Below are 57671 nucleotides of genomic sequence, written 5' to 3'. Positions count from 1 at the left end.
CAAAAGTGCTGAATCGGTTGACGGTTTGTTCTTTGCTTACTATATGCGCAGCTCAATTGGTCGTGATCTTGTGAAATCGCTTGCCCAGGGGTCGACTAGATATAATTTGTCCAAAAAAGCTTTGATGGACAATGAGTTGCTGCTGCCAAGTAAGAAAGAGCAAAGCGCTATTGCCACCATCCTAAGTGACATGGAAGCCGAAATCAGCGGCCTTGAAAACCGCCGCTCTAAAATTTGCGCTCTAAAGCAGGCCATGATGCAGGAGCTGCTGACTGGTAGGACGCGGTTGGTCTGAATAGGTTGCGTGGCCCGATGCTGCCCATGGATAACGCAGAAGATGAAACGCCAATGCCAGACGAACCGAGCTCTTTGATCCTCGTTCCGCAAGGCTACGCCGACTGGCTAGTCGCGCTGAAGGGGCGCATCCATACCGCCCAGCAGCGCGCGGCGCTGGCGGTCAATCGGGAGCTGGTGGGGCTGTACTGGCAGATCGGCCGCGACATTCTGGCGCGGCAGGCCGAGCAGGGTTGGGGCGCCAAGGTGATCGAGCGTCTGGCGCATGACCTGCGTGCTGCCTTCCCGGAGATGAAGGGTTTTTCGCCACGCAACCTCAAATACATGCGGGCGTTTGCCGAGGCTTGGCCGGACAAATCATTTGTGCAAGCGGTGCTTGCACAATTGCCCTGGTATCACCAGCTGGCCCTGCTGGACAAGCTGCCCGGGCCTGAAACCCGCCGCTGGTATGCCGCAAAGGCCATCGAGCACAATTGGTCACGCAACGTGTTGGTGCTGCAGATCGAGTCCGGCTTGTTGGAGCGTAGCGGTTTGGCCGTGACGAACTTCCCGGCCACCTTGCCCGCCCCGCAGTCCGACCTGGCCATGGAGTCGTTGAAAGATCCGTATCGCTTCGATTTCCTCGGCCTGGGCGAGCAAGCGCAGGAACGCGAGATCGAAGGCGCGCTGGTGCAGCACGTGACCGATTTCCTGCTGGAACTGGGCGCGGGCTTTGCTTTTGTGGGGCGGCAGGTGTTGCTGGACGTGGGCGGCGAGGAGTTCTTCATCGACCTGCTGTTCTATCACCTCAAACTGCGCTGCTACGTAGTAATCGAACTCAAGGCAGGCAAGTTCAAGCCCGAGCACCTGGGGCAACTGGGCTTTTATCTGACCGCGGTGGATCGGCAGTTGAAGCACGTGCAAGACAACCCGAGCATCGGCCTGCTGCTGTGCAAGAGCAAGAACAAGGTGGTGGCCGAGTACGCGCTGGGTGACAAGTCGCAGCCGATGGGCATTGCCGAATACAAGCTGGTGGAATCTCTGCCGCAAGAGCTGCAAACCAGCCTGCCGAGCATCGAGCAGATCGAGCGGGAGCTGGCCAGCGCTGTCAATGAACGCACCAGGGAATGATGCAATGACCCAAAGCATGCCGCGCTCCGAGCGCAACTCACAGAACCGCGTAGCGCGCCTGTTCGCTGACCCCGTAGACAAGGGCGGTCTGGGTTACGAGCACCTTGGCAATTGGAGCAAGCGTGAGAACAATCGGGCCATTGAAGTCGATCTGCTACGTGCCAATCTGGCAGAGCGCGGTTACGCGCCTGCCCATATCAGCGCCGCGCTGCAGAAGCTGGAAGTTGCGGTGGATGTCACCGGCATCACGCCCTATCAGGCCAACCTACGCACCTACCAATTACTGCGCTATGGCGTGCCGGTGCAGATTGCGGCCGGCAAATCGCACGAGACGGTACAGTTGATCGACTGGGCCCAGCCGCAGCGAAATCAGTTTGCCCTTGCCGAAGAAGTGACGCTGAAAGGCGGCAGCACACGTCGGCCGGACATCGTGCTGTACATCAACGGTCTGGCGGTGGCAGTGATTGAACTCAAGCGCAGCTCAGTGGATCTGGGCGACGGCATTCGCCAGCTGCGCAGCAATCAGGAGGAGGCGTTCAACCAAGGTTTCTTCAGTACGGTGCAGGTGTTGCTGGCCGGAAGCGACGCGCAGGGGCTGCGCTATGGCACCACCGGCACCCCGGAACAGTTCTTCGTGCAGTGGAAAGACGAACAACCATTGGCTGCAGTAGCGGCAGGCGCCTTATTGGATCGTCCACTGGCACAGATGTGTAGCAAGGTGAAGTTGCTGGACTTGATCCGCAACTTCGTGATCTTCGACGCAGGCTTCAAAAAGGTGCCCAGGCAGCACCAGTACCAGGGCATCAAGGCGGCCCAGGCGCGCATTGCCCAACGCGAGGGGGGGGTGATCTGGCACACCCAAGGCAGTGGCAAAAGCATCTTGATGGTGCTGCTGGCCAAGTGGCTGCTGGAGCATGACCCACAGGCGCGCGTATTGGTGGTCACTGACCGCGACGAACTGGACAAGCAGATCGAAGGTGTCATGCGCAATGCCGGTGTGATCGGTGCGGACTCCGCTTCGCCGCGCATTACCTCCCGAGCGGACTTTGTGCGAAAGCTGAGTGCGGCTTCGCCGCGCCTGCTGTGCGCGCTGATCCACAAGTTTGATGCTGCGGACCTCAAGGGCGAGTCGCCTGCGATCCATGGGTGCTTCTACGTGTTTGTTGACGAATGCCACCGCACTCAGGGTGGCAACATGAACAAACAGATGAAGCGCTGGCTGGACGATGCGATTTTCATCGGCTTCACTGGTACGCCGCTGCTGCGCAAGGACAGGCAAACCACCCGCGATGTATTTGGGACCTACATCCACACCTACAAGTTTCACCAGGCAGTGGCAGACAAGGTGGTGTTGGACCTGAAGTACGAGGCCCGCGACGTGCCGCAGCGGTTGACCTCGCGTGCGGCCATCGATGCCTGGTTCGAAAAGAAAACGCGAGGGTTGAACAACTTTCAGAAATCCATCCTGCGCAAGCGCTGGGCAACGATGGAAGAGTTGATGAGCGGTAAAGAGCGCAAGGACCGCATCGTTGCCAACATTATCGAGGATTTCAGCCTCAAGCCCCGCCTGGACAACGATCGTGGCACGGCGATTCTGGTGGCTGCGTCGATCTACGACGCATGCCATTATTTTCGGCTTTTCCAGAACACACATTTTAGCCCGCATGTGGGTGTCATCACATCGTTTGAGCCCAATCCGGCGGCGATCTCGAAAGCGTCATCGGGCAGCGACGATCGCTACAAATACGACACCTATAAGCAACATGTGCTGCGCGCTGGCCAAACAACCAAGCAGTACGAAGACGAAACCAAGCGCCGCTTCATTGAAGAGCCGGCCAGCATGAAACTGCTGATTGTGGTCAGCAAGCTGTTAACAGGGTTCGATGCGCCCAGTTGCACTTACATCTACCTGGACAACGAGCTGCATGACCACAACCTGTTTCAGGCCATTTGTCGTACCAACCGTCTCGATGGCGAGGACAAGGACTATGGCTACATCGTCGATTACAAAAAGCTGTTTGATGATGTGCAGCAGGCGATTGCGGTGTATAGCTCCGATGCGTTGGACATCGACGCCGGTAACGGTGGCGACAACAACATACAGCTAAAGAATTGGCTGGGCGAAGGTTGTAAACAGTTGGATGAGGCGCGCGAGGCGTTGCACTACCTGTGCGAGCCGGTCGAGCACCCTCGCGAAGTGGAGCAGTTCATCCACTACTTCTGCGGCCATGCGGGTGATCCGGAGGCGCTACTGGAGAGTGAGGCGCTACGTATTGCCTTCTACAAAGCGGTAGCGACCTATCTGCGCGCCTTTGCCGCAATTGCCCAGGACTTGGCCGAGGCGGGTTATTCCAATAGCGAGGCCGATACTTTGCGGTGCGAAACCGAGTTTTATGCCGAGGTTAGGTCTGCCATCAAGCATTGCAGTTGTGAGGAGCTGGATATCAAACCCTTTGAGGCTGATATGCGACATCTCATCAACACCTATGTCCATGCCGAACCGGCACAAGCATTAGGACAATTAGCCGAGCTGTCGCTGACTGAGCTGATCATCGAAACCGGCGTCCACGACGCCATCGCCAAAAAGCTCAACGAGAAGGGCAAGCTTTCAAAGAATGCCATTGCGGAAACCATCATCAACAATGTCCGCAAGACCATTATCCGCGACCGCCTGACTGATCCGCGATTTTACGAGCAGATGTCCAAGCTGCTCGACGATTTGATCCAACAAAGCCGCGAGAGCACCGAAGCCTACGAAGCATTTCTGAGGAAGGCAGAGGCGTTGGTGATGACCTGGCATGAGAGACAGCACGACAGTGATGAACCCACCATGCTGCGTGGCAATGCCGGCGCGCTTGTGATTTATCGCAATCTGCCGGACATCATTTCTGATGATGCTCAAGCTGGACATGGCGCTGTCCAGGAGCCGGAAGTGAATTACGGCAACCGCCTGGCCTTCCTAGCACTGAAAATCGATCGCCTGATGCATGACGAGGCTCCGGCAGGATGGCGAGGAGATGAAGCAAAGGAACGCATTGTGCAAAATGTCCTGTATCCGCTGACGGGCCGCAATCGCGAGGCCACGCTCAAGCTGTTCGAGCTGCTGAAAAGTCAGTCGGGCTATTGATGAAACAGACGCACATCCGCCTGGGCGAGCTGGACATTGCGGTCACCTTCAAGGCTGTGAAGAACGTCCACCTTTCCGTTCACCCGCCGCAAGGCGTGGTGACGCTGGTGGCGCCGACTGGCACACGGCTTGAAGTGGCACGCGCTTATGCGATTTCAAAGTTGCGTTGGATTCGACAACAGCAGGTGCAATTGCTGGCGCAGGTACGTGAAACACCCAGGCAGTTTGTCACCCGCGAGAGTCACTACATCTGGGGGCGACGCTATCTGCTTGCTGTGGTGGAGCGCGATACTCCGCCCGCCGTCAAAATGGACCACCGACGCATCACCCTGAGTGTGCGTCCCGGCACCGATGCAGGCAGGCGCGAGGCCATCTATCAACGTTGGCAGCGGTCGTTGCTGCATGAGGCGATCCAGCCGTTGATCGCGTACTGGGAAGGCCGTATCGGGGTAAAGGTGGAAGGCTATTTTCTCCAGCGCATGAAAACCAAGTGGGGGAGTTGCAATCACCTACGCGCCCACATCCGGCTCAATACCGAGCTGGTCAAAAAGCCGCGTGACTTGCTCGAATACGTGATTGTGCATGAGATGATTCATCTGCTTGAGCCAACGCACAATGCGTGCTTCATCGCCTTGCTGGACAAGCACTACGCTGGATGGCGAGACGCGAGGGCTGAGCTCAACGCCTTGCCCCTGGCGACATAGCCGACAGGTACCGCCCTGCTCACACTGCGATGATTTGAGTGCGGGCCGAGCTCAAGTCTGAAGGGTGCAAGCTCGCCGCTCCAACGTTTGCCTTGGGGTTGACGCTGGATTTGATGAGTAGCATGCTCAGCCTACGGAGCCTCGAAACTCCACACATAGCGGTACCCACCTCCGACAAACCGGTGGGTTTTTTGTGCCTGCATCTTTTTGTGGGTGCAACCGACGTGATGCCTGCGTCGGGAGGGCGGCTAATACAACACCCGCAAGGGGAATACGCCCGCCGGCTATGTGCGGTTTCGAGCCTCCCGACTTCCCGTCCGCCGCCTTGCGGCGGGCGGGCTGATTCCATGGAATGAGGAGCAGGCCATGTCGGACGTTGTACGCGATGCGCAGTCACACCCGGGCTACTACCTGCCAGAGGGCGCGCAATACCGCTTGCAGCAACTACGCGACCACATGCGGTTTCTGGCGCGTTTGGCACGGCCACGCACGCAGGCCGAAGAGCAGTTGCGGCAACCAGTCATCCGCATGGACGAGCTGGCGTGCTGCCTGGAGTTGCTGGCCGAGCAGGTAACGCAGGCATTGGCGCAGGTGCAGTGGCCCGCGCGCCTGGAGCCCGACGCCTCTGAGAACGCGCGTGCCGACGCTGGGGAGGCCGCATGAACCGGTGATGGCATCGCCCCGCACACGAAGGCGGGCCGGGGATGACAAGCTGCGTGATGCGCTTGCCTTCGGCATCACCGTGGAGCGGGTGGATGCGCTGGAACAGTTGCTGCTGACCAGCGCCAGTCAAGGCGATGTGGTCGCTGCCGGCAGCGTCGATCGGCTGGAGCTGCATCTTGCCCGCGCCGGGAAGCGCGATCTTCGATGCGGCCGGGCGGCAGGCGCCACGCGCACCATCCTGGACCAATGGGCACTGTATCGACGTTGATGCCCGTTCTTGTCTGCACCCTGCGCTCGTAGCGCCTGCGCGCAGTGGCGTAGCAGACACAAAAGCCGCCCATCGGTGTATGCAGTGGCCGCTCTGCAGAACCCGGTTGCTGCGTTTACAGAATGACCGGTCGTCAATTTGTCTTGGCAAGCGCCGCTTTCGCCAAGGCGGACATCAGCACTTTGGCTTTCTCCGGATGCTTGACCTCGTTCTCGCTTACCTGCTCCACAACGCTGAGTCCATCGGTCTGGATCTGTCTCGGCGTAAACAGCATGCCCGCCGCGCCGGGAACCGAGGCAAGTAGTGTCAGTGGATCGTACAAGTTGAGTTTGGTGACCTTCGGCCACACCTGGTCGAACGCAATGGCCTGTCTTGCGCCGTCTTGCGGGCTGTGCGCCGGCGGTAGCTCGTCTGCGGTGAACGTGCGAAAGAACCACGTCTGATCCAGTCCCGGAAGCAGCCCTGCCTGAATCCCTTCCCATAAGCCATTCAAGGCGTTCTTCTGCACGTCCTTGAGATAGTTGCCTACCGAATGCCGGCTCTGTGCCAAGGCTTCATAGAACGCGGGAGATACCGCCGTCTTGTAGGCAGCTTCCTTGGTGACGATGCGCAAGGGAATGTGCAGTTGCTGTGCCTTGCGATACAGGCCACGGGCTGCATCCAGATCTGTCGCATTGTTGTAGGCCCTGGCATCTGGCTGTACGTGGCCGTCATCATCCTTGTCCGGCTCAACACCTCCCATGATGGTGATGCGCTTGACGCGCTTGCGTACAAGATCTGGATGCGCATCGACCAGCGCATGGGCGTCGGTCATGCCTGCGATCACCACCATGTCCAGCCCCTGCGGTGCCTGCATCAGGCGCTGCCGCAGCGCTTGCAGGCTGTTGCCGCAGACCTCGGCCGGGTCTGCGCGCAGGACATTGCCTTCCTGCAGGAATTTAGCATGGTCCTTGGCCTGTTTTGCAGTCATCGGGTAATCCTGGCCGCGCGAAACACGTACCTCGGGTAGTTGCAGTTGGTTGAACACGCCCTTGGCAAGCCGGGCACGCTCCTCACGCACGCTGGCATCGCCCAAGGTCACCGCAACGTCGGTGAGGCGTACGAAGCCCGCCACCTGCAGATGCTTGCCGATGGTGTAGGCGACCACATCGTCGGGGTCCTTGTTTGGGTCGGTGAACAGCACGGTGTCACGCGGTGTCGCCGGCGTGTGGAAGCTGAGCTCCCGCAGCACCGCCGTTTCGTCGGACGTGAGGCACGTAGTACCTTCGGCCCCGAGTTCGGCGAGCATTCGGCGCTGCGCTGCCGTCAGTGGAGGGGCACTGAGCGAGCGTTTGAGGGCGGCAGCGCCCTGTGGTCTTTTCCGCGGCAAAGCCTGCAGCACCCGGTCTTGGGGCTCTGCGCAGGGCGGGTGTCGATCTGCCGCCACGGGTCCAGCGTGCTGAGCCGTGCGCTCGGTCGCCGCGGCCGTGTTTACGGGCATATGCAGTGTGGGTTGGTGCCTGATGGGGTCCATCTATTGTTCTCGCGTAGATGCTGGTCAACGGGACGATCAGCATGGATGCGGCGTCATTCCCTGGAATATCGAGCAGCGAAGGGCGCGGTAACTGCACGAAGCGGCGGTTGCCTGTTGCGCTGCTTCAATTATGAAATCGTGACCATCGACATAGTGACAGCGCGTAGTGATCTGCGGACACATCGCGTGTGCATCCTGCCATTGCAACATGGCTGCACACTGGCATCGTTGTCAGACGCTTGTCTTGTGACAGGTGGCCGCAGACGCATACGCCTGCGTGGTCGCTACGCCGATACCCTGCAACTGTGCAAGGTGGGAACCAGTCTGTTTCGTCAGGTGCTGCATGCTTTCGGTTATTCGCTTTACGCAAGGGCATCCAAGAGCAATATTGACGGCCAGTCAACTCGGTGAAGAGATGAAGCATGCGCCCTGCGAATCTGACAGTGGCCACACGCAGAGGGTCAAGACACGATCAACCTGAGATGCCAGCCGAGCAAGGCGTTGGCCCCTCCCAACAGCAGGCAGACCCCCACCAGAACAGGCAATTGACGGACAACCTGAGGCCACGGCCACCAGTGCGTGCGGCGCGCCTGAGGGAGCCGCACGTGCCCATCGGCGCACAGATCGCAGGCGTTGGAAGGTCGATGGCGCATGCTGGCACGCTGATGGCAGCTGCTTCGGTCGTTCCCACTGGCTTGGTCGCATTACAGGCGCCGTTCGCGGCAGCTTACGGTTACGCGACAGATGATCAGTACTCGAAGAACTATGCAATGGCTGCCTGTCCTCCTTTTCTGGCGTCGTTGGCTGCGTTGGGTGCGGCATATTCGATTGAACGTCTGATGGCCTGGTATCAGCAAGCACTATCTCAGTCTCCTGTGACGAAGGCAGCCAGGGCGGCCGAGTTGGGAACGACCGAAGCATGCTTGGACGAGGCCATCGACCTTGTCACCGCGCCCGATGCAGAGACGTCCGGCCCTGAAATGAGCGAAGGGGAGAAGCTTGCACTGGCCACGGATCTCATGCACCTGGCAACATCAGACCGTTCGCAGTTGCCTCCTGAACTCTGGAGTGCCGCCAGTGGGGTTGGCAACGATGCCAACGCGTTGGTGAGTCGCTTACTTGCGGCTGCACGAAGCCGCGCGGCTGCAGAGGCGCCTGCATCGTCCGGTGGTTGAAAGGCGACCTCACGCGTGATACGTCTGGGTTGCGCGGTGAACCATGTGTCACCTGCTAGGTGTTCAGCGCTACACCGGCGCAGACTTCAAAATCCCCGACAAGCTCTCGCGCAGGATCAGCTGCAGATGCATGCGGTTGAGTTCCATGCCGCTGGTCATCACGCTGTGCAGGCCGCCGCACATGGCGGCGACGGCGAAGACGCGGGCCTGGAATTCCTGTTCGCTGCTGGCCGGGTCGGCGTGGCCGCGCAGTAGCCGCTTGAGCAGGGCGCTGAGGTGTTCGATCAGCGATGCGCTCTGCCGGCGCATGAAGGCGGCCAGCACCGGGTCGCGCAGGGTGGCCAGGTGCAGTTCCAGGTCGATGCGCGTGCGCTTGATGTTGATTTCCTGCAGCAGCCAGTCTTCGAGCAGGCCGGCGATGAAATCCACCACGTGCACGTTGGCCGGGCGTTCCACCAGCCACATCTGGCGGATGGCGCGCATGTAGTTGCGCTCCAGCAATGCGCGCACCAGCGCGTCCTTGTCTTCGAAACGTTGCAGCAGGCTGCCGCAGCTGACCTTGGCGCGCTCGGCAATCAGCTCGAAGCTGGTGGCACTCAGGCCGATGACGTCGATGCACTGCTCGGTGGCGTCCAGCACCTCTTCCAGCAGCAGTTCTTCGCGCTCTTTTGCCGTGCGCAGCAACAGGACCTTGGACATGGGCAGCAGGGTGTCGGGGGGGCTGCAGTATACCGGCGCGGCGTTACCCGTCCGTTGCGTTCGCTTGTTGCCGTGCCATCAGTCATGCATGCGCGTGCGCATTGAAAGGCCTGTCACGGATGCGCTGGTCGACCATGTTTTCACGGTGGCTGTGCGACACGTGAGGTCGACGTTGTGCAGGAGAAGCATGTGAGTGAGAACAGTGCGGTAGCCGGTGTCTCGGCGCAGTGGCCGGCGCGGTTGTGGGTGGTGCGGCATGGCCAGAGCGCGGGCAACGTGGCGCGCGATGTGGCCGAGTCCAACGGCTCGGCCTTGATCGACCTGGAGCACCGCGATGCGGATGTGCCGTTGTCGGCGCTGGGCGAGCGCCAGGCCGAGGCGCTGGGGGCGTGGATGGCTGGTTTGCCCGAGCACGAGCGCCCCACGCTGATCCTGAGTTCCACTTACGTGCGGGCGCGCCAGACCGCCGCTGCGGTGGCGCGTGCGCTGGGGCAGCCGGCCGGTTCTGTCAGTGTGGACGAGCGTTTGCGCGAGAAGGAATTCGGCGTGCTCGACCGCTATACCACGGCCGGTATTCTTGCGACCTTTCCGGAGCTGGCCGAGCAGCGCAAGCTGGTGGGCAAGTTCTACTTTCGCCCGCCCGGTGGCGAGAGCTGGTGCGATGTGATCTTCCGCCTGCGCGGGGTGGTGGGCGATCTGCAGCGCAACCATGTGGGCGCGCGCGTGCTGATCGTGGGGCATCAGGTGATCGTCAATTGCTTCCGCTACCTGATCGAGCGGATGGACGAGGCCACCATCCTGGGCATCGACCGCGAGGGCGATGTGCCCAATTGCGGCGTCACCGAATACGCGGCTGCGGCCGATGGGCAATCGCTGGAATTGCTGCGCACCAAGTTCGTGCCGCCGGAGCTGGCCGACGAGCCGGTGACCACCGAGTCCGACCGCCCGGCCGGGGCGCGCTGATGGCCGACCCGCGCGTGCGCATGCTCACCGCGGCCGCCTTGCGGGCGATGCCGTTGCCGGCCCCGGGTGGCGACAAGGAGCAGCGTGGGCGCGTGTTGATCGTGGGTGGCTCGATGCGTGTGCCGGGTGCGGTGCTGCTGGCCGGCGAGGCGGCGCTGCGCACCGGTGCAGGCAAGCTGCAGATCGCTACCGCTGCCAGCGTGGCGCCGGGCATGGCCCTGGCGGTGCCGGAGGCGCTGGTGCTGGGATTGGCGCAGAACCGGCAGGGCGAGATCGTGCGCGGGCACCGCGCGCTGGACGGGGCAATGGCGGCCTGCGATGCGGCAGTGATCGGGCCGGGGATGGCGTCGTCGGCCACCACCACGGCGATGGTCAGGCGCGCCGCCGAGCAGGCGGTGTGCACCTTGGTGCTGGATGCCGGTGCATTGTCGCGTGGCCTACGGGCGCCGATCGGGCGGCCATTCGTGTTGACGCCGCATGCGGGCGAGATGGCGACCCTGGCCGGCGACGACAAAGCGGCGGTGGAAGCGGCACCGGGCGCGTACGCGCTGAAGTTTGCGCAGAAGCTGCGCAGCGTGGTGATCGTCAAGGGCGCGGACAGCTTTATTGCCGGGCCGGATGGAGTGGTGTGGATGCATCGCGGGGGCGCGTCCGGGTTGGGCACGTCCGGGTCTGGCGATGTGCTGGCGGGATTGATTGCCGGGTTTGCCGCGCGCGGCTGCGATGCGTTGACCGCTGCGTTATGGGGCGTGTTTGTGCATGCGGCGGCGGGCAGGCAGTTGGCCAGGCGGATCGGGCCAGTAGGATTTTTGGCGCGCGAGCTTGGGCCGGAAGTGCCTGGGATTCTGGATCGGTTGGCGCGCCGGTGATCGACGCTCGTCGTTGATGCGGCGCGCAGACCAAAAGCCCTTCTCCAGCGGGAGAGGGGTTGGGGTGAGGGTACGTTTGCTGGGGTCGTGAGGCTGTCTTTCCAGAGGGGGTTTATGTTGTTGCCTTGATTGCCGGGGGCGGGTTGCACTCTGAGCAGACGTACCCTCATCCGGCCCTTCGGGCCACCTTCTCCCGAGGGGAGAAGGGAGTGCCCGATGGTGGAAGGGTGCAGGGTTGCGCTCGTTTGTGGCGCGATGCTGCGCCGCGTTGGTCGGTTAGGCTTGGTCACCAACCTGGGAGGGTGCACGGTGAAGCGAGCGATTGCGTGGTCGGTGATGGGGGTTCTGGGAGTTTGGGGTGCTGCGACTGAAGCTGTTTTGGCATCTGCATCTGCATCTGCATCTGCAACAACAACAGCAACAGCAACAGCAACAGCAACGACCGCAGCCCCAGCAACGCCGATTCCGATGCTGGCATCGACGGCATCGGCTGCATCTACGCCCGCATCGACGGCGGTGGAAGCTGCAGGTGCGGATGCTGCCACTTCGCCAGCAGCACCCGTAGGCGCACTACGCGTCTACACCTCTGCCCAGGGCGCAACGCAGCAGATGCGCGTCAGTACCGCTGAGGCGCCCAGGGCCGGGCATGCGTTGACCGAGAAGGAGAACTCCATCTTCGTCAATCCGCAGCGGCGCTTCCAGGAGGTGCTGGGCATCGGCGGGGCGATCACCGATGCCAGTGCCGAGACCTTCGCCAGGCTGCCCAAGCCTGCGCAGCGCGCATTGCTCACTGCCTACTACGACCCACAAAAGGGCATCGGCTATACGCTGGCGCGTACCACCATCCACAGTTCGGATTTCAGCAGCGGCAGCTACACCTACATCAAGGAAGGCGATGCGGCGCTGAAGAGCTTTTCGGTCAGGCACGATCAGCGTTATCGCATCCCGATGCTGCGCCAGGCCATCGCGGCGGCCGGCGGCAAGTTGACGACATTTGCCAGCCCGTGGAGCGCGCCGGCCTTCATGAAAGACAGCAACAACATGCTCAAGGGCGGCAAGTTGCTGCCCGCGTATGCGCCGGCCTGGGCCACCTACTACACGCGTTTTATTGCGGCCTACGAGAAGGCCGGCATCCCGATCTGGGGCATCAGCCTGCAGAACGAGCCGATGGCGGTGCAGACCTGGGAGTCGATGGTGCTTTCCGCCGAGGAAGAGCGCGACTTTTTGAAGAACCACCTCGGCCCGACCATGGAGCACGCCGGCTATGGCGACCGCAAGATCATCGTGTGGGACCACAACCGCGACATGATACTGCACCGCGCGCATGTGATCTTCGACGATCCGGACGCGGCCAAGATGCCTGGGGCATGGGCTTCCACTGGTACGAGACCTGGGCCGGGTTCGCGCCGATGGTGGAGAACGTGGCGGCGGTGGCACAGGCGTACCCGGACAAGCCGCTGTTGCTGACCGAAGCGGCGGTGGAAAAGTTCGACCCGGCAAAGTTGCAGTACTGGCCCAATGGCGAGCGCTATGGCACCGCCATCATCAACGATCTCAATCATGGGGCGGTGGGCTGGACCGACTGGAACATCCTGCTCGACCAGCACGGCGGGCCGAACCACGTGGGCAACTACTGCTTTGCGCCGGTGCATGCCGACACGCGCACCGGCGAGGTGACTTACACGCCAAGCTATTGGTACATCGGCCACTTTTCCAAGTTCATCCGCCCCGGTGCGCGGCGGGTGAGTGCGGCCAGCAGCCGCAGCAATCTGGCAACGACGTCCTTTATCAACACCGATGGCAGCCTGGCCACGGTGGTGATGAATGCCACCGATGTTGCGCTTCGGTACAACCTGTACGTGGGCGATGCATCGAGTGAATTGGAGATTCCGGCGCATGCGATCCAGACGGTGGTGATGCAATAAGCGCGGACTGTGGGCGGAGCTTTGGTAGAGATTGCGTACCCTCATCCGCCCTTCGGGCACCTTCTCCCGGTGGGAGAAGGGAAGCTTCGCATGATCGAAGCCGTCTCTGCGTAGCTGGTCGAACTACCTTGCGGTTCGGTCTTGCTGATGCATCAGCATTCGAGACTGCCGCCAATACCAAAAACGCCACCGAGCAACACCCTGCGGACCGCTGCGCGTGCAGCGATCGGCAGGGTTCTGGTGGCGTGACGTTGGAAGCGCGCTTTAAGCTAACTCAGGACAGCAGCAAGCCGCCGGTGGCACCGAATACTTCGCCAGTGACGTAGCTGGACTCTTGCGAAGCCAGGATCACATACAGCGGCGCCATCTCCACCGGCTGGCCGGCACGCTTGAGCGGGGTTTCCGAGCCGAAGTCGGGAATCTTTTCCGGCGGCTGGCCACCGCTGGGTTGCAGCGGGGTCCACACCGGGCCGGGGGCGACCGCGTTGACGCGGATGCCCTTCTCGGCGACCTGCTGGGCCAGGCCCTTGGTGAAGTTGACGATGGCCGCCTTGGTGGACGCGTAGTCCAGCAGCGTCGGCGAGGGCTGGTAGGACTGGATCGAGCCGGTGTTGATGATGGATGCGCCCGGCGGCAGGTGCGGGATGGCCGCCTTGCACAGCCAGAACATCGCGTACACGTTGGTCTTGTAGGTGGCGTCGAACTGCTCGGTGGTGATGTCGGCGATGTCTTTCACCGCGGTCTGCTTGCCGGCGATATTGACCAGCAGATCCAGCCCGCCAAGCTCCTTGACCGCGCGTGCGACCAACTGGTTGCAGAAAGCCTCATCCTTGAGATCACCGGGGATGCTGATCGCCTTGCGGCCTTCGGCCTCGATCAACTTCACCACCTCCGCAGCGTCCTGTTCTTCTTCCGGCAGATAATTGAGCACGATGTCCGCGCCTTCGCGCGAATAGGCGATCGCAGTGGCGCGGCCGATGCCCGAGTCGGCGCCGGTGATCAGCGCCTTGCGGCCCTTCAGGCGGCCGAAGCCCTGGTAGCTCTGCTCGCCGTGGTCGGCCTTGGGCTGCAATGCATGGATGGTGCCCGGCGCTTCCTGGGTCTGCTCGGGGAACCTGGGCTGCGGAAACTGGGTGAGCGGGTTCTGCATTTCATACTGGTTCTTGGTGCTGGACATGCGCTGGCTCCTGCAGTGGGGGATGGCAGGGCCGCAGCGTGCTGCGGCCGATGCAGTGCAGTCTGGAAACCACGGCGATGCGTGCGGGTGAACGAATGTTGTGCATGATGTGAACGCGCCACGCAGATGGCGCGCGTGCGGTGCTGCTGCGCCGTGCACGCAGGCCACGACCGGGAGGACCGCAATGCAGTGTGTAGGGATCGATGGCGCCGGCAGCGGCTGGCTGGCGGTGTGGCAGGCCGGCGATGGATTGCAGTTTGCCGGCTACACTACGGTGGCCGCGGTGGCGAGCGCATTGAGCGACGTCGCTGTGCTGGGCGTGGACATTCCGATCGGTCTGAGCGAGCACGCGCCACGCGCTGCGGATGTGCAGGCGCGGCGCTTTGTGGGTGGGCGCCGCGCATCCAGCATCTTTGCCGCGCCCTTGCGCGGCATGCTGCATGCACCCACGCAGGTAGAAGCGTCTGCGTTGCATCGGGTGCTGGACCACGACGGGCAGCGTGGCTTTGGGGTGCAGTCGTTTGCGCTGCTGTCGAAGATTCGCGCCTGGGACGATGCCTTGCGCGCCGATCCGGCGTGGGCGGAGCGCGTGTTCGAGGTGCACCCGGAGGTGTCGTTCGCCGTGCTCGCCGGCGGGCACGGCCTGGCGGCGGGCAAGAAGAGCAGTGCGGGCCACCAACAGCGCGCCGCCTTGCTGGGCCAGTGCTATGGCGCCAGGCAGGTGGCCGCGTTGCTGGAGCGCGTGCCGCGTGCGCTGGCCAAGCCGGACGATGTGCTCGATGCCCTGGTGGCCTGCTGGAGCGCGCAGCGCATTGCCGCAGGTACCGCCGGCAGCCTGCCGGCGGTGGTGGAGCGTGATGCCTGCGGGCTACGCATGGGCATCCACTACTGACTCAGCGCGTCTGCGTCGACATCGAATACGGCCGCTGCGCCGGATCGGTGGCCCATTGCGTGTTCGGCGTGGCCTGCATGCGGAAGCGCAGTTCGCCGCCGGCCTGAATTTCTTCGTGCGTGAGGTAGGCGCGGGTCAGCGGCTGGCCGTTGAGGGTGGCGCTGCCGACGTAGCTGCGCGCCTTGCTCAGGCCATCGGCGATCACGCTGAAGCGCTTGCCATTGGGCAGCCTGAGCGTGGCGCGCGGCAGGAACGGGCGGCCGATGATGTACTGGTTGCTGCCCGGTGCCACCGGATAGAAGCCCAGCGTGGTGAACACGTACCAGGCCGACATCTGGCCGAGATCGTCGTTGCCGGCCAGGCCTTCGGGGCCGGCGTGATACTGGGTGTCCATGATCTGGGTCAGCCGCGCCTGGGTGCGCCAGGGCTGGCCGGCGTAGGCGTACAGATAGGCGACATGGTGGCTGGGTTCGTTGCCGTGCGCGTACCAGCCGATCAGGCCGGTGATGTCTTCCATATGCGCGAACACCTTGGGGTCGACCTTGGCATCGAACACCGCATCCAGGCGCGCCAGCAGCTTGTCGTCGCCGCCATGTGCGGCGGCAAGCCCGGCGACATCCTGCGGCACATACCAGGAGTATTGCCAGGCATTGCCTTCGGTGTAGTCGCTGCCGTAGCCGCTAGTGGATGGATCGAATGGTTCGCGGAAGTTGCCGGCACGCGTGCGTGCACGCATGTAGCCTGTAGCGGGATCGAAGGCGTGCTTCCAGTTGCTAGCGCGCTTGCTGAACTCCGCGGCGATGGCGGGCTTGCCGAGCTTGTCGGCCATGCGCGCGATGGTCCAGTCGTCGAAGGCGTATTCCAGCGTCTTGGACGCGGCTTCGCCTTCTTCGTCGATGGGCACGTAGCCCAGCTCGCGGTACTGCGCGATGCCGTCGTAGGGGCCGTAGTTGGCGCTGGCGACCATGGCATCGAGCGCTTCGTCGGCATCGAAGCCGCCGATGCCTTTCATGTAGGCATCGGCGATGACCGGCACGGCGTGGTAGCCGATCATGCACCAGGTTTCCAGGCCGTGGAACGCCCAGACGGGCAGGATGCCGTAGGCGCTCTCGCGGCGCGAGGCGAGCAGCGAGTTGACCATGTCGCTGCTGCGTTGCGGCGGCTGCACCAGGGTCAGCATTGGATGCAGGGCGCGGTAGGTATCCCAGAGCGAGAAGGTGGAGTAGTTGGTCCAGCCATGCGCCTGATGCACGGCGTTGTCCGGCCCGCGGTACTGGCCATCGCTGTCCATGAACAGGGTGGGGCCGAGCAGGGTGTGATACAGCGCGGTGTAGAGCTGGGTGCGCTGTTGCGGCGTGCCTTGCGCATCGATCGCCGACAGTGCCTGTGTCCACTGCGCGCGCGCATCGGCGCGCACGCGGTCGAAATCGAAATCGGGCACCTCGGCATCCAGATTGGCGATGGCGCCGGCCTCGCTGACCGGCGACAGCGCAAGCTTGACCACCAGCGGCGTGCCATCGTTGGCAACGTCGAACACGCCGACCAGCTGCCGGCCTTCGATCTGTGCGCGCTGCGCGGGGTTCTTCTCGCCCGGCGGCGGAAAGCCCTTGTACGGGACGTCCTGCTCGGTGTCGTGCAATTGGGTGGCGGTGAGCGGGCGGGAGAAGCGCATGGCGAAGTACAGCTGGCGGCCGGGTGCCCAGCCGCGGGTTTCGCGAAAGCCGGTCACGGTGCCATCGCCGCGTACGCGCAGCCGCGACCACTGCACCTTGCCGGGGTAGTCGTACAGGCTGGTGCGCAGGTCCACCAGCACATGCGCCGGCGTGCCCTTGGGGAAGGTGTAGCGATGCACGCCCACCCGCGCACTGGCGGTGAGTTCTGCGCGGATGTTGCGGTCTTTCAAGGTCACCGCGTAATAGCCGGGTTGCGCCTGCTCGCTGGCATGGTCGAACTGCGCGGTGTAGCCGCTACCCGGCGTGGCGGCGTCGCCGCGTTCGAGTCTGACCTGTCCGGTCTGCGGCATCAGCAGCACATCGCCCAGGTCCGAATGCCCGGAGCCGGAAAAGTGCGTGTGCGAGAAACCGACAATCGTGCTGTCGCCATGCCGGTAACCGGCGGCCCAGCCATAGGCCTCCTTGCGCGGCTTGATCTGCGTGTCCGGGCTCAGCTGCACCATGCCAAACGGCAACGTGGCGCCGGGATAGGTGTGGCCTTCGCCACCGGTGCCGATCAACGGGTCGACCGCGCTGAAACCCGCGTCGTCCCCACGTGGCGCCGCGTTGCCGGCAAAGCTGACGCAGGCGGCAAGCAGCGCCAGCCAACGCAGGGGAGAGAAGGCGATTGAGCGATGCTGCATGCGAACGGTTCCAGGCGGATGCAGCGCCGGACCGTAGCACAGCTGTCGGGCCTGATCGCATGACGTCCATGCCTGCATCGTTGAGCTTGCTAACCCGTGCGCGGCGGGCGGCGGTGATGCGTTCGCTTGTCCATGAGAGGTTGCCGGCGTTGCGCGCAGGAGACAGCGGGTGCGCAGAGCGGTCGCCTTTCTGCACGGAACGAGCGCAATGCCAGCAGCTGCGAGAGAGCGTGCGAATGCGGGGCTTCGGCTGCGGGCAATCGCAACGCCGGGCTGCTGAAATCGCGCGAACCGTCCGCATATCACCCGGATGGATCTGTTCGATACTCCCACCGCGCCCGTGCAGCTGCTGCACGATACGCAGGGCGGCGTGCGCTACTGGCCGCAGCTGCTGGCGCCTGCCGTGGCGCAGCAGTGCTTTGCCGCGTTGCGCCAGGCGACCGACTGGCGCAGCCAGCGCCGCGAGATGTACGACCGTGTGGTGGAGGTGCCGCGCCTGCTGGCCTCGTATCGGCTGGATGCACCGCTGCCGCCCGGGCTGCCGTTGCAGGCGCTGCTCGATGCGGTGCAGGGCGTGCTGCCTGCGCCGTACAACGCGGTGGGCCTGAATCTGTATCGCGATGGCCGCGACAGCGTGGCGATGCATCACGACAAGCTGCAGACGCTGCTGGCGCCGTATCCGATTGCATTGGTGTCGCTGGGCGGGACGCGGCGGATGCAGCTGCGCGCAAAGGACGGCAATACGCGTGCGATCGGTGTGGAGCTGGCGCCCGGCAGCCTGCTGGCGATGAGCCATGCCTCGCAACTGAGCCACGAGCACGGCATCGCCAAGACCGCACGTGCGGTGGGCGAGCGCATCAGCGTGGTGTTTCGCGTGCGCCCGGCCGAGCGCATGGCCGCCGGCTGGCACGGGCCGCACTGGGAGCCGGCACAACCGTAGCGTGGCTGACACAACATGGCGCACGCTTGTCGGCGTGCTGCGGAGCAACCGAGCAACGGGAGTAACAGCAGCAACCGGAGCAACCGAAGCGTTCGAGTGCTGCGTACGCTGTGCGGGTCCAGGGCCGTGTTCGCTTGGCCGCCAGCGCAGCAGCTAGGTCGGCCACCTGCTGCGCCCACGGTTGCGACTGATTGTGTCGCTCACCGTGCTGAGCGTGCGGTACCACCGTCACCCGCCTGACGCGCGGTGCCTGCGCAAACACCGCACTGGTTTGCCCGAGCGTGCTGCTTATGCATGCGCGCCCTGTCGCGCCCGGCATGGCCCGTTCGGATGATTGCCATCACCCTCACGGCTGGCCATGCTTGCATGTACTCCCCCCTCAGCGTCGCCACTCCATGTCCCTGGCCGATACCCGCCACCATCAGATGTTTCCCGAGCTGGACCCGGGCCAATTGGCGATCACGCGGCGGTTTGCCAGCGGGCCGGCGCAGCGTTTCGATGCGGGCGAGATCGTCTTCGAGGTGGGCGATGCGCACGCGCCGGTGTGGGTGGTGCTGGAAGGCGCCATCGAAGTGGTACGGCGCGACGGGCTGGGCAACGAAAAGCCGGTCACCTCGCATACGCCCGGGCAGTTCACCGGCGAGGTCAGTCAGTTGGCCGGGCGCGCATCGCTGGCCGGAGGGCGTGCCGGGCCGCAGGGCTGCCTGGCGCTGCCGTTCGACACCGCGCATCTGCGCGCGCTGATGATCAGCTCGGCGGAGGTGGGCGAGGTGGTGATGCGCGCGTTGATCCTGCGCCGCGTCGGCCTGATCGAAGGCGATGCCTCGGGCTCGGTGTTGATCGGCGAGCCGGACGATCCGCATCTGACCCGGCTGCAGGGCTTCCTGACCCGCAACGGTTACCCGAACACGGTGATCGATGCCTCCGACGAGGAAGGCCGCGCATTGGTGCAGCGCTTCGGCATCCAGGGGCAGGAACTGCCGGTGATGGTGTGCCCGAGCGGGCGGGTGCTGCGCCAGCCCAGCGATGCCGAGGCGGCGCATTGCCTGGGCATGACGCCGGACATCGACCCGCACAAGCGCTATGACGTGGCCATCGTCGGCGCCGGCCCGGCCGGTCTGGCCACGGCGGTGTATGCGGCCTCCGAAGGCCTGTCGGTGCTGGTGCTGGACCAGCGCGCCATCGGCGGCCAGGCCGGCGCCTCGGCACGCATCGAAAACTATCTGGGCTTTCCCACCGGCATTTCCGGCCAGGCGCTGGCCGGGCGCGCCTACAATCAGGCGCTGAAATTCGGTGCCGAGCTGGCGATTCCGATCGAGGCCGGCACGCTGGAATGCGGGCGCGACGATGGTGCGCTGAAGCTGGATCTGGCCGACGGCAAGCAGCTGCTGGCCAGCACCGTGGTGGTCGCTTCGGGGGCGCGCTACCGGCGCCCGGAGATCGACGGGCTGGAGCGTTTCGAAGGCCATGGCGTGTCGTACTGGGCCTCGCCGGTGGAAGCGCGGCTGTGCGAGGGCGGCGTGGTGGCGCTGGTGGGCGGTGGCAATTCCGCCGGCCAGGCGGTGGCGTTCCTGGCGCCGCGGGTGAAGGAGCTGCACCTGATCATTCGCGGCGAAGGGCTGGAATCGTCGATGTCGCAATATCTGATCGACCGTATTGCCGCGCTGCCGAATGTGCAGCTGCACACCGGCACCGAGGTGTCCGCGCTGGAAGGCGATCCGGAGCGCGGGTTGCAGGCGGCGATGCTGCGCACGCGCGCCGACGGGCAGACCGCGCGGGTGGAGTTGCGGCATCTGTTCCTGTTCGTCGGCGCCGACCCCAACACCGGTTGGTTGCAGGAATGCGTGGAGATGGACAAGCGCGGGTTCGTCGTCACCGGCAACGCGCGCGGCGATGGCGTACCGGCCTGTCTGCCGCTGGAAACCAATCGCCCCGGCGTGTTCGCCATCGGCGATGTGCGGGCCGGCTCGGTCAAGCGCGTGGCTGCGGCGGTGGGCGAGGGCGCGGCGGTGGTCGCGCAGATCCATCAATACCTGGCACATCTGGCCAACCCGGTGCCGGCGTCCGAGCTTGCTGGGGAATAGGGAATCGGGATTCGGGATTCGTGAATAGGGATTCGGGAAAGCGGCTTGCGTGCTGTTCGAGTTCTTCGGGTGCTGAGGGGGCGGCGGTTCGCTTGCTTCGCGCATACGCAAGCGCCCGCTCACTCCGGCCAGTGCACCTGCGGCAGCTGGCCGATCGTCGGGCGGGCGAACAGATAGCCTTGCTGCAGGTGGATGCCGATGTCGCGCAGGGTGCGGTATTCCTCGGGGTGTTCGATGCCTTCGGCGATGACGGCGATACCGAGTTCTTCGCACATGCGGGTGGTGTGGCGGACGATGGCCTGGCGGCTGCGGTCGGCGTCGATGCCGCGCACCAGGGCGATGTCCAGCTTGAGCAGGTCCGGCTGGAAGTCGGCCAGCAGGCCGAGGCCGGAATAGCCGGCGCCGAAGTCGTCGATGGCGGTCCTCAGGCCGCGCGCCTGATAGGTGCGCATGATGTCGAGCAGGTGCGCCGGCTCGGCCAGGTGTTCCTGTTCGCTGACCTCGAAGATGATGGCGTCCAGCGGCCAGCCGTACTGCGCGGTGGCCGAGAGCGTGGCGCGCAGGCAGTGTTCGGGGTTGTAGACCGCGTTGGGCATGAAGTTGATCGACAACAGGGCCGGCAGCGCGATCTGCGCGGCGCATTCGATCGCCTTGATGCGGCAGGCCTGGTCGAAGGCGTAGCGGTTGCGCTCATCCACGGCGGCCAGGATGCTCCCGGCCGATTCGCCGTTGAGCCCGCGCACCAGCGCCTCGCCGGCGTAGATGCTGCGGGTGGACACGTCCACGATCGGCTGGAACGCCATGGTGATCGCGGTGGGAAAGTCCTGGCCGTCGCGGCAGGCGTTGCAAACGGGGAGCGTGGGCATGGCTGAGCAATCGTGCGGCGTGGAGGTAGCCTAGCGGTATCGGCCGCAACAGCGCGTCATTGAGTCTGCACACGCCTCCTCGCGCCATCCTCACCTGGGGCGCCACCGGGCTCGGCGATAATGCGCCATACCCCGCATCGGACGCCCCATGACCGCTCTCACCGAACGTTACGCCCTGGCCGTGGACTACGCGCGCATCGCCCATGCCGGGCAGGTGCGCAAGGGTACGCAGATTCCGTATCTGAGCCATTTGCTGGGCGTGTCCACGCTGGTGCTGGAATGCGGCGGCGACGAAGAGCAGGCCATCGCCGGGCTGCTGCACGATGTGGTGGAAGACTGCGGCGGCGGTCACGAGGCCTCGATCCGCGCGCAGTTCGGCGATGCGGTGGCCGACATCGTGATGGCGTGCACCGACGCCACCGCCGAAGACAAGGCCGAGGTGGACAACACCGCCAGCGCGCGCAAACGCGACTGGCGCGAGCGCAAGCTGGCCTATCTGGAGCACCTGCGCAACACGCCCGAGCGCGCCTTGCTGGTATCCGGCTGCGACAAGCTCTATAACGCGCGCAGCATCGTGCAGGATCTGGAAAACCCGGACGTGGGCCAGGACATCTTCAAGGTATTCACCGCCGGGCGCGCCGGTACGCTGTGGTACTACGGCGAGCTGGAGGAGATCTTTCGCACGCGCGGCGCGGCGACTGCACGGCTGTTCAGTGGCGTGGTGGCGCGCATGCAGGCGCTGGCGGAGGCCGGCGCGCAGCCGGTGCCGGCGCACGCGCTGGGGTGATCGGGTTGTAGAGCGGCTGGTTTGTGAGTTGGCTGCAGGGCCCTTGCCCGCCCACCGTCGCGGGACACGCCGCAAGTACGTCCATGTAGGCTCTTACGCGGCATCCATGCCGCGTAAGGTCCCGCGACGGTGTGCGGACAGGGACCAGTTGAGTTGGCCGGCGCGCATGGTTTTCAACAAAGCAGCCGGCAACTGTCTTGTGCGGTGTCCTCGCCGCTTGCGGGACCGTGTGGGGGCATGGATGTCGCCACCTGGCCCCCACGAACGGGTGTACGGCATAGCCCGCGAGCGGTGAGGGCGCCGCGCCTTCGACCGATGCATTCCAGAGCGATCAGCGAGTTGCTTGAGTGGAGCGCCGCAGGGCTCGCCGTCACCACTGACACCGGCTGTATGCGGCACGCGGTAGGCTGGCGCATTGTCGAATGTCGGTGTGTCACCCATGTCCAGCGCAGCGTCGTCTTCCTCCGGCCTGGTGCGCGTGCGCGGTGCGCGCGAGCACAACCTCAAGAACGTGGACGTGGACATCCCGCGCGATGCGCTGGTGGTGTTCACCGGGGTGTCCGGCTCGGGCAAGTCGTCGCTGGCGTTCGGTACCGTGTTTGCCGAAGCGCAGCGGCGTTACCTGGATTCGATCTCGCCGTATGCGCGGCGCCTGATCGACCAGGTCGGCGTGCCGGAAGTGGATTCCATCGAAGGCCTGCCGCCGGCGGTGGCCTTGCAGCAGGCGCGCGGCGCGCCGAGTGCGCGCTCGTCGGTGGGCAGCGTCACCACCATCTCCAATTCCCTGCGCATGCTGTATTCGCGTGCGGGCAGCTACCCGCCGGGGCAGGCCATCATCTATGCCGACGGCTTTTCGCCCAATACTCCGGCCGGTGCCTGCCCCACCTGCCATGGCCTGGGGCGCATCTACGATGCGACCGAGGCGACCATGGTGCTGGACCCCACGCTGAGCATCCGCGATCGCGCGGTTGCCGCCTGGCCCGGTGCCTGGCATGGCCAGAACCAGCGCGACATCCTCACCACGCTGGGCCATGACGTCGATCTGCCGTGGCACACGCTGCCGAAGAAGACCCGCGACTGGATCCTCTACACCGACGAGCAACCGGTGGTGCCGGTGTACGCCGGCTACAGCCTGGACGAGGCCAGGCGCGCGCTGCGCCGCAAGGAGGAGCCCAGCTACATGGGCACCTTCACCAGCGCGCGGCGCTACGTGCTGCACACCTTTGCCACCACGCAGAGCGCGCAGATGAAAAAGCGCGTAGCGCAGTACCTGATCAGCACGCAGTGCCCGCAGTGCGAGGGCAAGCGGCTGCGGCGCGAGGCGCTGTCGGTGACCTTCGCCGGCCTGGACATCGGCGAGCTGTCGCGGCGGCCGCTGGACGAGGTGGCCGACCTGTTGCGCCCGGCTGCGGAAGGTGCCGGTGGCAAGCGCAACGACAGGCGCAGGCAGGCCGATACGCATCCCGAGCAGGCGATCGCCGCGCAACGCATCGCCGCCGACCTGCGCGCGCGGATCGAGGTGGTGCAGGCGCTGGGCCTGGGTTATCTCAGCCTGGAGCGCAGCACGCCGACGCTGTCGCCGGGCGAGCTGCAACGGCTACGGCTGGCCACGCAGATCCGTTCGCAGTTGTTCGGCGTGGTGTATGTGATGGACGAGCCATCGGCGGGCCTGCACCCGGCCGATGCGCAGGCCTTGCTGGGCGCGCTGGATCAGCTCAAGGCCGCCGGCAATTCGGTATTCGTGGTCGAACATGAGGTGGATGTGATCCGCCACGCCGACTGGATCGTCGACGTCGGCCCGGCTGCCGGCGTGCACGGTGGGCAGGTGCTGTACAGCGGCCCGCCCGCGGGGCTGGAGCAGGTGGAGGCCTCGTCCACGCGCCGTTACCTGTTCGGCACCCCGCCGCAGGTGCACAGCCATGCGCGTGCGGCCACCGGTTGGCTGCAGCTGCGCGGCATCACCCGCAACAATGTGCGCGAGCTGGATGTGGACCTGCCGCTGGGTGTGTTCACCACCGTGACCGGTGTGTCCGGCTCGGGCAAGTCGTCGCTGGTGAGCCAGGCATTGGTGGAACTGCTGGCCGCCCATCTTGGACAAACCCAGGCAGAGGAGGACCAAGCGGTGGACCCGCTGGAGCGCGGCACGCAGGTGCCGCTGGGGGGGGCGATCGTCGGCGGGCTCGACCAGGTGCGTCGCCTGGTACGGGTGGACCAGAAACCGATCGGCCGCACGCCACGTTCGAACTTGGCCACCTACATCGGCCTGTTCGATCCGGTGCGCAAGTTGTTCGCCGCCACACCGGCCGCGCGCCGCCGCCGTTACGACCCGGGGCAGTTTTCGTTCAATGTCGCCAAGGGCCGCTGCGCCACCTGCGAGGGCGAGGGCTCGGTGCATGTGGAATTGCTGTTCATGCCCAGCGTGTACGCGCCATGCCCCAGCTGCCACGGCGCGCGCTACAACGCCAAGACCCTGGAGATCGCGCTGCGTGGTCACAACATCGCGCAGGTGCTGGCGATGACCGTGGACCAGGCGGCCGGCTTTTTTGCCGACGACGCCAGCGTGTTGCGCCCGTTGCAGGTATTGCGCGAAGTGGGGCTGGGCTATCTGCGGCTCGGCCAGCCGGCCACAGAGCTGTCCGGCGGCGAGGCGCAGCGCATCAAGCTGGCCACCGAGCTGCAACGTGCGCAGCGGTGCGACACCGTGTACGTACTGGACGAGCCGACCACCGGCCTGCATCCGGCCGACGTGGATACCCTGATGCGTCAGCTGCAAGGCCTGGTGGAGGCGGGCAATACGGTGATCGTGGTCGAACACGACATGCGCGTGGCCGCCAGCAGCGACTGGGTGCTGGACATGGGCCCGGGCGCGGGCGGTGCGGGTGGTACTGTCGTGGCGGCGGGCGCGCCGGAGGCAGTTGCGCGTCAGCGTGGCAGCCGCACTGCGCCGTTCCTGGCGCAGGTGTTGCGCCGAAATACGATCGGCTGACAAAGCTTTCGAAGGTTGTAGCGATGGCGTCGGCATGTTGGCCAGACGCGCCTTCGGTGACGAGTGAATCGATGTCGGCATGGCAACGGGTTGCTCGCATCGAAGAACGCCGATCAGACCGCACCGCGTCTCATCGCATCGCAGGGTACGGCATCACCGCTCCTAACCATGCATACCGACCAACTCGACGGGTCCTTGCCCGCCCACCGTCGCGTAAGCGCCTACAGGGACGTACTTGCGGCGTGTCCCGCGATGGTGGGCGGGCAAGGGCCCTGCAGCAGACCCGCAGATCGTCCGCTGTAAACCGAGGCAGACGCACCGTCCAATCTCTCAAGACCCAGTCCCCTCTCAAGACGACCGAGAGCGTGAGCGCAATGGGGATGTGTTCCCGAGCCAACCTGGGCGCGATGCCGTCTGCGTGAGCGAGACACGCCCCGCATCCGTCCCCTGAGCTGAGCCATGCCGATTGCGGCTGGCGCTCAGCCCATCAATTCAAAACTCGTAGACACGCCCTCGGCCTCTGCAGAGGGCGCCACCCAGAGATCGAATACGCCAGGCTCTACCGTCGGCTTCAATGCCTGGCCGATAAACAACAGGTCCTCACGGCGCAGCACGAACTCCACCACCGCGCTGCCGCCCGCCGGCACGGCCAGCTTGCGGAAGTCCTTCAGCTCGCGCACCGGGCGGGTGATGCTGGCGCTGCGGTCGCGGATGTAGAGCTGCGCCACTTCCTCGGCATCGCGCGTGCCGCGGTTGTGGATGCGCGCGCTGATGCGCAGGCTGCCGGTCGCCGCCATGCGTGCATCGCTCAAGCGCAGCTCGCCGTATTGGATGCGGCCATAGGTCAGGCCATGCCCGAACGGAAACAACGCGGCATTGGGCGCGGTGCGGTAGCGGGTCTTGAACGGCTGCAAGGCATCCGGGCGCGGGTCGGCACGGCCGCTGGGCTTGTGCGCATAGCTATAGGGCACCTGCCCGGCGGTATGCGGAAAACTCACCGGCAGGCGCCCGGACGGACCGTGCGCGCCGAACAAAATATCCGCCAGCGCGGCGCCCGATGCCGAGCCCAGGAACCAGCCGACCAGGATCGCCGGCGCCTTGAGCACCGGGCCATCGATCACCAGCGCACGGCCGTTGCTGAGCACCACCACCACCGGCGTGCCGGTGGCTGCCACTGCGGCCAGCAGCGCTTGCTGCACGACGGGAATGACGATCTCGCTGCGCGACTGCGCTTCGCCGGAGTAGCGCATCGGTTCGCCGATCGCCAGCACCGCCACATCCGCGGACGCCGCTGCGGTGACGGCCGCCTGCGCGCCGCCGGGCAGGCCGTGTTCGAAGTCGCAGCCTTCCACCACCTGCAGGCTGCCGGGGTTGCCCAGCCGCGCGCGCACTGCGGTGGCCAGGTCGTTTCCGCTGTCGTCGCCGCCGAACAGCGTCCATGGGCCGGCGCTGTCGGTCCAGTTGCGTGCCATCGGCCCGATCAGCGCGATGCGTTGCCCCTGCGTCTTCAGTGGCAGCAACTCGCCATCGTTCTTGAGCAGCACGATGGATTTGCGCGCCGCCTCGCGTGCCAGCGCCAATGTTTCCGGGCGCCGCTGCCGCGCCTGCGCGCGTGCCGGCACGATGCGCAGGAATGGATCGTCGAACAATCCAAGCTCGGCCTTGAACTGCAGCACGCGCCGCACCGAGGCATCCAGTTGCGCCAGCGTCACGTCGCCGGCGGCCACCAGCACCGGCAGATGCTGCAGGTACAGCCCGCTCTGCATGCTGATGTCCACACCGGCCAGGAACGCCAGCCTGGTCGCCTCGCGCGCATCGCTGGCAAACCCGTGCCCGATCAATTCCAGATCACCGGTGTAGTCGGACACCACCAGGCCGCGGTAGTCCCACTGGCCGCGCAATACCTCGCCCAGCAACCAGCGATTGGCGGTGGCAGGGATGCCGGCGATCTCGTTGAAGGCCACCATCGTGGTCACTGCGCCGGCATCGAAGGCAGCCTGGAACGGCGGGAAATAGACCTCGCGCAGGCTGCGCTCGGAGATGTCGACGGTGTTGTAGTCCAGCCCTGCCTCGGCGGCTCCGTAGGCCGCGAAATGCTTGGGGCAGGCCGCAAGTGCGTCGGCATGATCCAGGCCCTCGCCCTGGAAGCCGCGCACGCGGGCCTGCGCAAAGCGCCGGCCGAGCAGCACGTCTTCGCCGCTGCCTTCCACGCCGCGCCCCCAGCGCGCATCGCGCGCGATATCCACCATCGGCGCGAAGGTCCAGTCGATGCCGACCGCACTGGCCTCCAGTGCGGCCGCACGTGCGGTGCGTTGCGCCAGCGCCGGCTCGAAGCTGGCGGCCTCGGCCAGCGGCACCGGAAACACCGTGGTGAACCCGTGGATCACATCGGCGGCAAACAGCAGCGGAATCTTCAGGCGGCTCTGCAGCGCGGCCTGCTGCAGTTGCTGATGCCACAGCACATTGGAGCCATTGAAGATGCCGCCCACCCGCCCGGCACGCGCGGCGGCAAGCTGGCCCTCGGCGGTGGGCACGGTATTGACCGGATTGGCCGCCGCGGCCGCATCGGTCTGCTGCGCCGAACCGGACAGCGTCAGCTGGCCGGCTTTTTCTTCCACGCTCATGCGCGCGATCAAGGCATCGATAAAGGCCGGCGCCGCGGCCGCACGGCGCGGCAGCGCAACCCCCACCGGCACCTGTGCCAACACTGCTGCCGAAGCGGTGCCCAGCAGCAACCCACGACGCGTGATCCCTTTCCGCATGCCCGCCATCCCCGTCTGTCCAGGCCAGACGCTAACGGATCGCCAGCGAAAAGCCGTGATGCGCTGCACGATGGGTGTCGGGCGGGCGGTCTCGGCAACGAGTGCAGCAGCACAATGCCTTCACCGTTTCCGCACTAGCGTGCGCCATCGATCAACGGCGGTCAGGACACACGATGCTGGACGTGGAAACCCGTGTGCGCTTCTACGACATGATGCACCTTGGCATGCCGTGGTGGGAGTTCGTGCTGCGTGCGGTAGCGGTCTATACCGTGGTCCTGCTGCTGACGCGCATGACCGGCAAGCGCGCGCTGGGCCAGTCCACGCCGTTCGACGTGCTGCTCATCGTGCTGCTGGGAACCGCGGTGCAGAACTCGTTGATCGGCAAGGACGTCTCGCTGCTGGGCGGCATGATCCTGGCGGCCACCTTGCTGGTGTTGAACTGGCTGGTGGGCATGGTCACCGCGCGCAGCCGGCGGATCGATACCTGGGTGCAGGGCACCCCGGCGCTGCTGGCGCGTGGCGGGCAGATCTACTGGAAGGAACTGGTCCGCCACAATGTCAGCTACGCCGATTTCGAGGTGGCAAAACGCAAGGCCGATTGCCGCGACGATGCCGATATCGACATGGCGATCCTGGAGACCTCCGGTGAGATCAGTATCCTGAAAAAGCGCTAGGCCGACGACGGCTGGCGTGCAGGGAAACCGCTGCCATCGCAACGCGATGGCAGCGTGCCGGACGATGGGAGTGCGCCGTCACCCGGAACACGCCTTGCCGTCGTGACCTGCCAGGTGCAGGCCTCAGTCCGCCATCACCTTGTCCGGCGTCATCGGGGTGCTGCGGATGCGCTTGCCGGTGGCATGGAAGATCGCATTGCAGATCGCCGCCGAAACGCCGACCAGGCCGATTTCGCCCACGCCTTTCGCGCCCAGGCTGCTGACGATGCGGTCGTCCTCGTCGGCGAAGATCACATCGATGTCGTGGATGTCGGCGTTGGCCGAGACGTGATACATCGCAAAATCGTGATTCATGAAGCGGCCGAAGCGATGATCGGACTGGGTGTGTTCGTGCAGCGCCTGGCCGATGCCCCAGACCACGCCGCCGACGATCTGGCTGCGCGCGGTGATCGGGTTGAGGATGCGCCCGGCGGCAACCGCGCTGACCACGCGGGTGACGCGGACCGTCCCCAGTTCTTCGTCCACCCGCACTTCCACGAACACCGCACCGTGGGTGGCGCGGGTGTACTTGCGTTGCTTGAGCACATTGGGCAGCAGCAGGAACTTGTCCTCGATCCGTTCCAGCTGAGCGGCGCGCAACAGCTCGGTCAGCGCAATGGTGGTGCCGGCATCGGCGCGCAAGGCCAGCGTGCCATCGGCAAACACCACCTCGTCCAGCCTGGCCTTGCCAAAGCGCGAATTCGGCAACGCCTGGGCCAGGCGCAGCAGCCGCGCGCGCAGCTTCGCGCAGGCGCCATCCACCGCCGAGCCCACCGTGGCCACATGCGAGGAGCCGCCTTCGATCGGTGCGACCGGCAGGGTCGAATCGCCGAGCTGGAAGGTGACCTGTTCCAGCGGCAGGCCCAGTGCTTCGGCCGCGATCATCGCCATCACCGTATAGGTGCCGGTGCCGATATCGCTGGCTGCGCTGCTCACCACCAGCCGGCCGTCGGCGTGCAGCACCGCATGCGCGCGCGCAAACATCTGCATCGCATCCCATTGCCCGGTGGCCATGCCCCAGCCGACCCACTCATTGCCTTCCTTGCGTGCGCGCGGCTGCAACGGGCGCTGCGCCCAGCCAAAGCGGTCGGCACCTTGCTGGTAGCACGCGCGCAGCGCCTTGGTGGAGTAGGGCTTGTCGTCGGCCGGGTTGACCTCGGCATAGTTCTTCAGGCGCAGCGCCAGCGGATCCATGTCCAGCTCGTAGGACAGCTCGTCCATCGCCACTTCCAGCGCATGCACGCCATGTGCGGCACCGGGTGCGCGCATGTCCATCGGGCTGAATTGATCCAGACTTACCAGGTTGTAGCCCAGATGCACGTTGTCGCAGGCATACAGCTGCCCGCTCCAGTTGACCACCACTTCGACGTAATCCTCGATGCGCGAGGTCTCGGCAATGGCCTCGTGCCAGATCGCGCGCAAGCGGCCATCGCGGTCGGCGCCGAGCTTGAGCCGCTGCAATGTCTCCGGGCGATGGCCGAAGGTGAACATCTGTTGCCGCGTCAGCACCACGCGCACCGAGCGTTCCAGCAGGATCGAGGCCATCACCGCCAACGGCAACTGATACTGCGGGCGCAGCCCGGAGCCGAAGGCGCCGCCCACGTACGGATTGCGCACGGTGACCTTGCGCTTGCTCAGGCCGAACACATGCGAGACATACCAGCGGCTGTTCTGCGAGCCCTGGGTCTTGTCGTAGATGGTGAAGTGGCCATCGGCGTCGCGGATCACCGTGGAGGCGAACAGCTCCATCGGATTGTGGTGCTCCACGCCGCTGTAATAGTCGGCCTGCACCTGGGCAGCGGCATTGGCAAAGGCGGTGTCCGGCTCGCCCTTGTCCTTGGGCGGCGGCGAGAAACCGGCCTTCATGGCCTTGGGCTTGTGCGCACGGTCCAGGTTGGTCATCAGGTTGGTATCGTGCGGGTCCTGCAGCAGTTCCACTTCCACCAGGTGGGCCGCGTGCCGCGCCGCTTCAAAAGTGTCGGCCACCACCAGGGCGATTGGCTGGCCGCTGTACAGGATCTTGTTGTCGTACAGGGGCCGGAACGGCGAGCCGGCCGGCGCGGTCATGTCCTTGTAGAACACGTCCATGCCGCGCATATGCGGGCGGTTTTCATGGGTGACGATCTCCAGCACGCCCGGCACCGCACGCGCGGCATCAAGATGGAAGGCGACGATCTCGCCCTTGGCGATGCTGCTGTTGACCACCACGCCATAGGCCAGATCCGCGACCGGCCATTCGGCGGCATAACGTGCCTGGCCGGTGACCTTGGCACGCCCGTCGATGCGGGTGACGCCGGTGCCGGTGGGGCGATAGCCGGTGCCGCTGTCGGCAACCGGCGGACTCAGGTCGTTGTTGGGTACGTCGGTGCTGCGTGCGTTCATGGCGCTTCCTCCAGCGCGCTGGTGCGCCCGCGGTTGTCGATGGTGCCCTCGCGCGCAACGCTCAATGCACGCACGATGGCGCGGCGTGCCAGCGGCAGCTTGAAGGCGTTTTCGCCTTGCGGTTGCGCACCCTGCAGCAGCGCATCGGCCAGGCGGCCGAAGGTGTCGGCGTTGGCCGGTTGGCCAACCAAGCGTGCTTCTGCCTCGGCATTGCGCCAGGGCTTGTGCGCCACGCCGCCCAGGGCCACGCGCACCTCGCGGATGCTGCCGTCCTCGGCCAGGTCCAGCGCGGCCGCCACCGACACCAGCGCGAACGCATACGACAGGCGCTCGCGGATCTTCAGGTAGGCGCTGTGCGCAACGAAGCGCTGTGCATCGGGCAGGTCGATATGCACGATCAGCTCGTCCGGGGCCAGGGTGCTGTCCAGCTCCGGGTGCTCGCCAGGCAGGCGGTGGAACTGCGCGAACGGGATGTCGCGCGCGCCGTTGGGGCCTTGCACGTGCACCACCGCGTCCAGCGCAGCCAGTGCGACGCACATGTCCGACGGGTGCGTGGCAATGCACTGCGCGCTGGCGCCGAGGATGGCGTTATAGGTGGTGAGCCCGCCGATCGCCGAGCAGCCGGTCCCGGGCGCACGCTTGTTGCAGGGGGTGGCATGGTCGTAGAAATACAGGCAGCGGGTGCGCTGCAGCAGGTTGCCGCCATTGCTGGCCATGTTGCGGATCTGCGGCGAGGCGCCGGCCAGGATCGCCGCGCTCAGCAAGGGGTAACGCGTCTCCACGTCCGGGTGATAGGCGGTGTCGGCGTTGCGAGCGAGCGCGCCCAGGCGCAGGCCGCCTTCGGGGAGCGCACTGATGCCGTCCAGCGGCAGGCGATTGATATCGACCAGGCTGCCTGGCCGCATCACCTGCAGCTTCATCAAGTCGGTGAGATTGGTGCCGCCGGCGATCAGGCGCACCGGGGCGTCGGCGGGCACCGGGTGCGGGTCGCTGCCGCGCACCGACAGGGCCGTCAGCGCCGCATCGACGCTGTCGGCGCGCGTATAGGTGAGCGGGATCATCCCGGCACCGTCCCGGGCGTCCACGGTGTGGCGGCGCTCTCGCTGCTGTCGCTGGGCTTGCCCATGACCTGCATCACCGCATCGGTGATCTGCGGGTAGGCACCGCAGCGACACAGATTGCCGCTCATCAACTCGCGCACCTGGTCGCGATCGTGCGCCTTGCCTTCATTGATCAGGCCCACTGCCGAACATAACTGCCCGGGCGTGCAATAGCCGCACTGGAAGGCATCGTTGTCGATGAACGCGCGCTGTAGCGGATGCAGCTGTTCGCCCTCGGCCAGGCCTTCGACGGTGGTGATCTCCGCACCGTCCTGCATGACCACAAGCGTCAGGCAGCTGTTGATGCGGCGCCCATCGACCAGCACCGTGCAGGCGCCGCATTGGCCGTGGTCGCAGCCTTTCTTGGTGCCGGTGAGGTCGAGCCGGTCGCGCAGTAGATCGAGCAGGCTGACCCAGGCTTCGATTTGCAGTTGATAAGGCTGACCGTTGATGCGCAGGTTGACCGGGTAGGTCGGCGCACTGGTGGCGGCAGTTGCCGGCGCCGTGTCATGCGCAGTGGCGGGTGAGGCAGTCATGCGAACCCCGTGGCGATGGCTGAGGAGGGCCACCACCTTGACGGCGCTAGGGTCAAGGCGGAGTGACCACGTGTGCGATGCATGCCGAGACGACGCTTGGCTACCGCATTCAGCAGCGGCGTTGCGATCACTGCGCGCTCGCGCTTGCATGCGTTGCTGTGTGTGCATGCATTACGTGTGGCTTGCAAGCAGTCGTTGCTGGGCTGAATTCGTCAGGTTGCGCATGGGTTGGCGCGTCTTTATCCCAGCTGCTGCGACGCACCGCCGTTATCCTTGCGGCATGACGACGAGGTGGCAGCAATGAGCCGGCGCGGCGGTAGCGCAGATCTTCCCTTGCATGGTGGACGCGTTCCGCATTGGTTGGGTGAGCGCATGACGCGGCTTGGCACGGTGATGTGCGAGGCGATCGTGCACACCTATGGACGCGATGAATTGTTGCGGCGGCTTGCGCACCCGTTCTGGTTCCAGTCGTTCGGCGCGGTGATGGGCATGGACTGGCATTCGTCCGGCATCACCACCAGCGTGATTGGCGCACTCAAGCGTGGGTTGACGCCGTTGTCTGGCGAGCTGGGCATCCATGTGTGTGGCGGGCGCGGCCGGCATTCGCGTGCCACGCCTGCTGAATTGCTGGCAGTGGGCGATGCGGTCGGGCTCGATGGCGCCGCATTGGCGCAGGCCAGCCGGTTGGTCGCCAAGGTGGACAGCGCCGCAGTGCAGGACGGCTTCGATCTGTATCTGCACGGCTTCATCGTCAGCGACGACGGCCGCTGGGTGGTGGTGCAACAAGGCATGCACGGGCAGCGCAAGCAGGCGCGCCGGTATCACTGGCTCTCCGAAGGATTGAGCAGTTTTGTGGATGCGCCGCATGCCGCCATCGATGGTGCGCATCAAGGCAACATCGTCAATCTTGCCGACCACCGCGCGGCGGCTTCGCGCGATGCGCAGGTGGAGCTGCTGCATGGCACGGCGCCGGATCAGCTGGCACGCCATTGGCAACGCATTGCCGGTGTGGAAGCGCCCGCAGCGGCCGCTGCTGCGCAAGCTCCGGTCACCGGCGATCTGTTCGCCGGGCACGCCTGGGATCCGGCGCAGCAACCGCATCTGTGCATGCCCGACCATCATGACGTGCGCAGCGAGAACGTGATCGTCCGCCGGCTGCATGCCAGCCTGGCCGCAGCCGCCGAAGCGGGGCCGCGCGATTTCACCGCATTGCTGCAGGTGCCGGGCGTGGGCGCGCGCACCTTGCGCTCGCTGGCGATGGTGGCCGAAGTGGTGCACGGCACGCCCTGCCGTTTCAGCGACCCGGCGCGCTTTTCGCTTGCGCATGGCGGCAAGGACCGGCAACCGTTCCCGGTGCCGACGCGCGTGCTCGACCACACCATCGGCGTGCTCAAGCAGGCGATGCAGCAGGCCAAACTGGGCAACGGCGAACGCTTGCAGGCGATCGCACGGCTGGATGCACAGGCACGTCGCCTGGAAGGCGCTGCACGCGGGCCGACGGTGGAAGACTACATCGCGCAGGAACGTCGCGATTCGCATCGCTACGGCGGGCGTAGCGTATTCGGGTGGGAACAGGCACCGGAGCAGGCGCACGCGCACGCAGCGCAGGCAACCCAGGCGCGTGCAGGTCGGCGATGAGCGTGCGCGAACGTAGCAGCGCACCAGTCGCCATCGACGGGCGTTGCTTCACCTACGTGTTCCCCTGCCAATGGGAAGACCATTGCAAGATCGGTTTTTCGCGGGATCCGGTGGGGCGTATCGGCAGCCTGCATTCGCGCTGGTTCGAGTTTTTCGATCTGGAACGCGGGTTGCTGGTGGAAGCCGAGCGCGAGCGCGATGCACGCGATCTTGAGCTGCAACTGCGGCGTCCGCTGCTTGCGCACAACGCACCGGCACCGATGACGATCCGCGCAGTGGCCGGTGGGCATACCGAATGGTTTCGCGGCGTGGGCGAGGCGTTGGAACATGCCGTGGCCGGGTTGCAGCAGCAAGGGTATCGCGTGTTCGTGCTGCGCGATTGGCTGCAGGCGGCGATGGCGCAGCGCATCGATCGGCTCTACGACTGGACCGCAGTGCAGTTGAGCGCGGACGAGCTGGATGGCCTGACCGGTCCCACGCCGGCGCAACGCGCGCTGCGCGATGTACTCGATGGCTGCCGCGCATTGGATTTACCCGTGCAGGCGCATCTGCCCGAGCACATCTGGGTCTGGTACTGCCGTCACGCGTAATGACTTTGCCAACGCGTTGACGTGCGCCGGCCCAGCATCGCCTCACTCTCGAGGAGTGCCATATGCAGATTGCACAACTGACATTGACCGACGCGTTCAAGGTGCTGTTTTCGGTGCGCCAGGTGCAGGCCGCCGAAATGGTGATTGCGCCGGGCCAGGGCGAAGGCGGGCCCGACAATCGCCACCGTGGTGCCGATCAATGGCTGTTCGTAGTGGACGGTACCGGTGTGGCGGTCGTCGAGGGGCAGACGCATGCGCTGCAGGGTGGTAGCCTGGTTGCCATCGAGCGCGGTGAAACGCACGAGATCCGCAACACCGGGCAGACACCGTTGAAGACCGTCAATTTCTATCACCCGCCCGCCTACGATGCGCAAGGCGAACCGTTACCGGCCGGTGAGGCGTAGGGGTGATCGCTGGGCAGTTGCGCATGGAGTTGATGCGGTCAGCCGCTGCGCAAGCGTCTGCGTTGGCGAGGCGTCACCTACGCTTCAACGCCAGGTGAGCGTCGCGTCCACCGTGCATTGACGCACGGCTTGTTACATCGGGCTGCCATCCGCCGCCTGAGAAGTGCCATGCCACAGACCAAGACGCGCCGCGCTGCCGCCAAGGACAAGCGCGAAGGAAAGTCGGCCAGTACCCAGGCCGGAGAATACGTGAAAGAAGAAATCGACCAGGTGCGCGAAGGCGCGCACGGCGTGAAAAGCACCAAGCAGGCCATTGCGATCGGGTTGTCCAAGGCGCGCCGCGATGGCGTGGATGTTGCGCCTCCCAGTTCCGCGTCCAAGGCCACCAAGAAAAAAGCCGCGCAGGACACTGCAGCGGCGACTTCCAAAAAACCGGTGTCGCCCACACGCTCGGCAGGCGCCAAAAAAGCCCTGAAGACCGCCAGCAAGGGCACTACCGCCAAGAAGACGGTAGGCAAGCATGCCTTGTCCAGGCAGACCACGGACGCCGCAAAAAAACGCACGGCCAGTGATCGCTCCACAGCAGCGAAGAAAGCGGCAGAGACCAAGGGCCCGGCAGTGCGCAAGGCGGCCGCGAAGAAAGCGGCGGCGACACGGAAGCGTGCCGAGTAAGAGCGTCTGTGCCATGCAGCGACGTCAGCGCTGACTGATTGCGGCGTGGATCCAAGACTGCGCATGCAAATGCCAGACAAGCGCGTCTCGTGCCACAGGCCTGTTTTCAGCCGTAGTGGCCCTGCGGTTCGTGCACATGCGTGTCCGCGCGCAAACGCACGCGAGGTCGCAGCCATTGCGCAAACGTCGCTTCGCTCCACGCGCCATCGGCCAGGCCCATCATGGCAACGTATTTCTCTTCCTGCGAAGCGATGAGTTCGGCGCCGTTGAGTAGCAAAAAAACCCGGTAGCACACATGGGCAGTCCGTTTGTTGCCATCTACGAACGGATGATTGCGCGCGAGCCCGTAGGCCAGACTGGCCGTCAGCTCTACAAGATCTGGTGGAGGATCGCCGTAGGAAAACAGTTGCTGCGGGCGTGCCAGTGCCGAGGCCAAGAGTGCCTCGTCGCGCACTCCGCTTGCGCCGCCGTGCTCGCTCAATTGACGTTCGTGGATCGCCAATGCAAGTGCGTGCGTGATCCAGACCAGCATGCGCGTGTTCACTTGGCCAGCTTGTTCAGCACTTGGCGATCCTCGCGCATCACCTGCTCGGCCACATCCATCTGCGCCGCCAACGTCGGGTCGAAGGCGGTCAGCTTGATGCCATCGGGCGTTTCCAGTGCATAGAGGTCGTCGCCCTTTCCAAGCCGCAGACGAGCCAGTAACTCCTTGGGCAGGATGACGCCGGCGGAATTGCCGATGGCGGTGATCTTGAGTTTCATGAGGGTATCTCGCGTTATTACGTAAGTTATAACTTTATCGTCAGCCTGTCGCAAGCGGTGTGCTGAAGCGGCTCAGCAAGCCAATCTCGCCTGCTGCGACCGATGGGTGTACAAATGTACACCTTGTTCCATCCGGCTACCGGTCCCGATGCCACCACTGACCCCTCAACGTGCCGCCGTGTTGGCCTTCCTGCAGGAGCAGGCCCAGGCGGGTCTGTCACCCAGTCTGGCCGAGATCGCGCAGGCGTTCGGGTTCGCCTCGCGCAATGCCGCGCAAAAGCATGTGCAGGCGCTGGCCGAGACCGGGTTGATCGAACTGCTGCCCAATCAGAAACGTGGCATCCGCATGCCGGGTGGAACCGGGCGCGACGTCTTGCTCACCTTGCCGGTGCTGGGGCGGGTGGCGGCCGGTGTGCCGATCGGGGCGGATATCGGCCTGGACCGGCAGTTGTGGCTGGACCGCACGCTGTTTTCTTTGCGCCCGGACTATCTGCTGCAGGTCCAGGGCGATTCGATGATCGACGACGGCATCCTGGACGGCGATCTGGTGGGCGTGCATCGCAGCAGCGAGGCGCGCGACGGGCAGATCGTGGTGGCGCGGGTGGATGGCGAAATCACCATCAAGCGGCTGGAGCGCGGCGCCGAACGCATCCGCCTGCTGCCGCGCAATCGCGCGCATGCGCCGATCGTGGTGGCGGCCGATGCCGACTTTGCGATCGAAGGGCTGTACTGCGGCCTGATCCGGCAGGGCTGAGATGAGCCAGGAGCCCGCGCGCATCAGGCAGGACGGCAATGCGGCGGTGGCATTGCCGCTGGACGCCCTGCTGGCCGCACGCACGGTGTGGCGGGCCGGTCATGGCACCGCCATCGCCCATGGCGGCGAATCCACCGGGCATGCCGCATTGGATGCGCTGCTGCCGGACGGCGGCTGGCCGCGACGTGCGTTGACCGAGTTGTTGCTGCCCGCGCACGGCAGCGGCGAAATCGCCTTGCTGCTGCCCACGCTGGCGCGCATGACCGGCGCCAGCAGCCGGGTGGTGCTGGTGGCGCCGCCGTTCATTCCCTACGCGCCGGCCTGGCAGGCCGGCGGGGTGGTGCTGGAACATCTGGAAGTCGTGCAGGCCGAGCCGCGCGAGGCCTTGTGGGCGTTCGAGCAATGCCTGCGCAGCGGCGCCTGTGCGGCGGTGCTGGGCTGGCCGCAGACCGGCGATGCACGCGCATTGCGGCGGCTGCAGGTCGCCGCCGACAGCGGCAACTGCTGCGCCTTCGCGTTGCGCGATCGCCGGCATGCGGTCAATGCATCGCCGGCCGCGTTACGGCTGGAATTCCTGCCCGAGCGCGATGCCTGGCAGGTGCGCAAGTGCCGCGGCGGGCAGGTCCCGTCGCAGCCGTTGCGGCTGGCGCATTGAGGCGCGCGCATGTTGTGGGCCTGCATCTTGCTGCCGCAGCTGGCGCTGGACACCGTCCTCCGGCGTCTGGAAGAGCCGGACGCAGCGCTGGTGTTGGTGGAAGGGCCGGCGCAGTTGCGCAGCCTGCATTCGGTCAATGCAGCGGCGGCCGCCGCCGGCCTGAAAGCCGGCATGCGGCTGTCGGCGGCGCATGCGCTGATGGCCCACGTGCGCACCATCGATTACGAGACGCAGGCCGAGGCGCGCACGCAGCGGTTTCTGGCGGCCTGGGCGTACCGGCACAGTTCCCTGGTAAGCCAGCAATGGTCGCGCGCCATCGTGCTGGAGGCCGGTGCCAGCTTTCGCCTGTTCGGTCCCTGGCCACGTTTCGAGCGCCGCCTGCGCGATGAACTGCAGGCCCTGGGCTTCCGGCACCGGCTTGCACTGGCGCCCACGCCGCGCGCCGCGCGCGTGCTGGCCGGCCTGCGCGACGGCATGGCGGTGACGCAGTTGCCGGCCCTGCACGCCACGCTGGACAAGGTGCCGGTGCGCCGCGCCGCATTGCCGGGCGATGCCGGCGAGCGCCTGCAGCACATGGGCGTGCGCACGCTCGCCGCGGTGCGCGCCTTACCGCGCGACGGGTTGCGTCGGCGCTTCGGTGCGGGCCTGCTCGAGCATCTGGACCGCCTCTACGGCCAGGTCGACGACCCGCTGGAGTGCTACGCGCCACCGGACCACTTCGACCAGCGCGTGGAACTCGGCTACGAGGTGGAAACGCATCCGGCGCTGCTGTTCCCGCTGCGGCGCCTGATCGGCGACCTGTGCACCTACCTGTCCATCCGCGACGGCGGCGTGCAACGCTTCCTGCTGCGGCTGGAACACGAGGAAGGCGCCACCGATGTCGAGATCGGCCTGCTGACGCCGGAGCGCGCGCCGACGCTGTTGTTCGAGCTTGCGCGTAACCGGCTGGAGCGGGTGGAGATCGCGCGCCCGGTAGTGGCGATGCGCCTGCTGGCGCGGCAGCTGCCACCGTTCGTGCCGGCCATGCGCGACCTGTTCGATCAACGTGCGCAGCAATCGGTGGAGTGGCCGCAACTGCGCGAGCGCCTGCGCGCGCGGCTGGGCGATGAGGCAGTGTATCGCGTCCTGCCGGCCGACGACCCGCGCCCGGAACGCGCCTGGCGGCGCGCCATCGGCGATGCGCTGCGCGAAGCCCATGCACCGCCGCGTCCGCCGCGCCCGACCTGGCTGTTGCCGCAGCCGGTGCCCCTGCACGAGACGCAGCTGCGCATCATCTCCGGCCCGGAGCGGCTGGAAAGCGGCTGGTGGGACGACGACGAAGCGCGCCGCGATTACTACGTGGTGGAAACCGCGCGCGGCCGGCGCGGCTGGGCCTTTGCCGCACCTGGCCGGGTAGATGGCTGGATGCTGCATGGGTGGTTTGCATGATCGCCCGCATGTTCGTGCGGTATCGGAGCAGGTGCCGCCTGGCTGGGGGTTGCGGCTGGGCGCGCGTGGCCGATGCCGGGGCTCCAGGCAAAACGCAGCAGCATCCGCAACCGCGCGATCTGCTGCGCATTGCAAAAACTGTCTGGCGCAGCGCGCTGTTGAAGGCAGCCGTCCATGAGCTGGGATGACGCCGTCGACGGCGTGGACCGCGATACGCCCGGTGGGCGCATGCCGCGCGCCTGGACGGTCGCCGCGCGGTTGCGCGCGGCAAACGACGACATCGCCCATGCCATGGTTGCCGACGGGCTGCCAGCCTATGCCGAGCTGCACTGCCTGTCGGATTTCTCGTTCCTGCGCGGCGCCTCCAGCGCCGAACAATTGTTCATGCGCGCGCACCACTGCGGCTACAGCGCCCTGGCGATCACCGACGAGTGCTCGCTGGCCGGCATCGTGCGCGGCCTGGAAGCCTCGCGCGCCACCGGCGTGCGCCTGATCGTCGGCAGCGAATTCGCCCTGGTCGATGGCACCCGCTTCGTGCTGCTGGTGGAAGAGGCGCACGGCTATCCGCAGTTGTGCGCGCTGATCACCACCGCGCGGCGTGCGGCAGGCAAGGGCGCGTATCGGCTCGGGCGTGCCGAGGTGGAGGCGCAGTTTCGCGCGGTGGAACCCGGCGTGTTCGCGCTGTGGTTGCCCGCTGCGCAGCCGCAGGCCGAGCAGGGGGCCTGGCTGCAGCAGGTGTTCGGCGAGCGTGCATTCCTGGCGGTGGAACTGCACCGCGAACAGGACGATGCAGCGCGGTTGCTTGCCCTGCAGCTGCTGGCGCAGCAACTGGGCATGACCGCTCTGGCCAGCGGCGATGTGCATATGGCGCAGCGGCGCGAGCGCATCGTGCAGGACACACTGACCGCCATCCGCCACGGCTTGCCGTTGGCCGAGTGCGGCGCGCACCTGTTCCGCAACGGCGAGCGCCATCTGCGCACGCGGCGTGCCCTGGGCAACATCTATCCGGATGCGCTGTTGCAGGCAACGGTGGACCTGGCGCAGCGCTGCAGCTTCGATATCTCCAGGCTTGAATACACCTATCCGCGCGAACTGGTGCCGCAAGGGCATACGCCGGCGAGTTATCTGCGACAGCTCACTGAGGAGGGGATGCGTGAGCGGTGGCCGGATGGAACGCCGGCAAAGGTCCGCGCCGACATCGAGAAGGAACTGGCGCTGATCGCGCATAAGAACTACGAGGCCTTCTTTCTCACCGTGCAGGATGTGGTGCAGTTCGCAAAGTCGAAGAAAATCCTCTGCCAGGGCCGTGGCTCATCGGCCAACTCGGCGGTGTGTTATGCGTTGGGCATCACCGCGGTCAACCCGGATGAAACGCGTCTGTTGATGGCGCGCTTCCTGTCCGAAAAACGCGACGAGCCCCCGGACATCGACGTCGATTTCGAACACGAACGCCGCGAGGAGGTGCTGCAGTACGTCTACAGCAAGTACGGCCGCGAACGCGCGGCATTGGCCGCCACCGTGATCTGCTATCGCGGCAAGAGCGCCGTGCGCGATGTGGCCAAGGCGTTCGGCCTGCCGCCGGACCAGATCGCGTTGCTGGCCAATTGCTACGGCTGGGGCAATGGCGAAACGCCGATGGAACAGCGCATCGAAGAGGCCGGGTTCGATCTGGCCAACCCACTGATCAACAAGATTCTTGCGGTGACCGAGCAACTGCGCGATCACCCGCGCCATCTGTCGCAGCATGTCGGCGGATTCGTCATCTCCGACGAACCCCTGTCGCTGCTGGTGCCGGTGGAAAACGCGGCCATGGCCGACCGCACCATCATCCAGTGGGACAAGGACGATCTGGAAACGATGAAGCTGCTCAAGGTCGATTGCCTGGCGCTGGGCATGCTGACCTGCATCCGCAAGACGCTGGAGCTGGTGCGCGGCCACCGCGGGCGCGATTACAGCATTGCCACGCTGCCAGGCGATGACGCGCCGACCTACAAGATGATCCAGCGCGCCGACACGGTCGGCGTATTCCAGATCGAGTCGCGCGCGCAGATGGCGATGCTGCCGCGGCTCAAGCCTGCGCTGTTCTACGACCTGGTGATCGAAGTGGCGATCGTGCGCCCCGGCCCGATCCAGGGCGATATGGTGCACCCATATCTGCGCAGGCGGCAGGGCCGCGAAGAAGTGAACTACCCGTCGCCGGCGGTTGAAGACATCCTCAAGCCCACGCTGGGTGTGCCGTTGTTTCAGGAGCAGGTGATGGAACTGCTGATGCATGCCGCCGATTACAGCGAGAGCGAAGCGGACAATCTGCGCCGCTCGATGGCCGCCTGGCGGCGCGGCGGCGACATGGAACAGCACCGCGCGCGGGTGCGCGAGCGCATGCAGGGCAAAGGCTACGCCTCCGCCTTCATCGACCAGATCTTCGAGCAGATCAAGGGCTTCGGTTCCTACGGCTTCCCGCAAAGCCACGCCGCCTCGTTCGCCAAACTCGTCTACGCCAGCTGCTGGCTCAAGCGCCACGAGCCGGCGGCCTTCGCCTGCGGGCTGCTCAATGCGCAGCCGATGGGCTTCTATTCGGCCAGCCAGATCGTGCAGGACGCGCGCCGTGGCAGCCCCGAGCGCGCGCGCGTGGAGGTGTTGCCGGTGGATGTGCTGCACAGCGTCTGGGACAACACGCTGGTGGGCGGTCGGCCCTGGCGCAGCGACCAAGACCCCGGCGAACAACCGGCGATCCGGCTGGGCATGCGCCAGGTCGCCGGGTTATCGGAAGTGGTGGCACAGCGCATCGTCGCTGCACGCACGCAACGCGCCTTCGCCGATATCGGCGATCTGTGCCTGCGCGCCGCACTCGATGAAAAGGCGCGCCTGGCATTGGCCGAAGCCGGCGCCTTGCAGGGCATGGTGGGCAACCGCAACGCCGCGCGCTGGGCGATGGCTGGCGTGGAAGCGCGTCGGCCGCTGCTGCCGGGCAGCCCGCAGGAACGCGAGGTGGAGTTTGCGGCACCGCGCGCAGGCGAGGAGATCCTGGCCGACTATCGCTCGGTCGGCCTGAGCCTGCGCCAGCATCCGATGGCATTGCTGCGCCCGCAGATGCGGCAGCGGCGCATCCTCGGCCTGCGCGAACTGCAGGGCCGCGGTCATGGCAGCGGCGTGCATGTCGCCGGGCTGGTCACCCAGCGCCAGCGCCCGGCCACCGCCAAGGGCACCATCTTCGTCACCCTGGAAGACGAGCACGGCATGATCAACGTCATCGTCTGGTCGCATCTGGCGCTGCGCCGCCGCCGCGCGCTGCTGGAATCGCGCCTGCTCGCCGTCCGCGGCCGCTGGGAGCGCGTGGATGGCGTGGAGCATCTCATCGCCGGCGACCTGCACGACCTCAGCGACCTGCTCGGCGAGATGCAGCTGCCCTCGCGCGATTTTCATTGAAGCTTTGTCCGGTCTGCGATTGCTGCTAAATTTCGCGCTCAGTTTGCACACGACATGGAGCAGCACATGCGGAAGGGACTTCTTATTGCGGCCTTGGGGTTGCTGATGGCTGCCGGCACTGCCGCAGCGCAGGTGGATGTCGGCGCCTATATCAAAAAAGACAAGTTTGCCGATATCAAGCTGTCGCCCAGCGGCGCGTTCTTCGCCGCGACCGTACCGATGGAAGACAAGACCGCACTGGCGATCGTGCGGCGTTCGGACAACAGCATGGGCGCGACCTTTGTGCTGGAGAAGAACACGTATGTGAGCGACTTCGCCTGGGTCAGCGAGACGCGTGTGTTGATCTCCATCGCACAGAAATACGGTCTGCTCGACAAACCGTTGCCGACCGGCGAGCTGTATGCCATCAATGCCGATGGCACCGGTGTCGAGTTGCTGGTGGGCTATCGTGCCCGGGGCACCGGGCTTGGCACCAACATCAAGGTCAAGAAAACCGAGGCAGTTGCCGCATTCCTCACCGATACCTTGCCCGACGACGATCGCAACGTGGTCGTCGGCATCTGGCCGTTGTCAGGGCAGGACCCGTATACGCGCGCAGAAAAGCTCGACGTCAACACCGGTCGGCGTCTTCCGCTGGCGCGTGCCCCGGTTCAGCGCGCCAGCTTCACCACCGACCATCATGGCGAGGTGCGTTTTGCGCAGGGCGCAGGCTCGGACAATGTCAGCAAGCTGTATTACCGCGTTGGCGGTGGAACCGAGTGGACGCTGCTCAATGACGAACAGGCCAGCGGCCGCATCGAAACCCCACTGGGCTTTTCGCAGGACGAGCGCATTGCCTACCTGCGCGTGCAGGCTGCCGATGGCCCCGATGCGATCGTCGCTTGGGACATCCAGGCCAATCGCCGTGAACAGGTGCTGCGTGACGCAGTGGCCGATCCACTGGAAGTCATCTATCGCAACGGCACCACGATCCCGGTGGGCGCCATTTTCATGGCTGACCGTCCGCGCAGCCGCTTTTTCGACGAGCAGGGCCCCGAGGCGCGGATGTATCACAGCCTGGAGGCCGCCTTCGCCGGTAATGCCGTGCGTATCACCTCCAGTACCAGCGATGGCCGCTACGTCATGTTGCAGGTCGATTCGGGCAGCAATCCTGGCGATTTCTATGTGTTCGATACGCAGGAGAAAAAAGCCCAGCATGTGATCAGCCGGCGCGACTGGTTCGATCCCGAGCGCACCGCGACCGTGCAGCCCATCGCGCTGCAGGCGCGCGATGGCGTGCCGTTGCATGGCTACCTCACGCTGCCGCGCACTGGTGCGGCGGAGCACCTGCCGATGGTGGTGATGCCGCATGGCGGCCCGTTCGAGATCTTCGACAGCTGGCAGTTCGACGACGACGCGCAGTTGCTGGCGCAGGCCGGCTACGCGGTGCTGCAGATCAATTTCCGTGGTTCCGGCAACTACGGCCGCGCTTTCCAGCATGCCGGCGCGCGCCAGTGGGGCGGCACCATGCAGGATGACGTCACCGACGCCACGCGCTGGGCGGTGACGCAGGGCTATGCGGATGCGCGCAAGATCTGCATCTTCGGTGCAAGTTATGGTGCGTATGCAGCCCTGATGGGGGCAGCCAAGGAACCTGGGTTGTATGCCTGCGCGGCCGGCTATGTCGGTGTCTACGACCTGCCGATGATGTTCACCAGCGGCGACATCCAGAAGCGCGGCTCGGGCGAAAACTATCTGAAGCAGTGGCTGGGCGACCCGGCAACCCTGGCCGCACGCTCGCCGGTGCATCTGGCCAAGCAGATCAAGGTTCCGGTGTTCCTGGCGGCCGGCGGCGAGGACGAGCGCGCGCCGATCCAGCACAGCAGGCGCATGGAGGCGGCATTGCGCCAGGCCGGAACGCCGGTGGAAACCTTGTACTACGACACCGAAGGCCACGGGTTCTATACCGAACCGCATCGGCGTGCGTTCTATACGCAGTTGCTGGCGTTTCTGGCCAGATCCCTGGGCGGTGCCAAGGCCAACTGAAGGCCAACCAGTGGCGTCGAGGCGCGCATCTCCGGATCGTGTCGACTGCGCCGTGCACGATGACCGTCGCTACGCGCCCGGCGGAGCGGCCTGCCGCAAGGCGATGACGCAAAAGCCCGGGTGAATAGCCGCCCTGGCGGGTCATCGTCATCCAACCGGTCTGTGCTACACCATGCAGGCCGGCGCGGCCGCGCCGGCTGACCTTTCATCCACGAGGCGATCATGAAGTTGGAGGCGTTGTTCGACCAGTTGCATACCTTGCCCACCGTGCCCGAGGTGGCGCAGGACCTGATTGCCCGCTTCGACGATCCGGCAACCAATATCGATGTGCTGGCGCACACCATCGAGCGCGATCCGGTGATCGCCGCCAGGGTGCTGCGGCTTGCCAATTCGGCGCGCTTCCACGGCCTGCGCGACTCCACCAGCGTGGAAGACGCGGCCATGCGGCTGGGCTTCAACACGCTGCGTACCCTGGTGCTGGCCTCGGCGATGACCGGTGCGTTCCGCGCCGGCCCCGGCTTCGATCTGAAGGCGTTCTGGCGCCACAGTTTCGAGGTGGCCGGCATCTGCCGCCTGCTGGCGCGCCAGCACGGCCTGGATCCGGAAACCGCATTCACCTGCGGCATGATGCACAACATCGGCGAGTTGCTGATCCAGTCCGGCGCACCGGATTACGCCAGCGGCATCAATCACGACACCTCATCGGCCGGCCACGCCGCCGAGGAAACCCTGCAGCTGGGATTCGGTTACCCCGAAGTGGGCGCCGAGCTGGCGCGGCGCTGGCAACTGCCGGCGGTGATCCAGCAAGCCATCGCCTACCAGGTTCGCCCGGCCGCCGCGCCCGACGGTGCACGGATGCCGCTGCTGGTCGCCCAGGCAGTGCAGGTCTCCGATGCGCTGCACGCACACGGCGGCGCCACCCCGCAGGCATTGGACGCGCTGCGCGGACCGCTGATGGACGGCGTCGACCTGGAGGGTCTGTTCGCAACCTTGCCCGACGTCATTGAGGCCGATCGCGCATTCGCCGAACTGCTGCACTGAGGATCGGCCCCGTCGGGGGCTGCGCACGCGCGCCGCTGCGTCATTCCAGGCGCAGCGTCTCGAACGCGCAGTCCTTTGGGCTGCGGGTACAGACGTAGAACAGATCTTCTCCGGGTGCCGGTGGTTGATCGAGCAGCCAAACAGCGGGATGTTGGAGCGCGACGATCAGGTTGCGCTGCGTTTGCGGCGTTTGCTGGTCGAAGTAGGCCAGGTCGACGTCCTTGCCATTGCGCAAGGTATAGCTGCAATTGACCAGCACACCCGTGCTGGTCGCTGTATCGGACCGCTTGCCGTAGTACAGCACCGACAGATGGCGCGGCCTGCCGATGTCGGCTTGTGGCGTACTGGACCACTCGCCGCGTCCGGAAGCCACTTCGATCCGCGCAGGGGCGCGATAGCGGCCGGCCTCGTGACGCACATCTGCAGGAGCGGGGCACTGCGTGCCGTGCGCAGCAGGCTCTTTGCCGAATGCGCCGACGCCTGGCAGCAACAGCAGCATGCCGGCCAGCAGGGAAGCGCTCAGTGGATGGTGCATAGTCGGGACCTCTCGGCACGCGGCCGCGTGCTGGTGCGGGGGGGGGGGCTTGTCGATGAAGATTGGCCAGCGCAAACAGCACGTCCGACTCTGGGGAGCGCGCTCATGCAAGGCGTGGCATAAAGCCAGGGTACCGATCGCCACGCTCCCGGCCGGCATTCCAAAGCGAATCGATGTCGACACCGGCGTACCGACCTGGCCTCGCTGGACCAGGTCAGCACATCGGTGGCGTAGTCCGGAGCATGCCCGCTGCGCTGGTGGCCAGGGATGTCGTTCCACCCGCCATAGTGGGCACACTGTCACGCCGCGCCGCAGCTGGACTCGGGTCGGCCCAGGCGCTAGCGTGGTACGGATTTTTTGCCCACAGGGGAATGCCCAATGAGCCATGACGCGCAGCCGCGCCAGCTCACCTTCCGCGCCGTCGTGCTGGCCATCGTGCTGGCGGTGGTGCTTTCGGCCGCCAACGCTTACCTCGGCCTGTTCGCCGGCCTGACCATCGCCACCGCCATTCCGGCTGCGGTCGTCTCGATGGGCGTGCTGCGCCTGCTTGGCGGCGGCACCATTCTGGAAAACAACATCGTCCAGACCGGTGCCTCGGCCGGTTCGTCGATCGCGGCCGGGGTGATCTTCACCATCCCCGCGTTGGTGATCATGGGCTACTGGCCGGACTTCAAATACTGGTGGGTGCTGGGCATCGCCGGCATGGGCGGCTTGCTCGGGGTGCTGTTCTCGGTGCCGCTGCGGCGCTCGATGATCGTCGAAGACCCGCTGCCCTTCCCCGAAGGCAAGGCCGCTGCCGAGGTGCTCAAGGCCGGCGAAAATCCCGGCCCGGGCCTGAAGATCCTGGCCGCCTCCGGCGCCATCGGCGCGCTGGTCAAGCTCGCCGCCGCCAGCGGTTTGCGCGTGATCCCGGACACCTGGGCGCAGGCCACCTACCTGGGCAGCAGCCGCCTGGTCGGCTATATCGGCACCAACCTGTCGCCGGCGCTGCTGGGGGTGGGCTACATCGTCGGCCTGAATGTCGGCATCGTGGTGCTGTCCGGCTCGATCCTGTCCTGGCATATCGCCATCCCGCTGTATCAGCAGTTCTTCATGGGCAGCGACCCGGCCCTGGCGCAGAGCCTGGTCGGTGCGCCGGCGGCCGATGCGGCATTCGGCATCTGGGGCGCGAAGATCCGTTACCTCGGGGTCGGCGCAATGCTGATCGGCGGGGTGTGGACGCTGTTCTCGCTGCGCAAGTCGCTGTTGTCCGGCGTCAAGAGCGGCTTTGCCGCCGCGCGCAAGAGCGGTGGCGGCGTGGTCGCCGACACCGAGCGCGACCTGCCGATGAAGTGGATGCTGGTGGCGCTGGTGCTGTGCACCTTGCCGCTGCTGGGCCTGTATCAGGCCATCGTGCAGCAGTGGCATGTGTCGATCCCGATGACCATCATCATGATCGTGGCCGGCTTTCTGTTCGTGTCGGTGTCCGGCTATCTGGCCGGTTTGATCGGTTCGTCCAACAACCCGGTCTCGGGCATCACCATCTCCACCATCTTGTTCGCCTCGGCGGTGCTGGTATTGCTGCTGGGTGAGGACGGTCTGGTGCCGGTCGGCATCGGCGCGGCGCCGTTGGGTGCGGTGGCGGCGATCATGATCGGCGCGGTGGTGTGCTGCGCGGCGGCGGTGGGCGGCGACAACTTGCAGGATCTCAAGGCCGGCTATCTGGTCGGCGCCACGCCGTGGAAGCAGCAACTGATGCTGGGCATCGGCGCGTTTTCCTGCGCACTGATCATGGCGCCGGTGTTGAACCTGCTGGCGCAGGCCTATGGCATCGGCCCGGCCACCCCGCAGCATCCCAACTCGCTGGGCGCGCCGCAGGCCACCTTGATGGCTTCGGTGGCCAAGGGCCTGTTCGGCGGCCAGCTGCCGTGGACCATGATCGCCATCGGGGCGGTGGTGGGTGCGGCGATCATCGCGCTGGACGAATGGTTGAAGGCCACCGGCAAGCGCTTCCGCGTGCCGGTGCTGGCGGCGGCGATCGGTATCTACCTGCCGCTGGAACTGATGGTGCCGATCTTCCTCGGCGGCCTGATCGCGCACCTGGTGGAGCGCTTCCACAAGATCCGCGCCGACGACGAAGACGGCCGCGACCGCGTGCACCGTCCGGGCGTGCTGTTCGCCGCCGGCCTGATCACCGGCGAGGCCTTGATGGGCATCGCCATCGCGGTGCCGATCGTGCTGTCCAGCCGCGCCGATGTGCTGGCGCTGCCGGCTGCGCTGCAGCTCAATCAGTGGGTTGGCCTGGCCATCCTCGCCGTGGTCGGCTGGCTGCTGTATCGCGTCGGCAAGCGCGGCGAACAGGCTGCCTGAGCCTGAGACAGACACGGCGCATGCGATGCATGCGCCGTCCTGGCAGGCACACAAGGCGACCTGCCCGCAGCGCCCGACGCTGCCATCTGCAACATGGCCACGCACCGCCGCGGCAGATCCCGGCGACCATCCGTGATGGCACTTCTGCGTCTGTAGCCTGTCTTTGCGCCGGCTTTATGCCAACTCCAGCGCTCATGCATAGCGCCTTTATGCCGCCGCTCCGTATCGTGCCGTCTCCCGCACGGATGATGCGTTACGGCTGCCGCATGCCTCGATCGACCCCGCTGATCTCCGCGCCGTAGGCCATCGCGCCGCCGCTGCCGCCGACAAAACCGTTAGTCCGATCACACTGCGCCTCTTTCAGCGTGCGGTTGCGGCCGCTTTTTGGCTGTCGGGCTCGACAGTTCGATAGGATCGAGCAGACGCCGCCACTGCGGCGTCGTGCAGTCGATCCACCTCTCCACGCGCATTCCCCTCACTCACTGCTGGTCTGTCGTGTCATCGATCCAGCGCTCTGCCATGGAGTTACTGCAATGCTGACTGTTATTCCCCGTTCCTCGTCCCGCGTCCGGCGCACCCCTCTGCTGGCCATCGCCGTGGCCGGCGTGCTGTGCGGCCTGGCCACTCAAGCGCAGGCGCAAGACGCCACCGATGCGCCGCTGTGCACCGATCGGCCCACCAAGGCCAATTCCACCTGTACCGTGCCGACCGGCGCCTGGCAGCTGGAAACCGACATCGGCAGCTACACCCGCGACAGCCAGCCCGGCACGCGCATCGAAACCTCGGTGTTCACCAATCCCACGCTCAAGTACGGCGTCAGCGACCGCATCGATCTGCAGCTCAACTGGGCGCCGCAGCTGCAGGTCAAGACCACCGACCGCGCCACCGGCTCACGCAGCAGCCTGAGCGGCGGCGGCGACATCTATCTGCGCATGAAGGCGCGTTTCTACGAAAGCGACACCGCCACCGTCGCGGTGCTGCCGTTCGTCAAGGCGCCGACCGCGCGCACCGGTCTGGGCAACGACGAATGGGAAGGCGGCGTCGCCCTGCCGATCAACTTCGCCTTGCCCAACAGCTTCTCGTTGACCTTTGGCCCGGAGGTCGACTGGCTGGCCGACAGCGATGGCAGCGGCCAGCACGTCGCGGTGATCAATGCGGTCAACCTGGCGCGCCCGTTGACGCCGAAGCTGTCGATGGCGGTGGAAGTGTGGTCCTCGATCAATCGCGACCCGGCCGAAACCATCGAGCAGTATTCGGCCGACATCGCCGCTGCGTATCTGATCAACCCGCTGTTGCAACTGGACGTGGGCGCCAACTTCGGCCTCAACGACCGCACTCCGGATGCGCAGGTGTATGTGGGCATGTCGCACCGCTTCTGATAAGCGCAGCGCACACAAAACGCCGCTGCGGTCCGCGCCTGTGCGGACTGCAGTGTTCCGCAGGTAGCAGCTTCATATATGTAATAAATGCCCGATGCGGTGCGACACTATGCCGTCAGTCTGCCGGGCACGCCGGTGCCGGTCTCGCCAGAAGTACGCGGACCGGGGAGGGGAGTGACAGAGAGTGGGCAGCCATGCTGCCTCTACTGGCCGTCCCGCCGGCGCCTTGCAGCATCCAGATCGGGATGCCGGGCGCAGTGCAGGGCGGAATCTCCTGATCGAGGTGTTGCAACGTGGAAACGAAATCGAAGTTGCCGATCCCGGGCCGGGCATTGCTGCTGGTGCTGGGTCTGCTGATCGCGCTGGTGGGGCTGATCTTTGTGCTGGGTGGCGCGCGGTTGGTCAGCCTGGGCGGCAGTTGGTACTTCCTGTTGATGGGCCTGGCGAGCGCCGTGGCGGGTGTGCTGATCGTGCTGCGCCGGCCGGCCGGTGCGCTGGTGTACGGCATCGCCTTCGCGCTGACGCTGGTGTGGGCGCTGTGGGATGCGGGGCTGGAGTTCTGGCCGCTGGTCTCGCGGCTGATGCTGCCTGCGGCATTCGCCGTGCTGGTGGCACTGGCCTGGCCAGCGCTGCGGCGCAGCCGGGCGTTGCCGGCCGGGCGCACGGCCTATGGCGTGGCGACGGTGCTGGCGCTGGCGGTCGTGGCCGGGATCGGCGGCATGTTCGTGCCGCATCCGCCGGTCGCAGGCAGCGCGGGGCCGGGCATGACGGCGGTGCCGCCTGGAAGCGTGCAACAAAACTGGTCGGCCTATGGCAATACCGATGGCGGCAGCCGCTTCGCCGCGCTGGACCAGATCAACCGCAGCAACGTCGACCGGCTGCAGGTCGCCTGGACCTACCACACCGGCGAGATCGCCAACAGCGACGGCAACGGTGCCGAAGACCAGTTGACCCCGCTGCAGGTGGGCGAGAAGGTATTCCTGTGCACGCCGCACAACAATCTGATCGCGCTCGACGCCAGCACCGGCAAGCAGCTGTGGCGGCGCGAGATCAACGCGACTTCGTCGGTCTGGCAGCGCTGCCGTGGCCTGGGCTACTTCGACGCCGATGCGGTGTTGCCGACGCCGAGCGTGGCCAATCCCTCGCCGATCGCCGCGGTGACGGTAGCGCAGGACGCCAACTGCCGTCGCCGCCTGTTCACCAACACCATCGATGGTCGCCTGATCGCGGTGGATGCGGACACCGGCGCGTTCTGCCAGGGCTTCGGCAGCAACGGTCAGGTCGATCTCAAGGCCGGCCTGGGCGCTGCGCCGGATCCGTTCTACCAGCTGACCTCGCCGCCACTGGTGGCCGGCACCACCGTGGTGGTGGGCGGACGCGTGGCCGACAACGTGCAGACCGACATGCCGGGTGGCGTGGTGCGCGGCTTCGATGTGGTCACCGGCGCGCAGCGCTGGGCCTTCGACCCGGGCAATCCGCACGATCGCCAGGCGCCGGCCGCCGGCAGCAGCTATGTGCGCAGCACGCCGAACGTATGGGCACCGATGTCCTACGACGCGGCGATGAACACCGTGTTCCTGCCGCTGGGCGGGCCGTCGACCGATCTGTACGGCGCCGAGCGCACCGCGCTCGATCACCGTTACGGCGCCTCGGTGCTGGCGCTGGATGCCACCACCGGTGCGGAGAAGTGGGTCTACCAGACCGTGCACAACGATCTGTGGGATTTCGACCTGCCGATGCAGCCCAGCCTGATCGACTTCCCCAACCCGGACGGCAGCCACATCCCGGCGGTGGTCATCGGCACCAAGGCCGGGCAGATCTACGTGCTCGACCGCGCCACCGGCAAGCCGCTGACCGAGGTCAGGGAAGTACCGGTGAAAGGGTCGGATATTGCGCACGAGCAGTACGCGCCGACCCAGCCGCTGTCGGTCGGCATGCCGCAGATCGGCACCAAGCACCTGACCGAATCGGACATGTGGGGCGCCACTGCGATCGACCAGATGCTGTGCCGCATCGCGTTCAAGCAGATGCGTTATGAAGGCCTGTACACCGCGCCTGGCACCGATGTCTCGTTGAGCTTTCCCGGCTCGCTGGGCGGCATGAACTGGGGAGGTCTGTCGACCGACCCGGTGCATGAGGTCATCTTCGCCAACGACATGCGCCTGGGCTTGTGGGTGCAGATGATTCCTGCCGACACCCGCAAGGCCGAGGTGGCCGGTGGTGGCGAGGCCGTCAATACCGGCATGGGCGCCGTGCCGCTGAAGGGCACGCCGTATGCGGTCAACAAGAACCGCTTCCTGTCGGCGCTGGGCATCCCGTGTCAGGCGCCGCCGTACGGCACGCTCAGCGCGATCGACCTCAAGACGCGCAGCATCGCCTGGCAGGTGCCGGTGGGGACAGTGCAGGACACCGGCCCGTTCGGCATCAAGATGCATCTGCCGATCCCGATCGGCATGCCGACGCTGGGCGGCACGCTGTCCACCCAGGGCGGGCTCGTGTTCATTGCCGGCACCCAGGACTACTACCTGCGCGCGTTCGACAGTGCCACCGGCAAGGAACTCTGGAAGGGCCGCCTGCCGGTCGGCAGTCAGGGCGGGCCGATGACCTACGTCTCGCACAAGACCGGCAAGCAGTATGTGGTGATCAGTGCCGGCGGTGCGCGGCAGTCGCCCGATCGTGGCGATGACGTGATCGCCTACAGCTTGCCTGACGCGCACTGACACCGCCCCCCCCGTGGCCACGTCGCCAGCTGCGTCGGCGTGGTCACGGAGCGGCCGACAAACCTCGCGCGTGCCTGACGGCTGCGCACTCGCGTCAGCCGCTGTTGGCTGCAACCCGACGGCCGGGTGCCTCGCACATCCCGGCCAACGTTCCCGTTACCGCAGCGGCGCTTGGCACACCGCCATGCATCGGCACCGATGGCCGTGCACGCTGCCCCGATCAGAGAACCACGATGCATCGTCTGTCTTTCCTCCCGCGCCGCAGTGCGCTGGGCTACGCCTTGTTGCTGGCACTGCCGGCCACCGCAGTCGCCGCGGGCGACACCACGCTGACCGGCGACTGGGGCGGGCGCCGGTCCGCCTGGGCCGGGCAAGGCGTGAGTGTCCGCGGCGACTACGTGTCCGAGACGTTTGGCGTGGTGGACGGTGGCTACGAAAACACCAGCGCGCGCTATGCGCAGCAACTGCGGGTGGGCGTGGATCTGGACATGGCCAAACTCGCCGGCTGGGGCGGTGGCAGCCTGCATGTCACCATCAACGACCGCCGCGGCCGCAGCACCTCCGCCGACCTGGTCGGCAATCGCTTCCCCATCCAGGAAGTGTACGGAGGCCAGTACACCCGCCTGAGCGAGTTCAGCTACGACCGCAGCTTCAACCAGGGCAGGACGTATCTGAAACTGGGCTTCTATGCGATGGGCAACCAGTTCGCCTCGCACACGTTGCTGGTGAACTTCGTCAATGCCGCGTTCTGCGCGCATCCGCTGGCGTTTTCGGCCAATAGCGGCTGGTACAACTATCCGGCCGCGCGCTGGGGCATCGAAGGCGCGCAACAGCTGACCCCGCAGCTCAACCTGCATGCCGGCTGGTTTCAGGTCAACCCGAATCTGGGCTTCGGTACCCGCGACACCTACGCGTTCGAGCCGTTCGCCAGCGGCACCACCGGTGCGATCTTTCCGCTCGAATTTACCTGGAAGCCGGTTGCCGCGCGCTACCCGGGCGTGTACAAGTTCGGCGGCTACTACGATTCCTCGTCGGCACCCAGGCGTGGGCTGGATACCAGCCGCAGCACCGGCCGCGACGGCGCCTATCTGCTGGTCGAACAGAAACTGTTCACCCCGGGAGCGGACCCCAGCATCGGCCTGACCGGATTCGCGCAATACATGGCCAGCGACCACGACAGTGCGCTGATGACACGGTGGTATTCGGTCGGCGGGGTGTACCAGGGCATCGGCACGCGCACGCAGGACCGCATCGCACTCGGCTATGTGGCCGGCAGGATCAATCATCGGCTACTCGATGCACGCCGCGCAGAACTAATCGATGCCGGCGTGGCGGCCGATTCGCCACTGGCCGGGCTGAGCGCTGCCGAAGAGCTCTACGAGCTTGCCTACAGCGCGCAGATCACGCCGTGGCTGATGTTGCGCCCGGACCTGCAGTACATCGTCAATCCCGGGACCTACGCCTATACCCACACGCGCAACGCAGTGGTGGTCGGGCTGCAGGCCAAGCTCACGTTCTGAGTGCGACCTGCGCTGCAGCATGGCGCGCCGTTGCCGGACGGCGCACTGCGTGCAGCGCGCATTCGGCGCCTTGCAGGGCGCGGCCACGTGCGGCGCCTGAGGGCGCATGATCTTGTGCCTTTGCGCGTGCGCCGCAGCAACGCCTACCATCGACGTTTTGCCGTTGCAGGAACTCTCGATGAAGCTTCGTTACGCCGTGCTGCCCCTGTGTCTGTTGACCGCCTTGCCAGGTCTTGCCGCTGCGCGCGGATTCGATGTGCGCGACATGGTCGCGCTGGACCGGGTGTCGTCGCCCACGCTCAGCCCCGACGGCAGCGTGCTGGTGTTCGCCAAGCGGCAGGCCAAGAGCAGCAACGGCAAGCCGGCCACCGGCCTGTGGACGCGCAATCTGCGTACTCGCGATGCCGCGCCGCCCAGGCGGCTCACTCCCGACGGCTGGAACGTCAACAGCCCGGCGCTGTCGCCGGACGCCAAGACGGTGTACTTCCTCAGCGGTAAATCCGGCACGCAGCAGCTGTACGCACAGCCGCTGGCCGGCGGCACGCCGCAGCAGCTGACCGCCTTTGCGGTGGATGTGGACAGCTACAAGCTCTCGCCCGACGGCAAGCGCATCGCCTTCAGTGCCGGCGTGTTCCAGGACTGCGGCTCGGACCTGGGTTGCACCAAGAGCAAGCTCGCCAACCTCAAGAGCGCCAAGGCCAGCGGCGTGGTCTATGACCAGTTGTTCGTGCGGCATTGGGATACCTGGAACGATGGCCGCCGCAACACCTTGTTCGTCGCCGAGCTGCCGGCTGCCGGCGCCAAGGCCGTGGCCGGTGCCTCGGCGATCAGCGCCACGCTGGCCGGCGACGCGCCGTCCAAGCCGTTCGGTGGCAATGACGATTACGCCTGGTCGCCGGATGGCGCCAGCGTGGTGGCCAGCGTGCGCATTCCGCAGCCGCATGGCCCGGAAGCGAACAAGAACGCCAAGGCCGGCGCCAAGCTCACCGGCAACGACGAGCCGTGGCAGACCAACTTCGATCTGTACCGCCTGGATGCCACCGGCAAGTCCGCGCCGGTCAATCTGACCGCGGCCAACCCGGCCTGGGATGCCGGCCCGGTGTTCAGCAGCGACGGCAAGACGTTGTACTACCGCGCGATGAAACGCCCCGGTTTCGAGGCCGACCGTTTCGGCCTGATGGCGATGGATGTGACCAGCGGCAAGACACGCGAGATCGCGCCGAAGTGGGACCGCTCGGCCGGCGAGATCGTGTTGAGCGATGACGGAGCCAGCGTCTACACCAGCGCCGACGACCTCGGCGAGCACCCGCTGTTCAAGATCGATATCGCCAGCGGCGAGGCCACCAAGCTGGTGGGCGAGGGCAGCGTGCATGCGCCGACATTGGCCGGTAACACGCTGGCGTTTACGCGCAGCTCGCTCAAGAGTGGCGACCAGGTCTTCGTCAGCGACACGCAAGGCCAGGGCCTGCGTGCGATCAGCCAGAGCGCCGGCGAACTGCTGCCGGACGTGCAGTTCGGCGACTACGAACAGTTCCAGTTCAAGGGTTGGAACAACGACACCGTGCATGGCTACGTGGTCAAGCCGTACAACTATCAGGAAGGCAAGACTTACCCGGTGGCATTCCTGATCCACGGCGGCCCGCAGGGCAGCTTCGGTAATGGCTGGAGCAATCGCTGGAATCCGCAGACCTACGCCGGGCAAGGCTACGCGGTGGTGATGATCGACTTCCACGGCTCCACCGGCTACGGCCAGGAATTCACCGACGCCATCAGCCAGCATTGGGGCGACCGCCCGCTGGAAGATCTGCAGAAAGGCTGGGCCGCCGCGCAGAAGCAATACGGCTTCCTCAACGGCGACAAGGCCTGCGCATTGGGCGCCAGCTATGGCGGTTACATGGTCTATTGGATGGCGGGCAACTGGAACCAGCCGTGGAAGTGCCTGGTTGACCACGACGGCGTATTCGACAACCGCACCATGGGCTACGCCACCGAGGAATTGTGGTTCAGCGAATGGGAAAACGGCGGCACGCCGTGGCAGAACCCGGCCGGCTACGAGAAGTTCAACCCGGTGCTGCACGTGGACAAGTGGAAGGTGCCGATGCTGGTCATCCACGGCCAGCAGGATTTCCGCATCCCGGTCGAACAAGGCCTGGCTGCGTTCACCGCGCTGCAGCGCAAGGGCATCGACTCCAAGTTCCTGTACTTCCCGGACGAGAACCACTGGGTGCTCAAGCCGGCCAACAGCGTGCTGTGGCACGACACCGTCAACAGCTGGCTGAAGCAGCATATCGGCCAGTGAGCTTGCGATCGCACGCCGCCTGGAGCGGCGTGCCGGTTGCTCGGAGCAACCCTGGGGTCAGACTGATCGGGAACGACTGAAAAGAGCGGAGTCCGTTTGGTTTGCTGTACGCCCAAAGCGAGTGATGTCTGGTGCAGCGCCATCTGGCGTACCCGTGGCTGCGTCCACCGTGCGCAAGTAAATCCTGTCATAGGATATGGTGTGACCAAACGCCCTGAGCAGTTGTTCGTGCGCCAAGCCGCGAAACGGCGGAACGGAAAAACGGCGAGCACTGCGCGTCGCGACCACGTCACAGCATCGCTTCGCCGCGTCAGATAACTGCTCATGGCGGCATCAGAGTTCTCTGATTGCAGCGTAGGAAGACCACTCATCCCGCCGCCTATTACGAGCCATTCCTCATAGCCTCAAGAGCTTGTATTGCTGCCTTTGGGCTCCTGCGGGGACCGGCAAGCCCTGGCGGGTAGTTGACATCGAATTGACGGCGCGCAACCTTAGAGCGGCTAACAAAACCCTTGAATTCTGTTGAGTCGGCGACAACATTGCCGGCATGACACGTCGCAACGAGATCCCTAGTGCGCTTTGG

At 65.7% G+C, this 57671-nt stretch carries 43 protein-coding genes and 1 pseudogene (1 of these 44 running past the window's edge); 31 read left to right on the top strand and 13 right to left on the bottom strand.

The window, feature by feature from the left end; all coding sequences use genetic code 11:
- The 6 genes from XarbCFBP7408_RS08140 to XarbCFBP7408_RS08110 all read left to right on the top strand — a co-directional run.
- On the top strand, positions 1 to 295 hold the final stretch of the coding sequence (locus XarbCFBP7408_RS08140) for a restriction endonuclease subunit S (RefSeq protein ID WP_104562530.1). The gene continues 974 nt to the left of window position 1, outside the view; only the last 295 of its 1269 coding nucleotides appear in the window; its start codon lies off the left edge, out of view; it ends in the stop codon at positions 293 to 295.
- Positions 296 to 348: 53 nt separating this feature from the next.
- A complete protein-coding gene (locus XarbCFBP7408_RS08135) occupies positions 349 to 1404 on the top strand; it encodes a PDDEXK nuclease domain-containing protein (protein WP_104562529.1) in 1056 nt (351 codons plus the stop codon).
- A 4-nt stretch (positions 1405 to 1408) separates the two neighbouring features.
- Complete coding sequence (locus tag XarbCFBP7408_RS08130) at positions 1409 to 4531, top strand: type I restriction endonuclease subunit R (protein WP_104562528.1); 3123 nt, start codon at positions 1409 to 1411, stop codon at positions 4529 to 4531.
- On the top strand, positions 4531 to 5235 hold the full coding sequence (locus tag XarbCFBP7408_RS08125; protein WP_104562527.1) for a M48 family metallopeptidase: 705 nt from the start codon (positions 4531 to 4533) through the stop codon (positions 5233 to 5235). Before XarbCFBP7408_RS08130 ends, XarbCFBP7408_RS08125 begins: the two co-directional genes overlap by 1 nt.
- Before the next feature lie 366 nt (positions 5236 to 5601).
- On the top strand, positions 5602 to 5898 hold the full coding sequence (locus XarbCFBP7408_RS08115) for an XAC0095 family protein (protein WP_104562526.1): 297 nt from the start codon (positions 5602 to 5604) through the stop codon (positions 5896 to 5898).
- Positions 5873 to 6166, top strand: a complete 294-nt coding sequence (locus tag XarbCFBP7408_RS08110; protein WP_258072064.1) for a hypothetical protein — start codon at positions 5873 to 5875, stop codon at positions 6164 to 6166. Before XarbCFBP7408_RS08115 ends, XarbCFBP7408_RS08110 begins: the two co-directional genes overlap by 26 nt.
- A 133-nt stretch (positions 6167 to 6299) precedes the next feature.
- Here XarbCFBP7408_RS08110 and xopQ read toward each other — a convergent pair whose 3' ends face one another.
- Complete coding sequence (gene xopQ / locus XarbCFBP7408_RS08105) at positions 6300 to 7679, bottom strand: type III secretion system effector XopQ (protein WP_104562524.1); 1380 nt, start codon at positions 7677 to 7679, stop codon at positions 6300 to 6302.
- Positions 7680 to 8101: 422 nt separating this feature from the next.
- On the opposite strand from xopQ, the gene xopAV reads away from it, so the two are divergent.
- Positions 8102 to 8854 (top strand): type III secretion system effector XopAV, encoded by a 753-nt coding sequence (xopAV, locus tag XarbCFBP7408_RS08100; RefSeq protein WP_104562523.1) that lies wholly within the window; start codon positions 8102 to 8104, stop codon positions 8852 to 8854.
- Positions 8855 to 8923: 69 nt separating this feature from the next.
- Here the strand turns inward: xopAV and XarbCFBP7408_RS08095 are convergent, their stop codons facing one another.
- Complete coding sequence (locus XarbCFBP7408_RS08095) at positions 8924 to 9553, bottom strand: TetR/AcrR family transcriptional regulator (RefSeq protein WP_104562522.1); 630 nt, start codon at positions 9551 to 9553, stop codon at positions 8924 to 8926.
- Positions 9554 to 9727: 174 nt separating this feature from the next.
- Between XarbCFBP7408_RS08095 and XarbCFBP7408_RS08090 the strand changes: the two genes are divergently transcribed.
- The 3 genes and pseudogenes from XarbCFBP7408_RS08090 to XarbCFBP7408_RS08075 all read left to right on the top strand — a co-directional run bounded on the left by XarbCFBP7408_RS08090 (position 9728) and on the right by XarbCFBP7408_RS08075 (position 13310).
- Complete coding sequence (locus XarbCFBP7408_RS08090) at positions 9728 to 10516, top strand: histidine phosphatase family protein (RefSeq protein ID WP_104562521.1); 789 nt, start codon at positions 9728 to 9730, stop codon at positions 10514 to 10516.
- Positions 10516 to 11385, top strand: a complete 870-nt coding sequence (locus XarbCFBP7408_RS08085) for an NAD(P)H-hydrate dehydratase (protein WP_104562520.1) — start codon at positions 10516 to 10518, stop codon at positions 11383 to 11385. Before XarbCFBP7408_RS08090 ends, XarbCFBP7408_RS08085 begins: the two co-directional genes overlap by 1 nt.
- A gap of 468 nt (positions 11386 to 11853) precedes the next feature.
- Positions 11854 to 13310, top strand: a pseudogene (locus XarbCFBP7408_RS08075) (glycoside hydrolase family 30 protein).
- Positions 13311 to 13584: 274 nt separating this feature from the next.
- On the opposite strand, the gene XarbCFBP7408_RS08070 reads toward XarbCFBP7408_RS08075, so the two are convergent.
- A complete protein-coding gene (locus XarbCFBP7408_RS08070; protein ID WP_104562518.1) occupies positions 13585 to 14487 on the bottom strand; it encodes an SDR family oxidoreductase in 903 nt (300 codons plus the stop codon).
- A 184-nt stretch (positions 14488 to 14671) separates the two neighbouring features.
- On the opposite strand from XarbCFBP7408_RS08070, the gene XarbCFBP7408_RS08065 reads away from it, so the two are divergent.
- Positions 14672 to 15379: a DUF429 domain-containing protein gene (locus XarbCFBP7408_RS08065; protein ID WP_104562517.1), complete on the top strand. Its 708-nt coding sequence runs from the start codon at positions 14672 to 14674 to the stop codon at positions 15377 to 15379.
- Position 15380: 1 nt separating this feature from the next.
- On the opposite strand, the gene XarbCFBP7408_RS08060 is transcribed toward XarbCFBP7408_RS08065, so the two are convergent.
- Positions 15381 to 17735, bottom strand: coding sequence for a GH92 family glycosyl hydrolase (locus XarbCFBP7408_RS08060; protein ID WP_104562516.1), 2355 nt, complete (start codon positions 17733 to 17735; stop codon positions 15381 to 15383).
- A gap of 310 nt (positions 17736 to 18045) precedes the next feature.
- Here XarbCFBP7408_RS08060 and XarbCFBP7408_RS08055 point away from each other — a divergent pair, with 310 nt between their 5' ends.
- Positions 18046 to 18675, top strand: coding sequence for an alpha-ketoglutarate-dependent dioxygenase AlkB (locus XarbCFBP7408_RS08055; RefSeq protein ID WP_104562515.1), 630 nt, complete (start codon positions 18046 to 18048; stop codon positions 18673 to 18675).
- Positions 18676 to 19070: 395 nt separating this feature from the next.
- Positions 19071 to 20759, top strand: coding sequence for an FAD-dependent oxidoreductase (locus XarbCFBP7408_RS08050; protein ID WP_104562514.1), 1689 nt, complete (start codon positions 19071 to 19073; stop codon positions 20757 to 20759).
- Positions 20760 to 20878: 119 nt separating this feature from the next.
- On the opposite strand, the gene XarbCFBP7408_RS08045 is transcribed toward XarbCFBP7408_RS08050, so the two are convergent.
- Positions 20879 to 21625, bottom strand: coding sequence for an EAL domain-containing protein (locus XarbCFBP7408_RS08045; RefSeq protein WP_104562513.1), 747 nt, complete (start codon positions 21623 to 21625; stop codon positions 20879 to 20881).
- 148 nt (positions 21626 to 21773) lie between these two features.
- Here XarbCFBP7408_RS08045 and XarbCFBP7408_RS08040 point away from each other — a divergent pair, with 148 nt between their 5' ends.
- Positions 21774 to 22412 (top strand): HD domain-containing protein, encoded by a 639-nt coding sequence (locus XarbCFBP7408_RS08040; protein ID WP_104562512.1) that lies wholly within the window; start codon positions 21774 to 21776, stop codon positions 22410 to 22412.
- A gap of 439 nt (positions 22413 to 22851) precedes the next feature.
- Positions 22852 to 25398, top strand: a complete 2547-nt coding sequence (locus XarbCFBP7408_RS08035; RefSeq protein ID WP_104562511.1) for an excinuclease ABC subunit UvrA — start codon at positions 22852 to 22854, stop codon at positions 25396 to 25398.
- A gap of 479 nt (positions 25399 to 25877) precedes the next feature.
- On the opposite strand, the gene XarbCFBP7408_RS08025 is transcribed toward XarbCFBP7408_RS08035, so the two are convergent.
- Entirely contained in the window at positions 25878 to 28160 is a 2283-nt protein-coding gene (locus XarbCFBP7408_RS08025) for a glycoside hydrolase family 3 N-terminal domain-containing protein (RefSeq protein ID WP_104562594.1), read from the bottom strand.
- Between the two features lie 173 nt (positions 28161 to 28333).
- Between XarbCFBP7408_RS08025 and XarbCFBP7408_RS08020 the strand changes: the two genes are divergently transcribed.
- Positions 28334 to 28834, top strand: a complete 501-nt coding sequence (locus XarbCFBP7408_RS08020) for a DUF421 domain-containing protein (RefSeq protein ID WP_104562509.1) — start codon at positions 28334 to 28336, stop codon at positions 28832 to 28834.
- A 123-nt stretch (positions 28835 to 28957) separates the two neighbouring features.
- Here XarbCFBP7408_RS08020 and XarbCFBP7408_RS08015 read toward each other — a convergent pair whose 3' ends face one another.
- Genes XarbCFBP7408_RS08015 through XarbCFBP7408_RS08005 form a run of 3 tightly spaced genes read right to left on the bottom strand, consistent with a single transcriptional unit; the run spans position 28958 to position 32891 of the window.
- A complete protein-coding gene (locus tag XarbCFBP7408_RS08015) occupies positions 28958 to 31255 on the bottom strand; it encodes a xanthine dehydrogenase family protein molybdopterin-binding subunit (RefSeq protein WP_104562508.1) in 2298 nt (765 codons plus the stop codon).
- Positions 31252 to 32340: an FAD binding domain-containing protein gene (locus XarbCFBP7408_RS08010; RefSeq protein WP_181106789.1), complete on the bottom strand. Its 1089-nt coding sequence runs from the start codon at positions 32338 to 32340 to the stop codon at positions 31252 to 31254. Before XarbCFBP7408_RS08010 ends, XarbCFBP7408_RS08015 begins: the two co-directional genes overlap by 4 nt.
- Positions 32313 to 32891, bottom strand: coding sequence for a (2Fe-2S)-binding protein (locus XarbCFBP7408_RS08005; protein WP_104562507.1), 579 nt, complete (start codon positions 32889 to 32891; stop codon positions 32313 to 32315). Before XarbCFBP7408_RS08005 ends, XarbCFBP7408_RS08010 begins: the two co-directional genes overlap by 28 nt.
- Before the next feature lie 300 nt (positions 32892 to 33191).
- Between XarbCFBP7408_RS08005 and XarbCFBP7408_RS08000 the strand changes: the two genes are divergently transcribed.
- The 4 genes from XarbCFBP7408_RS08000 (at position 33192) to XarbCFBP7408_RS07985 (ending at position 36195) form a co-directional block, all read left to right on the top strand.
- Positions 33192 to 34529 carry a DUF763 domain-containing protein gene (locus XarbCFBP7408_RS08000; protein ID WP_104562506.1) on the top strand — a complete coding sequence of 446 codons (1338 nt, stop codon included), beginning with the start codon at positions 33192 to 33194 and terminating at the stop codon, positions 34527 to 34529.
- Positions 34526 to 35119 (top strand): GIY-YIG nuclease family protein, encoded by a 594-nt coding sequence (locus XarbCFBP7408_RS07995; protein ID WP_104562505.1) that lies wholly within the window; start codon positions 34526 to 34528, stop codon positions 35117 to 35119. The genes XarbCFBP7408_RS08000 and XarbCFBP7408_RS07995 overlap by 4 nt, the downstream gene beginning before the upstream one ends.
- Before the next feature lie 62 nt (positions 35120 to 35181).
- Positions 35182 to 35523, top strand: a complete 342-nt coding sequence (locus tag XarbCFBP7408_RS07990) for a cupin domain-containing protein (protein ID WP_104562504.1) — start codon at positions 35182 to 35184, stop codon at positions 35521 to 35523.
- 168 nt (positions 35524 to 35691) lie between these two features.
- On the top strand, positions 35692 to 36195 hold the full coding sequence (locus tag XarbCFBP7408_RS07985) for a DUF6496 domain-containing protein (protein WP_104562503.1): 504 nt from the start codon (positions 35692 to 35694) through the stop codon (positions 36193 to 36195).
- A gap of 106 nt (positions 36196 to 36301) precedes the next feature.
- Here XarbCFBP7408_RS07985 and XarbCFBP7408_RS07980 read toward each other — a convergent pair whose 3' ends face one another.
- Positions 36302 to 36727: a type II toxin-antitoxin system death-on-curing family toxin gene (locus XarbCFBP7408_RS07980; protein ID WP_029818875.1), complete on the bottom strand. Its 426-nt coding sequence runs from the start codon at positions 36725 to 36727 to the stop codon at positions 36302 to 36304.
- An 8-nt stretch (positions 36728 to 36735) separates the two neighbouring features.
- Positions 36736 to 36957 (bottom strand): AbrB/MazE/SpoVT family DNA-binding domain-containing protein, encoded by a 222-nt coding sequence (locus tag XarbCFBP7408_RS07975; protein ID WP_104562502.1) that lies wholly within the window; start codon positions 36955 to 36957, stop codon positions 36736 to 36738.
- Between the two features lie 148 nt (positions 36958 to 37105).
- Between XarbCFBP7408_RS07975 and lexA the strand changes: the two genes are divergently transcribed.
- The 4 genes from lexA to XarbCFBP7408_RS07950 all read left to right on the top strand — a co-directional run bounded on the left by lexA (position 37106) and on the right by XarbCFBP7408_RS07950 (position 43220).
- Positions 37106 to 37711, top strand: a complete 606-nt coding sequence (gene lexA, locus XarbCFBP7408_RS07970; protein ID WP_104562501.1) for a transcriptional repressor LexA — start codon at positions 37106 to 37108, stop codon at positions 37709 to 37711.
- Between the two features lies 1 nt (position 37712).
- Positions 37713 to 38366 carry a translesion DNA synthesis-associated protein ImuA gene (imuA, locus tag XarbCFBP7408_RS07965; RefSeq protein ID WP_181106787.1) on the top strand — a complete coding sequence of 218 codons (654 nt, stop codon included), beginning with the start codon at positions 37713 to 37715 and terminating at the stop codon, positions 38364 to 38366.
- Between the two features lie 9 nt (positions 38367 to 38375).
- On the top strand, positions 38376 to 39794 hold the full coding sequence (locus XarbCFBP7408_RS07960; RefSeq protein WP_104562500.1) for a Y-family DNA polymerase: 1419 nt from the start codon (positions 38376 to 38378) through the stop codon (positions 39792 to 39794).
- 174 nt (positions 39795 to 39968) lie between these two features.
- Positions 39969 to 43220 (top strand): error-prone DNA polymerase, encoded by a 3252-nt coding sequence (locus XarbCFBP7408_RS07950; protein WP_181106785.1) that lies wholly within the window; start codon positions 39969 to 39971, stop codon positions 43218 to 43220.
- 146 nt (positions 43221 to 43366) lie between these two features.
- Here XarbCFBP7408_RS07950 and XarbCFBP7408_RS07945 read toward each other — a convergent pair whose 3' ends face one another.
- Positions 43367 to 43570: a hypothetical protein gene (locus XarbCFBP7408_RS07945; protein WP_080716326.1), complete on the bottom strand. Its 204-nt coding sequence runs from the start codon at positions 43568 to 43570 to the stop codon at positions 43367 to 43369.
- 82 nt (positions 43571 to 43652) lie between these two features.
- On the opposite strand from XarbCFBP7408_RS07945, the gene XarbCFBP7408_RS07940 reads away from it, so the two are divergent.
- Both XarbCFBP7408_RS07940 and XarbCFBP7408_RS07935 read left to right on the top strand, forming a co-directional pair.
- Positions 43653 to 45245 carry an alpha/beta hydrolase family protein gene (locus XarbCFBP7408_RS07940; RefSeq protein WP_104562589.1) on the top strand — a complete coding sequence of 531 codons (1593 nt, stop codon included), beginning with the start codon at positions 43653 to 43655 and terminating at the stop codon, positions 45243 to 45245.
- A 222-nt stretch (positions 45246 to 45467) separates the two neighbouring features.
- A complete protein-coding gene (locus XarbCFBP7408_RS07935; RefSeq protein WP_104562499.1) occupies positions 45468 to 46286 on the top strand; it encodes an HDOD domain-containing protein in 819 nt (272 codons plus the stop codon).
- Between the two features lie 40 nt (positions 46287 to 46326).
- Here the strand turns inward: XarbCFBP7408_RS07935 and XarbCFBP7408_RS07930 are convergent, their stop codons facing one another.
- Positions 46327 to 46821 carry a DUF3757 domain-containing protein gene (locus XarbCFBP7408_RS07930; protein WP_181106783.1) on the bottom strand — a complete coding sequence of 165 codons (495 nt, stop codon included), beginning with the start codon at positions 46819 to 46821 and terminating at the stop codon, positions 46327 to 46329.
- Between the two features lie 378 nt (positions 46822 to 47199).
- Here XarbCFBP7408_RS07930 and XarbCFBP7408_RS07925 point away from each other — a divergent pair, with 378 nt between their 5' ends.
- The 5 genes from XarbCFBP7408_RS07925 (at position 47200) to XarbCFBP7408_RS07905 (ending at position 57088) form a co-directional block, all read left to right on the top strand.
- Positions 47200 to 49170, top strand: a complete 1971-nt coding sequence (locus tag XarbCFBP7408_RS07925; RefSeq protein WP_104562497.1) for an OPT family oligopeptide transporter — start codon at positions 47200 to 47202, stop codon at positions 49168 to 49170.
- A 533-nt stretch (positions 49171 to 49703) separates the two neighbouring features.
- Positions 49704 to 50549: a transporter gene (locus XarbCFBP7408_RS07920; protein WP_104562496.1), complete on the top strand. Its 846-nt coding sequence runs from the start codon at positions 49704 to 49706 to the stop codon at positions 50547 to 50549.
- A 293-nt stretch (positions 50550 to 50842) separates the two neighbouring features.
- Positions 50843 to 53269: a glucose/quinate/shikimate family membrane-bound PQQ-dependent dehydrogenase gene (locus XarbCFBP7408_RS07915; protein WP_104562495.1), complete on the top strand. Its 2427-nt coding sequence runs from the start codon at positions 50843 to 50845 to the stop codon at positions 53267 to 53269.
- A 233-nt stretch (positions 53270 to 53502) separates the two neighbouring features.
- Positions 53503 to 54789, top strand: coding sequence for a carbohydrate porin (locus XarbCFBP7408_RS07910; protein WP_104562494.1), 1287 nt, complete (start codon positions 53503 to 53505; stop codon positions 54787 to 54789).
- Positions 54790 to 54967: 178 nt separating this feature from the next.
- Positions 54968 to 57088 (top strand): alpha/beta hydrolase family protein, encoded by a 2121-nt coding sequence (locus XarbCFBP7408_RS07905; RefSeq protein WP_104562493.1) that lies wholly within the window; start codon positions 54968 to 54970, stop codon positions 57086 to 57088.
- Positions 57089 to 57671 lie beyond the last annotated feature (583 nt).

It is taken from the genome of Xanthomonas arboricola pv. guizotiae (assembly GCF_002940205.1).
Taxonomy (GTDB): domain Bacteria; phylum Pseudomonadota; class Gammaproteobacteria; order Xanthomonadales; family Xanthomonadaceae; genus Xanthomonas; species Xanthomonas arboricola_C.
Note: the sequence above shows the minus strand (reverse complement) of the source record. Positions and strands in the feature narration are given on the sequence as shown.

Bases quoted from the DNA above. Each gene is read 5' to 3' on its own strand.
- XarbCFBP7408_RS08135 (WP_104562529.1), top strand. From the start codon at position 349: ATGCCAGACGAACCGAGCTCTTTGATCCTCGTTCCGCAAGGCTACGCC.
- XarbCFBP7408_RS08130 (WP_104562528.1), top strand. From the start codon at position 1,409: ATGACCCAAAGCATGCCGCGCTCCGAGCGCAACTCACAGAACCGCGTA.
- XarbCFBP7408_RS08125 (WP_104562527.1), top strand. From the start codon at position 4,531: ATGAAACAGACGCACATCCGCCTGGGCGAGCTGGACATTGCGGTCACC.
- XarbCFBP7408_RS08115 (WP_104562526.1), top strand. From the start codon at position 5,602: ATGTCGGACGTTGTACGCGATGCGCAGTCACACCCGGGCTACTACCTG.
- xopQ (WP_104562524.1), bottom strand. From the start codon at position 7,679: ATGGACCCCATCAGGCACCAACCCACACTGCATATGCCCGTAAACACG.
- xopAV (WP_104562523.1), top strand. From the start codon at position 8,102: ATGCGCCCTGCGAATCTGACAGTGGCCACACGCAGAGGGTCAAGACAC.
- XarbCFBP7408_RS08095 (WP_104562522.1), bottom strand. From the start codon at position 9,553: ATGTCCAAGGTCCTGTTGCTGCGCACGGCAAAAGAGCGCGAAGAACTG.
- XarbCFBP7408_RS08085 (WP_104562520.1), top strand. From the start codon at position 10,516: ATGGCCGACCCGCGCGTGCGCATGCTCACCGCGGCCGCCTTGCGGGCG.
- XarbCFBP7408_RS08070 (WP_104562518.1), bottom strand. From the start codon at position 14,487: ATGTCCAGCACCAAGAACCAGTATGAAATGCAGAACCCGCTCACCCAG.
- XarbCFBP7408_RS08065 (WP_104562517.1), top strand. From the start codon at position 14,672: ATGCAGTGTGTAGGGATCGATGGCGCCGGCAGCGGCTGGCTGGCGGTG.
- XarbCFBP7408_RS08060 (WP_104562516.1), bottom strand. From the start codon at position 17,735: ATGCAGCATCGCTCAATCGCCTTCTCTCCCCTGCGTTGGCTGGCGCTG.
- XarbCFBP7408_RS08055 (WP_104562515.1), top strand. From the start codon at position 18,046: ATGGATCTGTTCGATACTCCCACCGCGCCCGTGCAGCTGCTGCACGAT.
- XarbCFBP7408_RS08050 (WP_104562514.1), top strand. From the start codon at position 19,071: ATGTCCCTGGCCGATACCCGCCACCATCAGATGTTTCCCGAGCTGGAC.
- XarbCFBP7408_RS08045 (WP_104562513.1), bottom strand. From the start codon at position 21,625: ATGCCCACGCTCCCCGTTTGCAACGCCTGCCGCGACGGCCAGGACTTT.
- XarbCFBP7408_RS08040 (WP_104562512.1), top strand. From the start codon at position 21,774: ATGACCGCTCTCACCGAACGTTACGCCCTGGCCGTGGACTACGCGCGC.
- XarbCFBP7408_RS08035 (WP_104562511.1), top strand. From the start codon at position 22,852: ATGTCCAGCGCAGCGTCGTCTTCCTCCGGCCTGGTGCGCGTGCGCGGT.
- XarbCFBP7408_RS08025 (WP_104562594.1), bottom strand. From the start codon at position 28,160: ATGCGGAAAGGGATCACGCGTCGTGGGTTGCTGCTGGGCACCGCTTCG.
- XarbCFBP7408_RS08020 (WP_104562509.1), top strand. From the start codon at position 28,334: ATGCTGGACGTGGAAACCCGTGTGCGCTTCTACGACATGATGCACCTT.
- XarbCFBP7408_RS08015 (WP_104562508.1), bottom strand. From the start codon at position 31,255: ATGAACGCACGCAGCACCGACGTACCCAACAACGACCTGAGTCCGCCG.
- XarbCFBP7408_RS08005 (WP_104562507.1), bottom strand. From the start codon at position 32,891: ATGACTGCCTCACCCGCCACTGCGCATGACACGGCGCCGGCAACTGCC.
- XarbCFBP7408_RS08000 (WP_104562506.1), top strand. From the start codon at position 33,192: ATGAGCCGGCGCGGCGGTAGCGCAGATCTTCCCTTGCATGGTGGACGC.
- XarbCFBP7408_RS07995 (WP_104562505.1), top strand. From the start codon at position 34,526: ATGAGCGTGCGCGAACGTAGCAGCGCACCAGTCGCCATCGACGGGCGT.
- XarbCFBP7408_RS07990 (WP_104562504.1), top strand. From the start codon at position 35,182: ATGCAGATTGCACAACTGACATTGACCGACGCGTTCAAGGTGCTGTTT.
- XarbCFBP7408_RS07985 (WP_104562503.1), top strand. From the start codon at position 35,692: ATGCCACAGACCAAGACGCGCCGCGCTGCCGCCAAGGACAAGCGCGAA.
- XarbCFBP7408_RS07980 (WP_029818875.1), bottom strand. From the start codon at position 36,727: ATGCTGGTCTGGATCACGCACGCACTTGCATTGGCGATCCACGAACGT.
- XarbCFBP7408_RS07975 (WP_104562502.1), bottom strand. From the start codon at position 36,957: ATGAAACTCAAGATCACCGCCATCGGCAATTCCGCCGGCGTCATCCTG.
- lexA (WP_104562501.1), top strand. From the start codon at position 37,106: ATGCCACCACTGACCCCTCAACGTGCCGCCGTGTTGGCCTTCCTGCAG.
- imuA (WP_181106787.1), top strand. From the start codon at position 37,713: ATGAGCCAGGAGCCCGCGCGCATCAGGCAGGACGGCAATGCGGCGGTG.
- XarbCFBP7408_RS07960 (WP_104562500.1), top strand. From the start codon at position 38,376: ATGTTGTGGGCCTGCATCTTGCTGCCGCAGCTGGCGCTGGACACCGTC.
- XarbCFBP7408_RS07950 (WP_181106785.1), top strand. From the start codon at position 39,969: ATGAGCTGGGATGACGCCGTCGACGGCGTGGACCGCGATACGCCCGGT.
- XarbCFBP7408_RS07945 (WP_080716326.1), bottom strand. From the start codon at position 43,570: ATGGAGATCAACACACGCGTCTCGCTGACCCAGGCGAAGTCGCTCACA.
- XarbCFBP7408_RS07935 (WP_104562499.1), top strand. From the start codon at position 45,468: ATGAAGTTGGAGGCGTTGTTCGACCAGTTGCATACCTTGCCCACCGTG.
- XarbCFBP7408_RS07930 (WP_181106783.1), bottom strand. From the start codon at position 46,821: ATGCACCATCCACTGAGCGCTTCCCTGCTGGCCGGCATGCTGCTGTTG.
- XarbCFBP7408_RS07925 (WP_104562497.1), top strand. From the start codon at position 47,200: ATGAGCCATGACGCGCAGCCGCGCCAGCTCACCTTCCGCGCCGTCGTG.
- XarbCFBP7408_RS07920 (WP_104562496.1), top strand. From the start codon at position 49,704: ATGCTGACTGTTATTCCCCGTTCCTCGTCCCGCGTCCGGCGCACCCCT.
- XarbCFBP7408_RS07910 (WP_104562494.1), top strand. From the start codon at position 53,503: ATGCATCGTCTGTCTTTCCTCCCGCGCCGCAGTGCGCTGGGCTACGCC.
- XarbCFBP7408_RS07905 (WP_104562493.1), top strand. From the start codon at position 54,968: ATGAAGCTTCGTTACGCCGTGCTGCCCCTGTGTCTGTTGACCGCCTTG.